This window comes from Thermoanaerobaculia bacterium (assembly GCA_035593605.1).
In the GTDB taxonomy this organism is placed as follows: Bacteria; Acidobacteriota; Thermoanaerobaculia; order UBA2201; family DAOSWS01; genus DAOSWS01.
The window spans coordinates 98190-144299 of record DAOSWS010000006.1 but is presented as its reverse complement, the minus strand read 5'-3'; the positions used below and the strand labels follow the sequence as shown (position 1 = coordinate 144299).

General features: G+C 53.5%; 40 protein-coding genes. 14 read left to right on the top strand and 26 right to left on the bottom strand.

The genetic code is table 11. The features are described 5' to 3' along the window. Positions 1-3: 3 nt before the first annotated feature. Both PLD04_04475 and PLD04_04470 read right to left on the bottom strand, forming a co-directional pair. Positions 4-1527, bottom strand: coding sequence for a hypothetical protein (locus tag PLD04_04475; GenBank protein ID HXK67576.1), 1524 nt, complete (start codon positions 1525-1527; stop codon positions 4-6). Between the two features lie 218 nt (positions 1528-1745). Beyond that, entirely contained in the window at positions 1746-2600 is an 855-nt protein-coding gene (locus PLD04_04470; GenBank protein ID HXK67575.1) for a DMT family transporter, read from the bottom strand. A 34-nt stretch (positions 2601-2634) separates the two neighbouring features. Here PLD04_04470 and PLD04_04465 point away from each other — a divergent pair, with 34 nt between their 5' ends. The 13 genes from PLD04_04465 (at position 2635) to PLD04_04405 (ending at position 16928) form a co-directional block, all read left to right on the top strand. Beyond that, entirely contained in the window at positions 2635-5178 is a 2544-nt protein-coding gene (locus PLD04_04465; GenBank protein HXK67574.1) for an HD domain-containing protein, read from the top strand. A 57-nt stretch (positions 5179-5235) separates the two neighbouring features. Beyond that, on the top strand, positions 5236-6789 hold the full coding sequence (locus PLD04_04460; protein HXK67573.1) for an adenylate/guanylate cyclase domain-containing protein: 1554 nt from the start codon (positions 5236-5238) through the stop codon (positions 6787-6789). An 83-nt stretch (positions 6790-6872) separates the two neighbouring features. Then, positions 6873-8600: a protein-disulfide reductase DsbD gene (dsbD, locus tag PLD04_04455; GenBank protein ID HXK67572.1), complete on the top strand. Its 1728-nt coding sequence runs from the start codon at positions 6873-6875 to the stop codon at positions 8598-8600. 154 nt (positions 8601-8754) lie between these two features. Beyond that, entirely contained in the window at positions 8755-10350 is a 1596-nt protein-coding gene (locus PLD04_04450) for a thiamine pyrophosphate-dependent enzyme (GenBank protein ID HXK67571.1), read from the top strand. 8 nt (positions 10351-10358) lie between these two features. Next, a complete protein-coding gene (locus tag PLD04_04445; GenBank protein HXK67570.1) occupies positions 10359-10931 on the top strand; it encodes an indolepyruvate oxidoreductase subunit beta in 573 nt (190 codons plus the stop codon). Then, the gene (locus PLD04_04440) at positions 10928-13168 is read left to right on the top strand and encodes an acetate--CoA ligase family protein (GenBank protein ID HXK67569.1); all 2241 of its coding nucleotides are present in this window, start codon (positions 10928-10930) and stop codon (positions 13166-13168) included. Before PLD04_04445 ends, PLD04_04440 begins: the two co-directional genes overlap by 4 nt. Positions 13169-13187: 19 nt before the next feature. Then, positions 13188-13886: a DUF2293 domain-containing protein gene (locus tag PLD04_04435; protein ID HXK67568.1), complete on the top strand. Its 699-nt coding sequence runs from the start codon at positions 13188-13190 to the stop codon at positions 13884-13886. After that, positions 13876-14142: a hypothetical protein gene (locus PLD04_04430; GenBank protein HXK67567.1), complete on the top strand. Its 267-nt coding sequence runs from the start codon at positions 13876-13878 to the stop codon at positions 14140-14142. Before PLD04_04435 ends, PLD04_04430 begins: the two co-directional genes overlap by 11 nt. 44 nt (positions 14143-14186) lie before the next feature. Next, positions 14187-14681 carry a peptide deformylase gene (locus tag PLD04_04425; protein ID HXK67566.1) on the top strand — a complete coding sequence of 165 codons (495 nt, stop codon included), beginning with the start codon at positions 14187-14189 and terminating at the stop codon, positions 14679-14681. Positions 14682-14763: 82 nt separating this feature from the next. Further along, positions 14764-15489, top strand: coding sequence for a SprT family zinc-dependent metalloprotease (locus PLD04_04420; protein HXK67565.1), 726 nt, complete (start codon positions 14764-14766; stop codon positions 15487-15489). Between the two features lie 99 nt (positions 15490-15588). After that, a complete protein-coding gene (locus PLD04_04415; protein ID HXK67564.1) occupies positions 15589-15732 on the top strand; it encodes a hypothetical protein in 144 nt (47 codons plus the stop codon). Between the two features lie 73 nt (positions 15733-15805). Next, positions 15806-16321, top strand: a complete 516-nt coding sequence (locus tag PLD04_04410) for a hypothetical protein (GenBank protein HXK67563.1) — start codon at positions 15806-15808, stop codon at positions 16319-16321. Positions 16322-16376: 55 nt separating this feature from the next. Beyond that, positions 16377-16928 (top strand): metal-dependent hydrolase, encoded by a 552-nt coding sequence (locus PLD04_04405; GenBank protein ID HXK67562.1) that lies wholly within the window; start codon positions 16377-16379, stop codon positions 16926-16928. A 36-nt stretch (positions 16929-16964) separates the two neighbouring features. Here PLD04_04405 and PLD04_04400 read toward each other — a convergent pair whose 3' ends face one another. The 22 genes from PLD04_04400 to rpmH form a co-directional block, all read right to left on the bottom strand. After that, a complete protein-coding gene (locus PLD04_04400; GenBank protein ID HXK67561.1) occupies positions 16965-17903 on the bottom strand; it encodes a cation diffusion facilitator family transporter in 939 nt (312 codons plus the stop codon). After that, positions 17900-21028 carry a CusA/CzcA family heavy metal efflux RND transporter gene (locus PLD04_04395; GenBank protein HXK67560.1) on the bottom strand — a complete coding sequence of 1043 codons (3129 nt, stop codon included), beginning with the start codon at positions 21026-21028 and terminating at the stop codon, positions 17900-17902. The genes PLD04_04400 and PLD04_04395 overlap by 4 nt, the downstream gene beginning before the upstream one ends. A gap of 9 nt (positions 21029-21037) precedes the next feature. Continuing rightward, positions 21038-22252: an efflux RND transporter periplasmic adaptor subunit gene (locus tag PLD04_04390; GenBank protein ID HXK67559.1), complete on the bottom strand. Its 1215-nt coding sequence runs from the start codon at positions 22250-22252 to the stop codon at positions 21038-21040. Beyond that, a complete protein-coding gene (locus PLD04_04385) occupies positions 22249-23547 on the bottom strand; it encodes a TolC family protein (GenBank protein HXK67558.1) in 1299 nt (432 codons plus the stop codon). Before PLD04_04385 ends, PLD04_04390 begins: the two co-directional genes overlap by 4 nt. Positions 23548-23589: 42 nt before the next feature. Then, positions 23590-24006 carry a hypothetical protein gene (locus PLD04_04380; protein ID HXK67557.1) on the bottom strand — a complete coding sequence of 139 codons (417 nt, stop codon included), beginning with the start codon at positions 24004-24006 and terminating at the stop codon, positions 23590-23592. A 7-nt stretch (positions 24007-24013) separates the two neighbouring features. Then, on the bottom strand, positions 24014-24985 hold the full coding sequence (locus PLD04_04375; GenBank protein HXK67556.1) for a class I SAM-dependent methyltransferase: 972 nt from the start codon (positions 24983-24985) through the stop codon (positions 24014-24016). Next, complete coding sequence (locus PLD04_04370; GenBank protein HXK67555.1) at positions 24982-25881, bottom strand: EamA family transporter; 900 nt, start codon at positions 25879-25881, stop codon at positions 24982-24984. Before PLD04_04370 ends, PLD04_04375 begins: the two co-directional genes overlap by 4 nt. Further along, positions 25878-26744 (bottom strand): diacylglycerol kinase family lipid kinase, encoded by an 867-nt coding sequence (locus tag PLD04_04365; protein HXK67554.1) that lies wholly within the window; start codon positions 26742-26744, stop codon positions 25878-25880. The genes PLD04_04370 and PLD04_04365 overlap by 4 nt, the downstream gene beginning before the upstream one ends. A gap of 2 nt (positions 26745-26746) precedes the next feature. Then, positions 26747-27769, bottom strand: a complete 1023-nt coding sequence (gene ruvB, locus PLD04_04360) for a Holliday junction branch migration DNA helicase RuvB (protein HXK67553.1) — start codon at positions 27767-27769, stop codon at positions 26747-26749. After that, the gene (gene ruvA / locus PLD04_04355) at positions 27769-28344 is read right to left on the bottom strand and encodes a Holliday junction branch migration protein RuvA (protein HXK67552.1); all 576 of its coding nucleotides are present in this window, start codon (positions 28342-28344) and stop codon (positions 27769-27771) included. Before ruvA ends, ruvB begins: the two co-directional genes overlap by 1 nt. Continuing rightward, entirely contained in the window at positions 28344-30260 is a 1917-nt protein-coding gene (locus PLD04_04350) for a SurA N-terminal domain-containing protein (protein HXK67551.1), read from the bottom strand. Before PLD04_04350 ends, ruvA begins: the two co-directional genes overlap by 1 nt. Before the next feature lie 93 nt (positions 30261-30353). Next, positions 30354-30728 (bottom strand): polymer-forming cytoskeletal protein, encoded by a 375-nt coding sequence (locus PLD04_04345; protein ID HXK67550.1) that lies wholly within the window; start codon positions 30726-30728, stop codon positions 30354-30356. Then, positions 30712-31557 (bottom strand): ParB/RepB/Spo0J family partition protein, encoded by an 846-nt coding sequence (locus PLD04_04340; protein ID HXK67549.1) that lies wholly within the window; start codon positions 31555-31557, stop codon positions 30712-30714. Before PLD04_04340 ends, PLD04_04345 begins: the two co-directional genes overlap by 17 nt. Beyond that, positions 31554-32315 carry a ParA family protein gene (locus PLD04_04335; protein ID HXK67548.1) on the bottom strand — a complete coding sequence of 254 codons (762 nt, stop codon included), beginning with the start codon at positions 32313-32315 and terminating at the stop codon, positions 31554-31556. Before PLD04_04335 ends, PLD04_04340 begins: the two co-directional genes overlap by 4 nt. After that, positions 32315-32944 carry a 16S rRNA (guanine(527)-N(7))-methyltransferase RsmG gene (locus tag PLD04_04330; protein ID HXK67547.1) on the bottom strand — a complete coding sequence of 210 codons (630 nt, stop codon included), beginning with the start codon at positions 32942-32944 and terminating at the stop codon, positions 32315-32317. The genes PLD04_04335 and PLD04_04330 overlap by 1 nt, the downstream gene beginning before the upstream one ends. Then, on the bottom strand, positions 32922-34775 hold the full coding sequence (gene mnmG / locus PLD04_04325) for a tRNA uridine-5-carboxymethylaminomethyl(34) synthesis enzyme MnmG (GenBank protein ID HXK67546.1): 1854 nt from the start codon (positions 34773-34775) through the stop codon (positions 32922-32924). Before mnmG ends, PLD04_04330 begins: the two co-directional genes overlap by 23 nt. Next, entirely contained in the window at positions 34772-36127 is a 1356-nt protein-coding gene (gene mnmE / locus PLD04_04320) for a tRNA uridine-5-carboxymethylaminomethyl(34) synthesis GTPase MnmE (protein ID HXK67545.1), read from the bottom strand. Before mnmE ends, mnmG begins: the two co-directional genes overlap by 4 nt. Beyond that, the gene (locus PLD04_04315; GenBank protein HXK67544.1) at positions 36075-36686 is read right to left on the bottom strand and encodes a R3H domain-containing nucleic acid-binding protein; all 612 of its coding nucleotides are present in this window, start codon (positions 36684-36686) and stop codon (positions 36075-36077) included. The genes mnmE and PLD04_04315 overlap by 53 nt, the downstream gene beginning before the upstream one ends. A 5-nt stretch (positions 36687-36691) precedes the next feature. Continuing rightward, entirely contained in the window at positions 36692-38269 is a 1578-nt protein-coding gene (yidC, locus tag PLD04_04310) for a membrane protein insertase YidC (protein HXK67543.1), read from the bottom strand. Next, entirely contained in the window at positions 38242-38481 is a 240-nt protein-coding gene (yidD, locus tag PLD04_04305; protein HXK67542.1) for a membrane protein insertion efficiency factor YidD, read from the bottom strand. Before yidD ends, yidC begins: the two co-directional genes overlap by 28 nt. Further along, positions 38460-38867, bottom strand: coding sequence for a ribonuclease P protein component (rnpA, locus tag PLD04_04300; GenBank protein ID HXK67541.1), 408 nt, complete (start codon positions 38865-38867; stop codon positions 38460-38462). The genes yidD and rnpA overlap by 22 nt, the downstream gene beginning before the upstream one ends. After that, on the bottom strand, positions 38809-38943 hold the full coding sequence (gene rpmH, locus PLD04_04295) for a 50S ribosomal protein L34 (GenBank protein ID HXK67540.1): 135 nt from the start codon (positions 38941-38943) through the stop codon (positions 38809-38811). Before rpmH ends, rnpA begins: the two co-directional genes overlap by 59 nt. A 136-nt stretch (positions 38944-39079) precedes the next feature. Between rpmH and dnaA the strand changes: the two genes are divergently transcribed. Then, complete coding sequence (gene dnaA / locus PLD04_04290; protein HXK67539.1) at positions 39080-40360, top strand: chromosomal replication initiator protein DnaA; 1281 nt, start codon at positions 39080-39082, stop codon at positions 40358-40360. A gap of 153 nt (positions 40361-40513) precedes the next feature. Here dnaA and PLD04_04285 read toward each other — a convergent pair whose 3' ends face one another. Together PLD04_04285 and PLD04_04280 are read right to left on the bottom strand one after the other, a co-directional pair. Next, on the bottom strand, positions 40514-42937 hold the full coding sequence (locus PLD04_04285; GenBank protein HXK67538.1) for a serine/threonine-protein kinase: 2424 nt from the start codon (positions 42935-42937) through the stop codon (positions 40514-40516). Between the two features lie 264 nt (positions 42938-43201). Next, positions 43202-46110 (bottom strand): Ig-like domain-containing protein (locus PLD04_04280; GenBank protein ID HXK67537.1); only part of this gene is annotated, 2909 nt, incomplete at its 5' end.

Genomic DNA, 46110 nt, shown 5'->3' with positions numbered 1-46110 from the left:
ACCTCAGGATACACGCCGCTTTTCTCTTTTTCCACACTTTTTGAGGGTACCTCTTGGTGGGCTGATACCGGCATCCAGGGTATAAGCCCCCATTTCGGAGCCAGTCGATACAACTTCGTCAAACCTGCATGCTCGGAATGTAGTCTGATCAGTTGTAAATGTCTTTAACCTCCAGAACTCCGAAAGCTCTCTCAAATATTGATGCAGTAGAAAACTTTGAGGATTCTCGAGACTTTGGTCTGCTAGATAGTAGAAAGCATGAACTTCCCAGACTTCCGATGAAAAATTTTGTATCAGATATTCTTCGATCTGATGTTCATGATATTCATTCCTGTACTCCTCATCGAATGCGTCTGTATTTACGTTTATCTCATATAAACTTTGCTCTTCAGAACCCTCGACATAACCAGGGGTTGGAAAACCCGCACTGTCTTGACCAGCAACAACGCATTCACCCACGGACACATAAGCGCTCTCCGAGAACCCACTGATCCAGATGATCGGGGCACTAACATCGCCCGGGATCTTTGCATAGGCCACCGTGCAATCTGCTGTACCATTATCATTCGTGTACACAGTGTGTCTCACGGTTTTCAAATAGTATTTCCCCAAGCAGATATCCTGAACCCACATTCTTGTAAAGATGTAAAATTTCGTGGCTTTTATCGGTATTGCTGATAAACTTCTAAGTGTATCGTCACCACCCCCGCCACCAGCAGGATTGGAGGCTTGTCCTACTACAGGAATAAAATGGACCTGGGCCGCAACATTGGTATAGTAGGATGGCGGTGTGGGGCTTTGTGAGATTCGTGAAAAATAACAAGGGTATCTATCTCCAGGCTGAATAGTTACAATGTCAGTATAATTTGGGTCCTGGATGGCTGTCTTTAAAAACTCCTCGGCATAAATCTCTTCTGAAGTCTCGATCGAAAGTCCGAAATCGTTTTCCACGGGAAAGCTTCGATCGTCCTGTGGCCAATTTTCCACAACTATTTGCAATCCATTCGCTTTGAGATGGTCCAGGCTGCGGTGGGCATGTTCATCAGCCTTCGATTGAACGTCAGCTACAAACTGATCTTTCACAGCATTCAAATAGATTTGTTCGGGAATCGTGTGAACATTACCTTGATCTACGCGGAAAAAGAAACTTGAAGAAGCTCCATAATAACCATTTGTCGAAACAACAGCAACATCCACCCTTATGTATCCATCACCAATAACTTGAACAACCGCACGTCCTGATTGTCCGTATTCATCCACCACAACATCCTCCGAAGGAGTGATGCTGACTAGATCCACATTTCTTCCCCCAGCGGAGAAATAGACGAATTGTGCATCATCTGGTGTGGTATTTGCTGTAAACGATATCTCTATCTGGTCCCGTATGCCTGGAACCTTCTTTGCAGTAGCTTCAATTGTAAGTGGATTAGGAACGGAGGAGAAAAGAAGGGGTGTCAAGAAGGCAAAGAACAGGGATAAGTATATATATATAGGCGTTTTAAGTGATTTAATGGGTGAATTTTTCATCGAAGCCCCCTCAAAATGAATATGGAGATACTATACCATGACTGCCAAATCCTGCACGTCTTCGAGGTTATGAGAGCGCAAAAAGTAGCGAAACTCATCCCGTCGCCCCCACTCCGTTCTTCGAGGTTATCCCCCTTAATTTCCTCATCTACAACGTCATGATTCGGAATCGGTCCTCCTTTGCGGATTACCCGGAGGTTGAGAGAAATGGTCTGTGGTTACGTCGCCGCGGGGGAGGGGGGTTCGCTGGCGTGCCAGCGGGCCTTCAGGAGAAGGAGACCACCGGCAACGATGAGGGCCCCTCCCAGCCAGGCCAGGGGATGGGGGATCTCATCCCAGAAGAAATATCCGTAGACGACGGAGAGAATGACCGACGAGTAGCTGGCGGAAGCGATGACGGGTGCGCGGTCTCTCTGGTAGGCGAGCGTCATCAGAAGCTGGCCGAAGCTGGCGAAGACGGCCACTCCAAGAACATAGATCCACTGCTCGGGCGTGGGCCAGACAAAGGTTGGAATGACAACGAACGAGGTCAGAATCGCGGAAAGCACCGTGAAATTGAAAACGATCACCATGGGGGTGTCTGTGGCGTTGAGCTTCCGGACGAGAAGGTGGGCCATCGCACTGCATGCGGCCGATCCGAGGGCGACCCAGGCGGCGATGGGCCAGGCCATGGCGGGCTTCATGATGACGGCGACACCGCAGAGACCGGCTCCGATGGCGATCCACGCCGACCGGGGTGCGTGTTCCCCCAGGATCAGCGGCGCCAGAAGGGAGAGAATGAGGGGCTGGGACCGGCCGATAAAGATCGTGTCCGCCAGGGGCATGTGGGTAAGGGCGTAAAAGAACCCGGCCATGGCGGACAGTCCGAAGATCGTCCTCCAGACCAGCACTTTCTTTGCCCTGATGATGGGATTTCGTTTGCGGAGCCGGATAAAAAGATAGAAGATCGGGGATGCGATCACGCATCGGAGAAAGACCATTTCTACGGGCGGAATCGAAGATCCGGCCGCCTTGACGAGCGCGGACATGGTGGTGAAGCTCGCGGAGGCCAGAAGCATAAGGAGAATTCCCACGGCTCATCATCATAGCATGGTGTATAATCAATTTATGGTATTGGGCAAGCCAGGAAAGTCCAACTTTTCTTTCAGGGGTTTCGTCCGATTTCCATCCGATCCCATCATTATCGTTCTGATCGCCTTTGTCTATGCTGCCTCGGAGAGAGTGGCCCAGCTGGAAATGTTCCACCTGATCCCGGGCGTCACCCTCTTTTATCCCACCGCAGCGATTACGATTTTAGCCTTCTATTTTTTCGGGCCCATGGCCGCCCTGGGAATCATTCTCGGCTGTATTGCCTCTCCCTGGTCACCTGGAATGCCCTTCCTGCGGGGGATCCTCAAGGGCCTGATCCATTCGACGGAGGGGTTTCTTCCCTTCTGGGTTATTTCCAGGCTCGGAGCCGATGCAAGACTTTACCGACACAACACGATGTCCCGGTTTCTGATTCTGGGTCTCGTGGGGGGCACCTTTCTCGATGCGGCCTTCGGAAATATCTACCAGCTGATCCGATACAACGTGGTTCAACCCGTAAATGCTCCCATCCCGACCCATGAGATCCCGTTACGGTTCTTTGCCTGGTGGACCTCGGACCTCCTGGCGGCCCTCTGCCTGGCCCTTCCCCTGATCCTGATTGTCCGCCCTTTTCTGACCCGAATTCCAGAAACGATTCGAAAGAACTGGTTCCATCCTGTACATTCCGTCTACTTTCCCCGCCCCCTCTATCAGATCCTGCTGACCAGGGGGGAGGTTCTGAAGGTGGGGATCGTGATGGTTTTTCTCTTTACCGGCCTTTTTATCGCCTTTCCCCGCGTGATAATCGGCACCTCCTGGTATCTCATGCTTCTGGCCATCCCCATGCTCTTTCTGGCCTTCCGTGGCGGACTGACCGCGGCCGTGGCAGGGTGCACGGTGTCGACCTTTATCTCCTACCTCCACATCTTTCCCCGCTACGACCATGACCTGGGGGTCGTCCCCATCGTCAATGCCGTCGCAACCCTGATCCTTCTGAATATCCTGGGGTTTTTGACGGGTTTCTTCACCGACGGGGTGCGCAGCCGGATCACGATCAGCCGGAGAATTCAGCGATATACCGAGTCGCTGATGGAGTCCCGAAGCCAGCGGGAAGTCTTCAGCCATCTGGCTTCCGCACTTATTGATGTCCTCGGTCTCAAGTCGATTGTCATCACCGGTGGAGGTAAGACAACCCGAATTCCTGAGGACCCTGTCATTACCGGGAAAGAACCAACCCTTGACTTCCTGATTCCTCCGTCAAGTCTTTCCTGCGTAAAGTGGGACCGGGACACGATCAGTCAGCGGGATGATCATATGGCCAACAATCTGGTTCAACAGGCTCGTATCGCCCTGAAAAACCAGGAGCTCACCGACGATCTCCAGGAGACGATCTCCGATCTGAAGCTTGTATTTGCCACGACGGCCCATACCCTGGAGACTCTGGATATGGACGTTCTCCTGGAAAAGGTTTTCCAGACTCTCCGATCCCACGTCGACATCTCCATCGCCAAAATCTACATCTATGATACCTCCGCCCGGATGCTGAGGCTTCGATCCCACTCGGGAATCGATGCCGATCGAATCAAACTTCACGCCCTGACTCCCGGCCAGGGAATTGTCGGGATCGCCTTTTTGTCAGAAGAAGTGGTCTACGCTCCCCAGGTGGGGGAACATCCGGATTACATTGCGGCCGTGGAGGGCATCGCCTCGGAGACCGCCATACCCCTGCGCGTTGAAGAGGGTATCATCGGCGTTCTTGACCTCCAGGGCTACAAGGCCGATCCCTTTTCCGCCCGGGATCTGGAACTTTTAAAAACGATTTCCGCCAACCTGGCCTTTGCCGTTCATCAGTCCGATCTGCACGGAGCCCTCTCCAAGGCCCATGAACTCCTTCAGACCACCTATTTCGATACCGTGGAAACCCTCTGCAATGCCATTGAAGCCAAGGACAACTACACGGAAGGTCACGTCGAGCGAACGGCAACCTTTGCCACGGAACTCGGGATCAGCATGGGAATGAAGGAGGATGAGGTCACAACACTTCGTCTCGGGGCCATGCTCCACGACATCGGAAAGATAGGGGTTCCGGAAGCCATCCTGCAGAAACCAAAACGTCTGGACCGGGGAGAGCGGGAGAAGATGAAGGAACATACGACCATCGGAGTTAACATCCTGAAGAACATCGAATTCATTCGTCTGGCGATTCCCATTATCCAGCACCACCACGAATGGTTCTCCGGTGCCGACGGACAGGAAAATTTCGGGTACCCGGAAGGTATCAGTGGTGAATCGATTCCCCTGGGCGCCAGGATCGTCGCTGTTGTGGACGCCTTTGATGCCATGACCACTTCCCGGCCTTACCGGCACGCCCTCTCCTGGGATGAAGCGGCCAAGCGACTCGTGATCGAAAAGGGCCGACAGTTCGACCCGGAAATTGTGGATGCCTTTATCGACATCCTTTCCACCTCCTACAACTACCAGCCATCCACCGAGGTACTTCAACTCATGGAACTCCCCCCCCTCCGCGGCCACATGCCGGAAGGGTATACCTACAAAGAAGGGCCCATCCCCTCTTTCAGCTGATCCAGGACCTATCCTCCCTCCTCTTCCGATCCACGGGTTCGATGGTAAAATAGGTCCATGCTGACGCTGCACGTAAGTGGCCCCAACCTTCAGCGTAAGGTTGCGGTGTCTCGATCTCCCTTCAACATTGGTCGGTCCCAGTTTAACGACCTTGTTCTTCCCGACTTTTCAGTTTCCCGAAAACATGCACGGATCGTCCAGCAGGGCCAGGACTTCATGATGGAGGACCTGGGATCCACCAACGGCATCGTTGTCAGAGAACAACCCATGCAGAGCGTAAAGCTGGAAGACGCCATGGAGCTGGTCCTGGGTGGGTATACGCTAAAGGTGGAGCTCCCCCGGGAGGACTTTTCCACGACCTACGTCAAGTCCATTAAGGAATTCGAGGAAGAGTTCAAGATTGACGTCAGCACGAAGATGAAGACGGCGGGAGAGACGACAGGAGAGAAGCGAAGGGAGAAAATGCTGGACATCCTGGTCCAGATGGCCCGAACCCTTCTAACGGCCAGGGATCTCAACGAGGTCATGGCAAAGATCATGGACTCGATCTTCGACATCCTCCCCTGTGACCGCGGCTTTATCATGCTTCAGCGTAATGGGGAGCTGGAGCCCTGTTTCATAAAAGATCGGGCTAATGAACTCACCAGTGAAACCCTGCCCATCTCCACAACGATCCTGAACATGGTCACCAAGCAGCACTTAAGCGTCATTACCCATGATGCCTCTACCGACGAACGGTTTGAAGAAGGCCTCTCGATCCGTCTCCACAACATCCGTTCCGCCATGTGTGCTCCGCTCTGGAGCCAGGACCGTGTCCTGGGTGCCGTGTACGTCGATTCTTCCATCAAGGCGGGGATGTTCACCGCCAAAGATCTGGATGTCCTCACGGCCCTGGCCAACTTTGCCGCTGTCGCTATCGAACAGAGCCTCCTCCAGGAAAAATTTGCGGAAGAGCAGAGAATCAAGGAAAAGCTGGCGAGGTACCACTCTCCGTCGATCGTGAATGCCGTAATCAGCGGGGACAAGCGCACCGGTTCCATGGCCGTGCCCTCCTCTTCCGTGGACATCTCGGTGCTCTTTGCCGACCTGGTCGGCTTCACAAGGACCGTTTCCGAGATGGATGCCGAGAAGCTCATTCCCTTTTTGAACGAGTTTTTTACCCTCTCCACCGAGGTGATCTTTCGGCATGACGGCACCCTGGATAAGTTCATTGGCGATGCCGTCATGGCCTTCTTCGGTGCCCCCGTTCCCAACCCCAACCACGCGGATACCGCCTGCGCCGCGGCCCTGGACCTGATGAGAACCTTTGACCAGTGGGCCGGGGATTGTGTAAAACGCGGCCTGCCGGAAGTGGGCCTCCGGATTGGAATTTCCAGCGGGCTGGCAATCGTGGGTGATGTGGGATCGGAAAAGCGTCTGGACTATACCGCCCTGGGACATACCGTCAATGTCGCTTCGCGGCTCGAAGAGACGGTGGCCCAGACGAATGAAATCGTAATCAGCGACATCACCGTCGGAAAGCTGACGGCATCCTTTCCACTGAAAGAGGCCGGGGAGGTCTCCGTCAAGGGCGTCAGCAAACCCATTAAGATCTATCGTCTCGTCTGGTAGATTACCTGTCCGAACGTTGTTATTCAGAGATTTTTCGTTGCCGGACGAGAAATAAATACTCCTCCATCGAGGTTGACATGAACATGAAACGCGCAGTCATGATATTCCTTTTCCTGATAACGATTCCCTTCCTCTTTGCCCTGGAGGAAATTGAAGAGTCGGTTACCTTTCGAATACCGGAAGAATCCCTGACGGTCCGATCCGGAGAGACTGTCCCGGTCGCCGCCTCGGTGAAGATCCATTCCCCCTGGCATATCAATTCGTCAACCCCCCTGGATGAATCCTTCATCCCCACCTCTTTCAGCGTGGACCACGAATGGGTTACCCTGGAAGGGCTGGATGCTCCGGAGCACAAGCTTGTCACCTTTGCCTTTTCCCCGGATCCCCTTGCCGTCTATGAAGGGGACCTCACCTTTCAGGTTCGGGTGAAGATCCACCCGGAAGCAAAGGGAACACTGATCGTCCCTCTGACCTTGACCTACCAGGCCTGCAACAACCAGCTCTGTCTTCCTCCCACAGAGATTACCCGAACGGTCACCCTGACAGTTTCCGGGGCTTCCTCCGCCTCCCTGGATGGCGGCGAGGAAGGCACGGTCGCGGACTGGATCAAGGGAAGAGGCGTCTTCCTCACGCTTCTTCTCATCTTTTTGTCCGGCCTGGCCTTAAATCTCACACCCTGCGTCTACCCCATGATTCCCATCACCCTTGGGTTCTTTGCAGCCCAGGCGAAAGAACGCCAGGGCAGCGCCTGGCCTCTGGCTCTTCTCTACTTCCTTGGAATCACGCTTACCTATTCAATTCTGGGTACGGTTGCGGCCATGACGGGAGGCCTCTTCGGAAACCTTCTTCAGAACCCCATCGTCCTGGTCATTGTGGCGGTGGTTCTGGTTCTTCTGGCCTTCTCGATGTTTGACGTTTACAAGCTCCAGCTTCCCTCGGCCCTCACCTCAAGACTCAGCGGGCGCAAGGGCCTGATTGGCGCCTTTCTGATGGGCGCCCTCGTCGGCCTTGTGGCGGCACCCTGTATCGGTCCGATCGTCCTGGGTCTGCTCACCTATGTGGCCGCGACGGGAAATCCCTGGACCGGCTTTGTCATGTTCTTCAGCCTCAGTGCGGGTCTGGGACTTCCCTACCTGATTCTGGGCGTTTTTTCCGCTTCCCTCAACAGACTGCCCCACAGTGGAACCTGGATGGCCACCATCGAGAGGATCTTCGGGTTTCTCCTTCTGGCCGCCGCAGTCTACCTGCTTCGCCCCCTTCTTCCCTCCGGAGTCGACACCCTGATCTTTGTGATCCTCGCCGCCGCCTGCGCTCTTGTTCTATTCTTTTTCATGCCGACAGCAGGAGAGTCAACGGGCTGGCGGATCTTCCGACGTATCCTCGGTGTCGGATTTTTCGCCATCGCCATCTTTCTTGCCCTTCCCCTTTTTCATGGGGACGCAAAGATGGAAGACGATCTCTGGAAACCTTACACACCGGAAGCTCTTCAAAAGGCGGAAGAAGCGGGCCGGCCCGTCGTCATCGATTTCTACGCGGACTGGTGCCTGCCCTGCAAGGAGCTGGATCACAAAACCTTTTCCCGTCCGGAAGTACGGGAGGAGCTGAAAAAATTCGTGACCCTGAAGGCCGATCTGACAAGAACGGGAAGCGCCGAGGTAAAGGTTCTAATGAAAGAATTCGGAATCAAGGGTGTGCCCACCATCGTCATTATCGACGCAAGGGGTGAAGAGAGAAAGGATCTGACCTTTGTCGGATTTCTGGAAGCTCACGACTTTCTCTCCCGCCTCCGGGCCGTGCCTTCGAAGAATTGAATCGTCACCGCTGCCTCAACGAATCACACCCGTACTGAACCGGAAAAAACAAACCTGAAGCCAGGTTTGACATACTTTTCACAAGCACGGTATGATGGTGGGAACGCCCAGCGTTTTCCGGGTATTCTTGTCTGACTCAATTCAAGGAGGGTTTATGACCGACATGGTACTGCTCGGCGATGAAGCGGTCGCTCTGGGGGCTATCCACGCGGGTCTTTCTGCTGCGTACGCCTACCCGGGCACCCCATCCACGGAGATCACGGAGTATCTGATCCGCCATTACCAGAAGCATGGAAAGCCCTATGCAAGCTGGTCGGCCAACGAAAAGACCGCTTACGAGGAATCCCTGGGCGTCTCCATGGTCGGGAAACGCACTCTTGTTTCGATGAAGCACGTGGGACTGAACGTGGCGGCCGATCCCTTCATGAACTCCGCCATTGTTTCCATCAACGGCGGCCTGGTCGTGGCCGTGGCCGATGATCCGGGAATGCACAGTTCCCAGAACGAACAGGACAGCCGTTACTTTGCCGATTTTGCCAAGATTCCCTGCCTTGAACCGGCGGATCAGCAGGAAGCCTATGAAATGACAAGGGAAGCCTTCGATCTCTCTGAACGGTTCAAGCTCCCCGTCATGATCCGTCTGGTCACCCGCCTCGCCCACAGCCGAGCCGTGGTCCGTGTTCGGGACCCCAAACCGGAAAACTCTCTGCAGAAGCCTTCGGCTCCCGCCTCGTGGATCCTGCTTCCCAGCAACGCACGGAAACAGTACCGGGCCCTTCTGGACCGACAGGCCGAGATCCTCGCCTACACCGAGGCCTCGTCCTACAACCCTCTCACCCTGAATAAATCGAACACTTCACTGGGTGTGATCACGACGGGTCTGGGACGAAATTACTTCCTTGAAAATCTTGAAGAGATGGAAAACCGTCCTTCTCATCTGCATATCGGAGCCTACCCGATTCCCGTGGACAAGATCCGAGCCCTTGCCGACCATGTCGACATTCTCCTCTTCCTCGAGGAGGGGTATCCTTACGTGGAACGCCTGGTCCGCGGCATTCTTCCACCCACCATGGAAATCCGGGGAAAGCTGTCCGGTCATGTGCCTCCCGACGGCGAGCTCAATCCCGACATTGTCCGATGCACCCTGGACCTTCCCGCCCGGACAGGAATTTCCTCTCCTTCTGTCCAGCTGGCGAACCGGCCACCCCAGCTCTGTCAGGGTTGTCCCCATGCCGATACCTACGGTGTGATCAAGGAAGTCCTTGCGGCCTTCGATCCTTCCCTGGTCACGTCGGACATCGGCTGTTACACCCTGGGCGCCCTTCCTCCGTACAACGCCATCGAATCGTGCGTCTGCATGGGCGCCTCGGTCAGCATGGCCGTCGGGGCCGCGGCCGCAGGCTTCTATCCCGTAATCGCCGTGATCGGGGATTCCACATTCCTTCATTCCGGTGTGACACCTCTGATGGATGCCGCCTCCGCCAACAGCGACATGACGCTCATCATTCTCGACAACGAGACGGTGGGCATGACGGGTGGTCAGCCGACCGTTCTGCCTTCTTCCCGGCTGGAAACGATCGTGAAGGGTGTCGGCGTCGATCCGGATCACCTCCAGATCATCGAGGCCCATCGTAAGTACGCGGAAAAAAACACCGAAATCCTGCGCCGGGAAGTCAGCCACCACGGTCTCTCCGTCATTATTGCCGTCCGGGAATGCCTGGAAACGGCCAAACGTAGTAAAAAGGGATGAGGTGAACCATGAAATATGACATTATCCTTGCAGGAGTTGGAGGACAGGGTGTCCTCTCCGTTTCGGCCATCATTGCATCAAGCGCCATGAATGAAGGTCTGTTTGTGAAACAGTCCGAGGTTCACGGCATGTCCCAGAGGGGAGGGGCTGTTCTGGCCAACCTTCGCCTTTCCGATCAACCCATCGCAAGCGATCTCATCCCGGAAGGAAGCGCTCAGATGATCCTCTCCATGGAACCCATGGAAAGCCTCCGTTACGTCAAATATCTTTCTGAAAGCGGAACGCTGATCGCCTCCTCCAATCCCGTTACCAATATTTCAAATTACCCGGATCTTGAATCGATCCTCTCTGCGATCAGAGAACTTCCCCATTCCGTGATTGTCGATTCGGAGAAACTGGCACGGGAGGCTGGATCGGCCCGGGCTTCCAACATGGTCATTGTCGGAGCCGCCTCCCACCATCTGCCCGTCAGGGAATCGACGATTGAGGCTCTTATTGGAGAGATGTTTGCCCGGAAGGGAGAGAAGGTGGTGGATATCAACCTCAAGGCATTCCGGCTGGGTCGAGAACACGGACAATGACGGCGGATCTCCCGAAGATCCAGAAGGTCATCGAAACAGCCCTTTCGGAGAATCGCGGAGCCCTCCTGGAAACCGAAGGTCTTTCGATCCTTCAGGCCATGGGAATCGAGGTGCCCGAAACCCGTTTTGTAACGGGACCGGATGAAGTGACCGCCGATCTGCTCTCCGGTATACCGGGTGCAGACCTTGTCATCAAAGTCGTATCTCCGGATATCCTTCACAAGAGCGATGTGGGTGGGGTGGCCTTTGTCTCAAAGGAGGAAGCTTCCGTTCGAGCGGCATTGTCCGGTATGGTGACCCGATTCTCCGGCGAGCGGGTCCGCGGGTACCTCCTTGCGGAAAAGATCGCCTTTGATCCCGCTCTGGGAGGTGAACTTCTGGTCGGCCTCCGCTGGACCGAGGACTTTGGTCCCGTCGTAACCTTCGGGACCGGCGGCATCTACACGGAGTTTCTCTCCGCCAACTTCCGGGAGGGCCGGGATGTTTCCATCCTCTCCCCCGTTTCGCGGACGCCGGAAGAAATCCGCATAGGCCTGGAAGGTACGGCCGTGACACCTCTGATCACCGGGGGGCTTCGCGGACAGCCGGCTCGAATTGCCCTGGACCGGCTGGTGGAGATGGTTTCCGCCTTCATGGAGGTCGGGGAAGCCCTGTGCCCGGATCCGATTGCCGAATTTGAAGTCAATCCCTTCGTGATTTCTAACGGCCGGCTCGTTCCCCTCGACGCCCTCATCACCCTGAATTCCACGCCGCGAAAGCCTTCAAAGGAACGACCCATCGCCAAGCTGACATATCTGCTCGAGCCAAAGAGCGCTGCGATCATCGGCGTTTCTGAGAAGATGAATCCGGGCCACATTATTCTGAACAACCTTCTGCGGGAAGGGTTTGACCGGGAGAAGATATATATCGTCAAACCCGGAAGCGAGACGATCGAAGGGGTCCGCTGTTACCCCGATATCGCATCTCTTCCCAAAAAGGCCGACCTCTTTATCCTTGCCGTGGCAGCCCATCAGGTACCGGAAATCATCACCGAAATTGCCGATCGCGAGGCGGCGGAGAGCATCATCGTCATTCCGGGTGGCCTGGAGGAGAAGGAGGGAACCGAGGAGATCGTCCGGGCCATGAACGAGGCCCTGGACCGCTCCCGGAACACTCCGTGGGGCGGGCCTGTCATTAACGGGGGAAATTGCCTGGGCATCCGGTCTCAGCCCGGCCGGTACGACACGATGTTTATCCCGGAGTACAAGCTTCCGGTGCCCCAGGGGGAGACCAGCCCCGTTGCCTTCCTCTCCCAGAGCGGCGCCTTTGCCGTTTCCAAGACAAACAAGCTTGCCGGGGTAAATCCCAAGTATTCGATTTCCATCGGCAACCAGATGGATCTCACGATCGGGGATTACCTCACCTATCTGAAGGACGATCCGGATCTGCAGATCTACGCGGTGTATGTGGAAGGTTTCAAACCCCTGGACGGCCTGCGCTTCCTGAAGGCCGCCCGGGAAATTACAGCCTCCGGCCGGACGGTCATCCTCTACCGGGCCGGACGAACCGCGGCCGGAGCCAAAGCCTCCGCCAGCCATACAGCCTCGATTGCCGGCGACTACGCCGTGACCCGGCAGCTGGCGCACTCCGCCGGAATCGTGATCGCCGACACGGTGGAAGACTTCGAAGATCTCACCCGCCTCTTTGCCTTCCTGGGAAACAAGACGGTAGGGGGCACCCGCCTTGGCGCCGTTTCCAATGCCGGATTCGAGTGCGTGGCCATGGCCGACAACCTTGGCGTTCTGAAGCTCGTTGACTTTACACGAGAGACGGCCGGACGTCTGACGGATCTCTTTGTGATGTGCCGGATCGATTCCATCGTCGATGTTCACAACCCCATCGACCTCACCCCCATGGCCGGGGATGAGGCCTATGACGGCGTGATCCGTACGGTCCTGGAAGATAAAGGTGTGGATGTCGGGGTGGTGGGCTGCGTTCCCCTCACTCCCGCTCTTAATACTCTGCCTGCGGGGAAGGGGCACCGGGATGATCTGACCCGGGAAGATTCCATCGTGTCCCGGATGGCCGCCATACTCAGGGATTGCCCCAAGGCCTGGGTGGTCGTTGTGGATGGGGGCGCCATCTATGATCCTATGGCACGGCTCCTCGAAGCTTCCGGAATTCCGACATTCCGGACCGCCGACCGGGCTCTGAAGCTTTTCAACACCTTTGTTGCAGAGCGGTTGAGAAAGGGTTGAATAAGGAAAAAGAATCAGAGTGAAAAAAAAGAAGAAAGATATCGTCGTCTATATCACCACCTCCAAAGAATCAAGGTGCGATGACTGCGGGGAAGTACTGGAAAAGGGCTCCTGGATCACTATGACACCTGAAAAGAAGGCCCTCTGCCTTTCCTGCGCCGACCTGGAACACCTTGTCTACCTGCACCGCGGCAACGTTGTCCTTACGCGACGGTCCCGAAAGCACTCCATTCTGGACGCTGTGGTCGTGAAGTGGAGCAAGACACGACGCCAGTATGAGCGACAGGGTGTACTCGTGGAAGAAGAGGCCCTTCACAGGGCAGAGAAGGAGTGTCTTGAGGATGAAGAAGCCCGTACCCGGAAACGGGAACGCGCTGCAATCCGCCGGAGGGAGGAGGATCGATCCTACATCGCTTTGTTCACCCAACAGGTGCGTGAGATCTTTCCCAGTGCGCCAGAAGGAGTGGAAAAGACCATCGCAAACCACGCCTGCCTGAAGTACAGCGGCAGGGTGGGCCGTTCGGCTTCAGCAAAGAGACTAGACGAAGAAGCCGTTCGTCTTGCCGTGGTCGCCCATGTCCGTCACCGTTCGACCAACTACGACGACCTGCTCGCTCAGGGCTATGGTCATGAATTTGCCCGCCTCGAAGTACGGGACAGGGTGGACGACATCCTGGATTCCTGGGAAAGACAACCGGAGAACCCACATGACGAATAAGGTCTTGTCGCTTCTGCTGACACCCGCGGAGATTGATCTTATCACCAGCCACACCTTCTATGAAGACAGGGACAAGCTGATAGGGGAAGTGAAGGGATCGAAGGTCCGGATACGCATGACGCTCGACGACATCGAACACCTGGCCGGCCACATCGCCGCGGCTGCCAACCACGAAGATAATTCACGGCTCCAAAGAAAGTTAGACCGTCTTAGCGACAAAGTAGAGGCATGTATTGAAAGATGTAGCGGGCAATAAAGTATGGGATCAGCAGTCCCAACCACGGGATCGGTGTGTACCCGATGTCGATTAGAGAGGTTCTTCTTTTGGGGAATCCGAGGCTTCACGAACTCTCCCGTCCCGTGACGCGGGAGGATCTTCCTTCCCTCACACCGATCATCCAGGACCTTCGGGACACATTACTGGATTTCCGCACACGGACAGGGGCAGGCCGCGCCATTGCCGCACCTCAGATCGGTCTCATGAAGCGGTTGATCGTCATGGAAACCGAAGGCTCTCATGTGCTGATCAACCCGGAGCTTACGCCTCTGGGAGATGAGATGATGGAACTCTGGGATGACTGTCTCTCCTTTCCCGATCTTCTGGTCCGGGTACGACGGTTTCGACGGTGCCGGGTTCGATACCGGGATCCGGCATGGAACCTTCGTGAAATTGATGCCGGGGGAGACCTTTCCGAACTTCTTCAGCATGAATGTGATCACCTGGACGGGATTCTGGCAACGATGAGAGCCATCGATGATCGATCCTTCGCCATGAAGTCCCGGGTTCGAAAGTGACGAACTACCGGTAATCCCTTTGTAAGCATGTACTGTATTCTTGGTCCTTGTCCAATCCGGTTCAATCTCCGATAATAGTCCCGTGCGCCGAAAGACTCACCTCCTGGAACCCTTCACCATTCAGCTTGATCAGCATGAAATCTCCATCTCTCTGCAGCGCAGATCCCGGCGAACCATGGGTCTTCGGGTTCACACCGACGGCAGAGTCACTCTGGCTATCCCGATGAGGATCTCCCGGGAAGTTGCCATCGGATGGACACTGCAGCAGAAGCCCTGGCTCGCCCGGCAGTTTCAGCGTCTGGCTACTCTGCCTTCCCTTCCCGGCTACCGGGATGGGGAAACTCACACCTATCTTGGACTCCCCCATCGTCTCAAGATCGTGCAGGGGGCCCGAAACGGTGTTCAGCAGGAAGACGGAGTGATTACCATTCATCTCCGGGGGACGGTCACACTGGAGAAAACGGAGAGGGTGCTCATGGACTGGTACCGCGCACGGGCAGAGGAAATCCTCAACGATCTCGTGGATCAATGGTATCCCCGCCTGGAGCCCGCCGCCACCGCCCGACCGACCGTAAAGATGCGCAGAATGAAGGCCCGCTGGGGAAGCTGTAACGCACGTACGCGATCGATCCTCTTCAATACCCACCTGATCCGCGCCCCCCTCTCCTGCGTGGAATACGTCGTCGTCCACGAGATTTGCCATTTAAAGCATTCAGGTCACTCCAGGGCTTTCTATCACCTGCTTGGAACCCTTCTGCCCGACTGGAAAGAGCGAAAAAAGGGACTCAACCAGATTCACAGTTTCTGATTTCCGAACATAAACTTACCCGCACTACAAGCCGTATTAGACCTTGTGGACGTTCCGGCCTGGCTAAAACGATCAGTCAAAATTATACTTCTGACCTCTGTGTCTCTGGTTCTCAGCCAGGCCTTTCTGGTGGCATTCCCCGGACCCCTCTTCCCTTACAGCTACCAGGATGGATCTCTATCGATCCATTCCACGCAACCCCTGCCCCCCCTCCATCCATCAAGTCACGACCCGCATTCATGAGCTCCTTGAGAAAAGTGAGATCCCAGATCCGGGCCTTCAACATGACGTCTATCTTTGTCAAAGCCTATCCCTGATGAAACATCTTTTTCTCCGTGATAAGCACTTTGGATGTGTCCCCCTGACCGGGGACATCTTTATCACCGAGGGAGATGTGGAACGGGACCTGGCCTTTGCCAGGAGGCTGGGACATGATCCCTCCAGGGCAAGAACTCTGAGCGGGTCTATCGTCCATGAAATCGCCCACCGGCTTATTCAGCACAGGGTGGGGTTTTTCCAGGAGCACGATCTTCCCGTCTGGCTCAGAGAGGGCCTGTGCGATTACATCGCCCGCGATTCGATTCTGCCGGCCCGGGAAGCCCTGGAAGGGATTCTCGGTAGACGATCGATTCCTTCTTCGCTGACCCATGGCTATCTGCGAAGAGCCTGCGCCACCTATCTTCTTCGGAAAGAGGGACGATCCATCGATGAACTTCTTGATTCTCCGCCTCTCTATGACAAAATCAGAAACAGGGTCGTGGCTTTAATGGAATCCGACCCGGAAGGGTTCCTCTCCTGGGTGGGTGAAAACGAGTCAATTCAAACCTATTAGTTCCGTTTCGTGAACGTTGTCGTTCCACTCCTGTGGTAGAGTGGTCCTGAAACGTATGAACACCATCACCCATGCCCTGGTCAGTTACGATATCGCCTCCGGTTTCTTTCATACCCGAAGGGAGCGTGTGGCCGTCACGCTGTCGGGCATTCTTCCGGATCTGGACGGCCTGGGAGCACCCCTGGAAATCCTCTTTAAAGATAAATTTCCCGTTTACAGCTTGATCCACCACACCTTTGGCCACACGTTGTGGGCGGCTCTTTTTCTGAGTCTTGGCGTCTACCTCTGGTGCGGGAGAAGACTGCGGGCGGCGCTTGCAGCCTTCGGTGTCGTCCACCTCCACTTTCTCTGCGATCTTCTCGGAAGCGGCGGCCCCGACGGCTCGAACTGGGGGATCCCCTACCTCTGGCCCATCCCCGATTCGACGGTGGAGTGGTCAGGTCAGTGGGCCCTGAATGCCTGGCCCAATATCGCTCTTACGATGGCCGCCCTTGCCTGGCTCTTCTTTGTTGCATGGAAGAGGGGGTACTCTATCCTGGAAATGGGTTCTATTCGAGCCGACCGGGTATTTGTACAGACTCTTCGAAATCGATTCGGAGAACCGTAAACCTTTTCCGGAATTAAGGGTCGATTCACGCGGGAATCAGCCAACCCCGCACTCTCTCTGACAGGATGCACGCTCAAACTGAAGTGTCGTATGGTCAATACCAAACCTAGAGCGCAGCAGGTCCTCAAGGGCCAAACGGCATGATTCCCAGCACAGGGGATCGTCGAACTCCCTCAGGATTACAACATGACAGGTAAGGACGGGAACACCCGTAGTCAGAGTCCAGATGTGAAGGTCGTGAACCTCCTGAACCTGGGAAAGACGTTCCATGGCCTCCTTGACTTCCCGATACTTGATGTTGTCCGGGGCCGACTCCATGAGAATGTTCACCGTCTCCGTAAAGAGCCGCCAGGTGCTGACGGCAATCAGCAGGCTGACAAGAAGGCTTACGATCAGATCAATAGGAATCCAGCCGGTCAGCCAGATCACCCCGCCCGCAACGATGGCGGCAAGCGATCCCAGTACATCCCCCATCATATGGAGATAGGCCCCGCGCACATTCACATTCTGGCTCTTCCCGCCATGCAGTACGATGGCGCTGGCCATGTTGGCAAGCAGGCCGAGTAAGGCGACCCCGAGCATTAATGGTGCGTTGATAACGAGATCATGACCCATGCGCACCCAGGCTTCGTGAAGAATGAAGGCAACGATAAAAAACATCGTCCCGGCATTGATAAAGGCACCCAGGACTTCAGCACGGAGAAGGCCGTAGGTCCGGCGTGTGGTCGGAGGCCTTCGTGAAAGGTGATCCACAAAGAGAGCGAGGAGCAGTGCAGCCACATCCGTCATCATGTGACCCGCATCGGCAAGAAGAGCCAGGCTGCCGGACATCAGCCCGCCCGCAATCTCGATAAAGAGAAACACGAAATTAATCAGGAGGGCAATTCGAATTCTTCCCGAAGGGGACAGGTGGGGCACCGGCCGGGATGGGGCCTTCCATCGATTCGACGAGGAAACGCTGCGTTCGCTTTTCATGGCCCAGGTTCCTCCATGCATGGAGAGGCTGGCGTCTCCCTTCCATGAGCAAACCAGGGATAGAGCGCCGGGAGAAGGAATAACGTCAGAAACGTGGAGGAAACCAGTCCAAAAACAACGACGGCGGCCAGGGGTCTTTGAACTTCAGATCCGACTCCCGTTGCCACAAGCAGAGGAATAAGCCCCAGCATCGTGGTCAGCGCCGTCATGAGGACCGGGCGGAGACGGAGAACTGATCCTTCTACAACCGCCTGGTGGAGATCCATTCCTTCCCGATAACTCTGGCGAATCGTGGAAACAAGAATCAACCCGTTTTGAACGGCAATACCAAACAGAGCAATAAAGCCCACGGACGAAGGGACAGATAGATATTCACCCGCAAGGACAAGTCCCAGCACACCTCCGATCAGGGCCAGCGGTACATTGATAAAGATCAGAAGAGCCTCCCGTACCGTGCCCAGGGATAGGTAGAGCATCAGAACGATCAGGAAAAGAGTGAGCGGTACGATCAGGCTCAACCTTCGCATGGCTCTTCTCTGATTTTCAAATTGACCGCCGATTTCCAGGACTGCACCGGGGGGCAGGGTCACACGCTGCTGAATCCTGGCCTGAAGCTCCTTCACCACACTTCCCATATCCCTCCCGCGCACGTTTGCGGTGACGGTCCATCGTCTATGGTTTCTTTCCCGGTTAATCTGAATGGGACCCGTAACCTCCCGAACCTCGGCAACCTGAGAAAGGGGGACCATGACTCCGGTTGATGTGGAAAGAAGAAGATTACGAATAGCTTCGGGCGTGTCCCGGTGAGATTTCTTGTATCGGACAAAAATCCCGTACCGCCTTGTATTCAGATAGAGTTCGTCAACAACTTCCCCTCCCACCGCCATTTCAACCAGTTCCAGAATCTGAGAGACACGAACACCGTACCGTGCACAGGCTTCCCGATCTGCGACCACCTGAACCTGCGGTTGACCCGCGTTCTGCTCGACCGCCAGATCTACGAGTCCCGGAACCGTCTCAATGGCCTCTCTCACTTCACCGGCAATTGATTTCAGCTCCCCAAGGTCTTCCCCGTATATCTTGATCGCAAGCTGAGTCCGAACCCCGGAAAGGAGCTCATCAAAGAGGTTTTGAATCGGCTGGGTGAAATTCAGCTGAACACCGGGAAAGGAAGATAACCGTTCTCCGATTTCCCGCACGAGATCTCTCTTTTGAAGATGGTGACGCCATTCGTGCTCGGGCTTTAACACGGCCTGGATCATACCGAAATTTACAGGATGGGGGTGACTTCCCGTCTCAGGGCGTCCAATCTTGGACACCGTGCTTTCTATTTCCGGGAGGCTCTTGATGTCCTTCTGCATGGCAGAGATCACCCGGGTCGCTTCCTCCAGAGAGATCGAAGGGCTCATCGTAACGTTGATTTGTATAACGCCCTCCTCCAGGACGGGGATAAACTCCGTACCCAGATTCCCGAGAAGGATCAGGGAGGCCACAAGGGCGAGAAGGGAAATCCCTATGACCGGAATTTTACGGGTGAGCGTTTTTTCCAGCAGATCCCGATAGAGGGAGGAAAGGATTTGAATAAGGCGTCCGCTCCTTTCGCGGTCCGGGCAAAGGAGGAAGGATGCAAGAACGGGCGTCAATGCAAGCGCCGCAAGGATTGACCCGAGAAGTGCAAAGGTGATTGTAAGCGCCATGGGGGAAAACATCTTTCCCTCCACTCCCTCCAGTGTGAAGAGAGGAAGAAAGACAAGGATAATCGTAACAATGGAGAAGAGAATTGGACGACTCACTTCCCGGGCCGCCTGGAGGAGACATTCCGACCGGGTAAGTCTCTTCTCCCTTTCCTTTCGGGAGTAGAGCCGGGAGATATTTTCCACCATGACAATGGAACCGTCTCCCAGCATTCCTATGGCAATGGCGATTCCTCCCAGGGACATCAGGTTGGCCGACAGGCCTGCCCATCCCATTAGAAGAAAGGCGAAAAATGCGCAAAAGGGGATCGATATGGCCACGATCAGTGCCGTGCGAAGACGTCCCAGAAAAAAGAACAGGGAGAGCAGAACCAGTAATCCGCCGAGAGCCATTGCATTACGAACTGTCGTGACGGCGTGATGCACCAGACGGCTCTGGTTGTAATATGGGACCAGGTGGACTCCCGGGGGAAGGGCTTCTATGACTTCCGGCATTTTCCGGGAAAGCCGATCGATCACTTCAGATGTGTTTTCCCCGTAAAGTTTGAGTACAATCCCCGCGACAATCTCCTCTTCTCCATTCAGAACGACAACACCCCGACGCTCCTCACGTCCGAATTTCACCTCTGCAACGTCGCCGATCCGGATGGGGGTCCCTTCCACGACCTTGACCTGAATGTTGCGCAGATCTTCCCGGGTTTCGGCAAGACCGATTCCCCTGACTAAATACTCTTCCACTCCCAGCACAAGGAATTGCCCACCCACGTTGTCATTATTGGATACAACCGCATCCACGATATCGTCCAGGTCCAGTTTGTACCGATGGAGATCACGGGGGTTTACCTCGATGGCATACTGCAGTACATACCCCCCCATGGAGAGGATATCCGTGATTCCGGGTACCATCTGAATCTGCCGCTTCACAATCCAGTCATTTACTTCCCGCAGATAGGTCTGCTTATCCTTTCCTTCCGTATCGGCACCCTCATCAAGGGTCAGATAGTACATGTAAATTTCTCCGAGGCCGGTAGATATGGGTCCCAGACTCGGAGGTTCGTGAAGATCGGGGAGATCGGACAAGGCTCCTGAGAGTCTTCCGGAGACGATCTGTCGGCAAAAATAGATATCCAGACCGTCTTCAAAATAGACATAGATCACCGACATACCAAACGCTGAGGTCGATTTCAGTTCTTTGACACCCGGCAGTCCATTCATGGCCGATTCAATCGGCTGTGTGATCAGGCGTTCCACCTCCTCCGGGGCCATCCCGTGAGCCTCCACAAAAATGGGAACCATTACAGGTGAGATATCAGGGAAGGCATCTGTGGGAAGGCGGGTAAACTGGATGGCTCCCGCCACCATCACGGCGGCAAGAAGGAAAAGCACCAGAACGCGGTTTCGCAGTATCCAGGAAAAATAAGCGTCAGTCATGAATCGGCCTCAGTGAGCATGGCCATGTCCGAGGGATCCCTTCATCCGTTCGGCCCGAAGAGAGAACGCTCCCCGGGAAACGTAGGGATCCCCGGGATTCAGCCCGGAAAGAATTTCCACGTAATTTCGATCTTCCCGGCCTGGTTTTACGGGAACTGGATCGTATCCATGGTCATCCCGGACAAAGACGACCGGGACTCCATCGTCCAGGGCGACAACAGCTTCCCGGGGGACCCGGATAGATACTTCAAGGGTTTCCGTGATGACTTCTGCGGTGACAAAGCAGCCGGGATGCCATCGGCCGTCATGGTTTTCCGTTATAAGCCGGGCCAGGGCGGTCCGCGTTTCCTTTCCCATAAGCGGCTGGACAAACTTGATGGGAATCGATGTCTCTGTGCCATGATCCGTTTTGATATTGGCCATTTGCCCCGCGCGTATATGCCCTATATCTTTCTGGTAAACCTGAAGGTCGATCCAGACGGTGGAAAGATCGGCAATCGTGAATATGGGCGACTCGGCCTGCGCGGTTTCCCCGAGGGTCAAATGGCGCTCGATCACGATTCCATCGAAGGGAGCCTGGATCGGGTAACGGGTCAGGGAGTCATCGGAGCCCGGGGTCATGGCGGAACAATCTTCCGGAGTGAACCCGAGGGCGAGGAGTTTCTGCTCCGCGGAACGGGATTCAATCCGTGCTTCAGCCAGTCCGTTTCGTGCATCGAGATATTCCTGTTCGGATGAAATTTTCTTGGTAAACAGGGTTTCTTCCCGCGTGTAGGTGGATTCGGCAAGGGACAGGCGTTCCCTTGCGGCGAGATACGCAGCTTTTGTGTCGGCAAGCTCCCGGCTGGAGAGGGTGGCCAGGACATCCCCTTTGCTGACTTGATCGCCCAGGCTGTAATAGACGCTTTGAACAATACCGCTGACCCTGGGGGCGACATGCGCCATTCGATCTTCATTCACCTTCACTTCTCCTACCAGCTCGGTTACGAGTTCGAGGGTTCCCGCGGCCGCAGTCTCCACCTGAAGATTGAGGTTTTTCAGAGTGACAGACGTCTCCTCATGTTCTTCTGCTTCATGGTCGCCTTCTTCCCGAGCGGTCTCATGGGTTTCTGATTTCTCCTCGTTGTTTCCAGCCAGATCCGTACAGGCAGAAAGAAGCACCAGCCCCAAAAACAGCGATAAAAGCAGGATATACCGAAGCCATAAAGAAGGAATCCTGATCATGGTTCCACCTCTGAGATAAACCAATCACGGTCCGCTGTAATAAATGCGGCCCGGGCACGCTGGTTGTAATATTCAATGAAAACGTTCACATAAGCCTCCCTGATTTCGAAGAGGTTGTTCATGGCGTCCAAAAGAGCCACATAGCCAATTTTTCCTGCAATATAGCTTTCCCTGGCATACTGAAACGCTTCCTCGGCCTGAGTCAGAATGGAAGTCTGATATGCATTCATGGCCTCACTCGATGAATCCAGCCCGATCCGGATACGAGATCGCTCTTTCTCTATCTCAAGCACTCGTGCCCGGACTTCCAGGCGGGCTCGGTCAAGTTCCAGGTCTGCCCTGGCTATTTCCCCCTGGTTTCGATGAAGAATGGGCAGGCCGATGGACAACCCTGCAAGGTAAGCCCGATCTCCGGACTCCTCGAACCACCGGACACCGCCACTCAGGACAATGTCGGGGTACTGGAGGGATCGTGCAACTTTTCGTTCAGCCTCCCGAAGATCGTGAATGATCAAATACCGAAGAACAAAGGGGTGATCTTCCGCATTGGAATCCCAATCACCTGCATCCATAGAAAGATCTTTCCTTCCAATCGGACGATACGTTGCCCGCAAGAGTTGCTCTTCTCCTTTGCCCAGAAGGGTTTGAAGGGCCAAATCGGCCACATTCATCTGGTTTCTGGCTTCCAGAAGCCTCAGGCGGGCGGATTCCGCCAAGACCGAAGCGCGAAGAGACTCCAGATGGGGAACCTTGCCAGCCTCAACCCGCACTTTTATGGTCTGCGCCATTTCATTGGCAATGGCACTGCGGTCCTGCAGGACCTTCACCCTTTCCTGCCAGCCAAGGAGATCAAAGAAAGCCAGCGCTACATCCCGGCAGAGGGAGAGCTCATCTAATTCCAAATCCAGCTTTTTCAGGGTCTCAGCAACACGGGCCTTTACGATTCGATTTTTTCTTTTACCGCCCAGTTCAATTTCCTGTGACAGTACCAGGCTCTGCTCCATGCTGTCACGATTTTGAAACATGCCGGTTCCACTGAAATTTTCTGTTTCGGCGACGAGCTCCGGGTTTGCTATCAATTTTGACTGGATTACGTCGGCACCCGCTTGAAGAACTTCCGTTCGGGACACCCGAATGGAAAGATTGGCCTCAAGGGCAGTGCGCACCGCCTCCTGTAGCGTAATCGTCCGGTATGTCACGCTTTCCACAGCGGAACTCTCTCCCGCAGCCATGCGGGGAAGGACCAGCAGGCCCAGGCAACACCCACATAGGATCCATCGAAACTTCTGTATCATATTTTTCCTCCTGAATTGAGTTTACAGCTCAGGTCAGGAGGATCAGATCAGCAGAATATCGGTATCCGGGAAAAAAACAGGCCGAAAGAAGGAGGGCGGCGTGGAGAGATCGGTACGTCCTGAGTTGACAGATTCTTTACCGGGAAATATCGATTGATTTCCGGCAGGGAACGATGGTGGTCCCTGTAGAGAGACAGGCAGCCCGGGTCTGATCAGTTCAATATCGTGACAGGAATTCTCATGGAAATGGTCAGCATGTTCAGCGGAGGAAGTCTGAAAACGGGTATCGGTGTGGCAGCAACTTGTTGACCTCGCTCCGCTCCACTCGATCTCGGCATGGCCTCCCTTTGACGTGCAATAGACAAGATGGCCCGGAAACGCGCCCTGCAGAACCAGGAAGAGGGCGAAGATCATCTGCCATCGGGAGAGAGCGGGAACGGGGATCGAACGAAGATGCATGGTTCGCCTATCCTACCACACCGGGATCGGGTCTTTCATGCACCTTCATTTGAACACAGCTGTCCGCAGGAGCCGGACGGGCGACACCGAAGGTAAAATGGGAGGAATATCCATACGAGTTCATTAAGGAATCCTCGATGGCGCAGATCCTTTCCACAAGAGCATGATCTCCGGGATCCTCCGGATTCAGAAGAGGAAGGATGAGTGGAAAGAGCATCTGGTAGAGAGCGCCTCCCATTGGCGCAAGAAGCTGAAAGGTGAAGAACGATTTCAAAGTCGGAAGAATTTGCGAAGAATGAATAGCCTCTGTAGGGTCCTGAGTCTCGATCTCTTCTATGGAAGGTATCCAGGGACTCCGGGGTATGGAAAGTTCGGGCCTGTTTCGGGAAAGAACTCCGAGAATTCTCCGGGCAGCTCGAGTCCAGGGTTCCTCCCATTGAAACCGGTCCGGTCCGGTATATTCCTGGAAGATAAATACTCCGTTGGGCTTCATCGCATCGACAATACCGGCCGAGACCTGTTCCAGTTTATCGAGATGATGAAGGGCAGAATTCGATAAGACAAGGTCGTATTCTCCGCGCCCAAATTCTCCGGTATTGGCATCTTTTTGAACAAATTTGACGGGAACAGGGCTGTCGGACGTCCGTTTTCTTCCTTCCCTGACGGCTTCCTCACTGATCTCAAGAATCGTCGTCTCCCCCAGAAGGCCATAGCGGATCAGGCGTAGCTCAAGATCTCCGATCCCTCCGCAGAGACTCAGTGTTCGGGGATGGGCCGGCCAGGAAACACGCTTTGCGAGAGCCTTAAAAAAGATTTCCTCGGAGGAGCAGGGCTCTTTGAGAATTTTCTGAAAAAATCTCTGAATGAGAATGGGGCAGGTCCACCAGTCCGACCATCTGTTCGCAGGTTCCTCCTGTCTCGCTCGGCGCCAGGCGTCCCAGAACTTCCCCGACCTGGCAGATTTTGGATCGTGGGTCATGGTCCGGGAACAGGTTCCAAGACAGCCACGTCGCGCTGGTCCCTTTGAACGAGGGAAACCCCGACGAGGATAAATGCGATACCCATGATTCTCCTCAGTGTGACCGGTTCTCCCAGAATGGCATATCCGGCAATCACGGCAAGAATCAGGGAGAGATAGGCCGTGGAGGACAGCAGGACCAGGGGCATACGCTTCAGTAACCAATAGTAAAGAGAAAACGCAATGACGGTAACCACGATGGTCAGGTGCCCCAGGGCCATGAGCCCGGGTACCGTAATCTTTAACGTGGAAAGATCTTCACTCAGAAAGGAGAGCACCATGAGCCCGGCCCCTCCCATAATCATGGGTATGATGTTGAGAGTATAGGGATTAAGCGCATCCCCCCTTCTCTTGATCATAACCACGTTCAGAGCACAGGCGAAGGGCGAGAGAATGACCAGAAGCATCCAGAGAACGTCTTCCACGGAAGGTCCGCCGAGTCCTGGAAAGGAAAGAACCGCTACCCCAATGAACCCGAGAAAGACGCCAAGGAATCCCTGGATCCCGAGTTTTTCCTCTGGAATCAGCCAGTGCCCCAGAAAGGCACAGAAAATCGGAAAGGTTGCAAAGAGAGTCGCCACGATACCGGAATCGATGTGCATTTCTGCGAGATACACGATTCCGTACCCGATATTAAAGGTCAGAAGCCCTGTCCAGAGAAGAAGCTTGAGATCATTTCTTTCCAGTCTTTGAAGGCTCCCTGACAGAGTCGCAACTCCCAGAAGGATTAAACCTGCAAGCCAGAAACGGAAAGATGCGCCCATGAGCGGGGGAAATGCAGCATTGGAGAACTTGATCACCATCCAGGACGTTCCCCAGGCGGCACACAGGTAGAGATAGCCGAGAAGAACCTTCATCGAACGACTTTCAGAGCACCGGGAATGACCCTGATCTCAACGGGGACTTCTCCCATGGTGTCTCCATCCAACTGGTACCGGACCTGTGATTCGGATGAAATGCGAAGATTTCTTCCCTTCCGATGAACCACATCGGGCCGGTCAAGAAGGTCTCCCTTCTTAATTCTCCAGAAATAGCTAAGGAAATCTCTTCGCCTTCTACCCTTGAAAATCACCACATCCAGAAGTCCGTCATCATAGCGAGCCGGAGGACAGAGGCGATAAGGACCTGCAAAATGAGGGATATTGGTCACGGCGATGTAGCTTCCTGAGAAAGTTTCTCCATCCACGTCAACGTGAAGCAAGGGAAAGTCGTAGGTAAAGAATTCTCGAAGGACAGCTGGATAGAAAGAGGCCCTTCCCAGGAGTTTTTTCGCGGGGATGTGGGCAGCCGCCATGATGTTCGCATCGATTCCGGCACCGCACATAAAGAAGAACGTATGATGATTGGCTGTTCCCCCGTCCAGGTTTACGATATTCCCTTCCCGAAAAATTGACGCTGCCTTCAAAGGGTTGAGGGGAATCTGGAGGGAGCGGGCCAGGACATTGGAGGTTCCGGCGGGAAGGATGTACAGTGGAATATAGGAATGGATAAGAGATTCCCCGGCTTCCCGGATGCTGCCGTCACCCCCGAACACGGCAACAGCATCAAGGTTTTCTTCTCTGGCCTGTCGGGCAAGAACACCTGCATGACCCGCATACTGAGTCAATTCGAGCGTCAGGGAAAGACCCGATTCATGAGCCATTCTCAGAAGGGTATCTACCACGGCCCGTTTGTCCTTCCTTCCAGCCGCAGGGTTGGCGATGAGAATACCTCTGGCCATTGTCAGGTGCCCAGGGTTCCCTGGCTTCCCGGTGGAACTTTGACTCCCAGATGCTGATAGGCCAGGGGTGTAACCACTCGCCCCCTGGGGGTACGGGCCAGGAACCCAGCCTGAACAAGAAAGGGTTCGTAAACGTCTTCCAGGGTGGAGGGATCCTCACCGAGAGAGGCGGCGATCGACTTCAGACCCACGGGACCGCCGTCAAAACGATCCATGATGATCGTGATGATCTTTCGATCCAGGTCGTCCAGGCCAAATTCATCCACACTCATACTCGTGAGCGCGGTCCGCGTAATGGAAAGAGTGACCACGCCCTCCCCCTCCACGTCGGCAAAATCCCTGACGCGCCGGAAAAGGCGATTGGCGATACGCGGTGTTCCCCTGCCCCGTTTTGCAATCTCGATGGCCGCATCAGGATCGAGATCGACCCCCAGGATCCGGGCCGTCCTGTTCACGATCATCGTAAGGGGTTCTGTGTCGTAATAATTCAAACGGTTCACAATGCCAAATCGTGAGTGGAGAGGCGACGTGATCAAGCCTGATCGCGTCGTTGCGCCCACGAGGGTAAAGGGCGGAAGATTGATCTTCATGGTTCGAGCGGCCGGTCCCTGTCCGATGATCACGTCGAGGCGGAAGTCCTCCATGGCCGGGTACAGGATCTCTTCAACCGCAGGGTGGAGGCGATGAATTTCGTCAATAAAGAGAACCCCTCCCTTTTCGAGGTTGGTGAGGATTGCAGCAAGATCGCCGGCCTTTTCTACTGACGGCCCGGCAACCAGCCTCAGGGTCGTGTTCATTTCCAGCGCGATAATGTGGGCCAGTGTCGTCTTCCCGAGACCCGGAGGTCCAGAAAAAAGAACGTGGTCCAGGGTCTCATTCCTCTTCAGTGCTGCCTGAATAAAGACCGAAAGGTTCTTTTTAATATCATTCTGTCCAATGAAATCATCGAGGCTCCGAGGCCGTACCGTTCGTTCCCAGACTTCCTCATCACGGAGTCGACCTGAGGCAAGGAGATCCTTGTCCATCAGCGGGAAAGATCCTTCAGAGCTTCCACCAGGATTCCTTCCAGATCCATATCTCCACTCCGCTGGAGGACTGCATCTACAGCCCGGGCAGCCTGAATGGAGCGATACCCGAGATTCTCAAGAGCGGAAAGGGCATCGGATCTCATAGAAGATGACGGAGTCCCCGGCAGTGTATCGTCAAGCTTGCCTTTGAGTTCAAAGATGATCCGATTGGCTGTCTTGGGACCGATGCCTGGAATGGAAGCAAGAACGGCCACGTCCTGGTTTTGCACCGCTCGAACGATCTCCTCCGCACCCAGGCCGGACAGGACGCAGAGAGCCACTTTTGGACCCACTCCGTTCAGGGCGATGAGTCGCTGAAAGACTTCCCGTTCCGATTCCGTCGCAAAGCCATAAAGGGCCAGGATGTCCTCCCGGACGTGGGTGTGGGTCCACAGGGTCACCGGGGAAGGGCGGTCCTTGATGGCACGAAAGGTCGAAAAGGGAATATGGCAGAAATAACCAACTCCCCCCACCCGAAGGATACAGGCGGAGGGAGTCAGGGTCTGGATTTCGCCGCAAAGGGATGCGATCATCAGGAGAGTCGGGCCAGGTACTCCTGGTTAACAATAATTTTTGTCTCTTCTTTCAGTGAATCTACGGCGGCACGAATGAGTGAGGTAACCTGCTGGTCCTTCAGACGGTCCCGAATGGAATCCTTCTGCTTATCATAGTCCTCTGTGTCAAGGGCCTTCCTCTCCTTCACCACAAAGAGTGCCCAGCCATTATTGACATCCATCGGGTCGGTCAAAACGCCCACCTGTACATTGGCCAGCGTATCGTGGAGAGTCTTCTTGTTTCCCAGAATGGGAATGGGCGAGAGATAACGGACCTGTTGATCCTCTTTAATCTTAAGGTTGAAGGCCCGGGCCAGACCATCCAGGTCGGACCCTCCCGCTATCATCTCCAGAAGACGTTCCTGTCCCTTTTCATGAGCCATCTTCTTCCGGACACTGGCTGTCACCTGATCTTTAATATTTTCCAGCGGCGGAACCCCGGCAGCTTCAACCGACGCAAGACGGCAGATGGCATATCCCCGTCCGATCTTGATGGGCGCTGTGATCTTGCCCACCGTCATCTCGGCGGAAAATACGGCACTCATAAACTCGTCATTTTTACCGATTCCGGGAACGGTATCGCCGTCCGCAAAGAAATCGGTGGTATTAAATGTGAGGACAGGATCGCTGTCCGCAATGGACCGAAGTTCATCATCGGTAAGCGTTTCCTTCCCGGCCAGAGAGGCGTAAATATCCTGCGCCTTGAGACGGGCGGCCTCTTCGGCACGATCCCGGCTCAGGCGATCTCGAATCATAAATTCAACTTCCGCCAGAGGGCGGACACCTTCATTTTTGTGGCTCATGACCTCAATGATGTGATATCCAAAAGAGGTCTTTACCGGATCGGATACCGTACCGACGGGCAGGGAGAAGGCCGCTTCTTCAAAGGGAGGAACCATTCGGCCCCGACCGAAAAATCCCAGGTTCCCGCCGGTCTGTGCATTGGACGGGTCTTCCGAATATTTTTTCGCCGCCTCTGCGAAATCCATCCCTCCATCAATATCTTTTTTGACCTTTTGTGCCCGGGCCAGAGCTTCTTCCTCGGAACGCGAATCGGTTTTGATCAGGATATGTCGTGCCTCCACCTGCTCTTCCTGGCGGAACTCGTCCTGATGAGTTTCATAATAAGTTGTAATCGCAGCATCGTCCACGGGAATCGTGGGCTTGATCTTGACCAGGTCTGCAAGGAGATAGGTGATCTTTCTCCGCTCCGGCCTGTCAAATTCGTCCCGGTGACTCTCGTAATAAACTGTAAGGTCCTCTTCCGTTACGGTTACCTGGGATTCAAAGATCGAATCCTGAACAAAGAGATAATTCACCGTCGAGGAGACGCTTTGCTTCATGTACTCTTCGCGAATATCCATTTCGGGAATCACGAGAGAATCTTTCAGAAGCTGTCGATATTTCTGTACAAGAAGGTCTTTTCGGAGGTCGGCTTCAAAGGTGGAAGCCTCCATACGGTTGGCCTGGAGAATGCGAACGTACCGATCCTTCCCGACAAATTGATCCTGTTCGTCCTTGAAGGCAGGAATGGTCATAATCTCTTCGAACACATCATCATTGCTGATCTGAATTCCGGCTTTCACAGCCTGGTTGGCAAGAATTTCCCGTTCAACGATCTGGTTGATTACCTGACCGGCCACATTCATGCTTCGAAGCATTTCCGGGTTGAAGTTGTCCCGATAAATCTGCCGGTATAGATCAACCTGCCTCTGGTAGATCTTGTAAAACTCCTGCGCAGTCACGGAAGTGGAACCCACCTGGAGAACCACATCACCGCTGAGCTCACTACCACCCAATCGTCCCCCTGATCCCCACGACGCAAAGATGAGAACGATAAAGGCAAGGATAACAAGGTAGAGCGCCCACTGGAGCTTTTTAAACTCTTCGCGCATGTACTTCAACGGTGTCGACATAGTCGTTTACCTCAACATTCTTAAAGATGAACCTTACAAGGGTACCCTAAAAGGGCAGAAAATGCAATTGCATCAACCCTTTTGTTCTGGTTCGGGCCGTGTGTGCTGCTGATTTCCGGCACCGTTCATCGAACAGGCGCCCTGAAAAACGGCTCCTTCCTCGATAATCAGGCTGGGAGTATCGATATCGGCAAAGACCTTTCCTCCTCTGTGGATAAAGATCTTTCCCGATACTTTTACCTTACCCCGCACCGTCCCCGATACCTGCAGAACACCAACGTGGATCTCACCCTCGACAAATCCGGAAGGCCCGATAATCAGATCTTTCTGGCTGATGATCGTTCCCTTGATCTTCCCATCAACCCGGAGTGTATCCTGAAAGGTGACAGAACCTTCGATCAGACATCCTTCATCAAGAAAGCCGTTGAGTTCACCGCTTCTTGCCATAACGTCCTCCCATTAGCGTATCCACGATTCGGATCAACTCATCTTCCGAGTGAAAATGTAATCGTATCATACCCCGTTTCCCGCGTCGACGGATCTCAATCCGCGTTTTATACACCTGCATCAAACGTTCTTCAGCATCCACCACAAAAAGATCCCGGGGTTTCTTCCTGGGTTTTCTTTCACGGATTCTCCGTTCCGATTCCCGGACGGTCCACCCTTCGCCCATCATGGCGTGAGCCAGCTTAATCTGAGCTTCTTCAGAGCCTTCCCTGAGAAGAGTTCTGGCGTGCCCGGCAGTCAGGGCTCCATCTCGAAGAAGGGACTGGATCTCGTCCGGGAGATCCAGCAACCTGAGACTGTTGGCAACGGCAGCACGGCTGCGTCCCACCCGCTTCGCAATCTCTTCCTGGGTGAGATTGAATTCTTCTTTCAGTGTCACATAGGCTCTTGCTTCTTCAATGGGATCCAGATCTTCCCGTTGAAGATTTTCAATAAGGGCAACTTCCAGCAGCTCAAGAGGGGTGGAGAGATCCTTGATGATGGCAGGAACAGTTTTCCACCCCAGACTCTTCGCCGCCTGATACCGGCGTTCACCGGCCACAAGGGTAAATCCTTTCTCGCCTCTTGTGACGAGTACGGGCTGAATCATCCCGTTTCGCTGCAGGCTTTCCGAAAGCGACTGCAGTTCCTCTTTTCCCATCTTCATACGTGGCTGATAGGGGTTGGGAACAATGGAGTTGATGTCCACGAGACGGATACTCTGAGAGAGAGCACCCTCACCCTCAGGAATCAGTGACGCGAGTCCCCGGCCCAGAGCATTGCGTTTCATGCCAGTCTCCTTTGTAAAAATTCCAGCGCGAGTTCTCGGTAGGCTTCCGCACCCTTACAGCGCGGATCGTAGAGGCTGATGGGTTTCCCGAAACTGGGGCATTCACTGAGGCGGACGTTTCTGGGAATCATCGATTGAAAAACCCTGTCCGGGAAGTATCTTCGCACCTCATCCGCTACCTGCTGGCTTAAATTCGTCCTTTCATCCACCATTGTCAAAACGATCCCGGCCAGCTCAAGAAAGGGATTCAGCGAACCTCGGACGCGATCTACGGTTCCCACCAGGTCGGAGAGGCCCTCCAACGCGTAATACTCGCATTGAATCGGTATCAGGAGTGCGTCCGCAGCAGCCAGAGCATTGACGGTTAACAAACCGAGAGAGGGTGGTGTATCGAGAAAAATTAGATCGTATGATTTTTGTATTCCGTCAAGAACGGTTTTCAATCGATATTCCCGGTCGGGAAGGTCATGCAGGTTAATCTCTGCCGAAACCAGATCCCGGTTTGCCGGTACGATATAAAGATTCTGCACAATGGTTTCCCGTATGGCATCATCGATGGAGACTTTATTAAAGAGAACGGTGAAGACGTTGTGAACCTCATCCTTGCCAAACCCCAGGCCCGTGGTTGCATTAGCCTGCGGATCGATGTCGACGAGAAGAATTTTCTTTCCAAGCAAGGCCAGCTCTGCGGCCAGGTTAACGGCTGTCGTGGTCTTTCCCACTCCGCCTTTCTGGTTGGATACCGTGTAGATCGGCATCATGTTTCACGTGAAACATTCCCGAGAAAGACCACAAAAGATGAGGTTTTTTCAGGCATGGGCATCACAAGAGACACGGTCCAGAAGGGAAGAAAGGAGGCGACACGTGTTTCCCAGTCCTCTCCGACAAAGAGGGCGATCGAGGCGCCGGGTTCCGAACGTCGCAATAGAGGTGGTAACACTTTCTCCCATGAAGGAAAAGCCCGGGCGACAACAAGCGTATCTTCTAGCGTTTTGGATGGAATCCATCGTTCAAATCTATCACGAACCAGCCTGTAAGGCAATTGTAGTTCCCGCACTACGCGTGCCAGAAAGGCGGCTCGCTTGGGGGCAGACTCCAGCCCGATGACATCGATATCGGGTCTGCAGATGGCAACAGGTATCGACATAAACCCCGCTCCGGCACCAATGTCGACAAACGTGCGTGCGTGTAGAGAGGGGAGAAGGATGAGGGGTTCCAGAATATGGCGAATCCACAGTTCCTCCTGATTTCTGAAACGAACCAGGTTGATGGCCCGGTTCCATTCAACGACCAGATTTGCATAGCGCTCAAGGGATTCCCACTGAAAAGGAGTCGGCTCATATCCGACAGACCGGGCAAAGGACTTAATTCGATCGGAGGTAGACATAGAGAGCCGTGATCGCGGAAGGAGTCACTCCCGGAATCCGCATGGCCTGAGCCAGGGTGCCGGGTCGTGTATGTGAAAGTCTCTCCACCATTTCCATGGAAAGTCCCTGGATGGTTTCATATTTCAGATCGATCGGGATCGACATCGATTCCCATTTTTTCAGGTCCTCCATGAGCTGGCCCTGTTTCTCCGCATAATGACGGTAAATCAGATCATAGGAAATGCGCTCCAGGAAGTCCCCGGTTTCTTCGGCGGGCTGACCGAGAAGTCGAAGCATGCGCGAAAGTTCCCCCCGCACCCGACGAAAAAGGCCGGCGGCCGTCGTTTCCTTTTGAAGGTTTATCCCATACTCTTCCATGACACGCTGTTTCATTTCGGCGCCGGGCGTGACCGGAAGGATCTCGAGTTCGCGTACGGCTTCCGTAATATCCGCTTCCCGCTGTTTCACAGAATTCAACGTACGCTTCGTCATAATGCTCAGACGTTCCGCGTGGGAAACGAGCCTCCGGTAGGCCGTTTGATATCCCAGATGGAGGCGGAATTCGGCCCGGGCCGTCATCATACGGTAAGGCTCATCCACGCCTTTGAGGACAAGATCGTCAACCATAACTCCCATATAAGCCTCATCCCTGCGAAGGACCAGAGGCTCCTCTCCCCGGAGGGAAAGAACAGCATTGACCCCCGCAAGAAAACCCAGGCACGCCGCTTCTTCGTATCCGGATGTCCCGTTAATCTGTCCGGCGAGGTAAAGGTTCTGAACCTCTCGTACTTCCAATGTGTGCTGCAGCTGCGCGGGATCGGCAAAATCGTACTCGATGGCATAACCGGGGCGAACAATAACGGCACGTTCCATACCGGGGATGGCGTGGATCATCTCTTCCTGAACAGGAAGCGGAAGATTGGTAGAGACACCATTCAGATAGACTTCCGGGTCTTTCCATCCTTCAGGCTCAATAAAGATCTGGTGGCGCCGATGGTGGGGGAACTTCATGACCTTGTCTTCAATGGAAGGACAATATCTCGGGCCCCGGCCCTCGATTACACCCGCGTACATGGGACTGTATTGGATATTGTTCCGCACAATATCGTGGACCCGCTCGCTGGTGTAGGTGATGTAACACGGAACCTGCCTGGACGATCGGGACCGTGACCTTATGGAAAATGGCGGGGTATCCCTTTCCCCGTTCTGGCGTTCAAGTATTTCGAGATTGATACTGCTTTTCAATACACGAGGCGGCGTTCCCGTCTTCAAACGTCCGAGACGAATTCCGATCCGCTCGAGGCTTTCCGCGAGATGCGTGGAGGGAGGTTCACTCGCACGCCCGGCGGGATAGTGCTCAAGGCCAATGTGAATCAACCCCCGCAGGAATGTGCCGGTTGTCAGGATCACGGCCCGGGATGGGATAAACCCCTCTCCCAGCACCTCCACTCCCTGAATTTTTCCGCCCTTGACCGATAGTGCAGATACCACGCCCTGCCGGACGATGAGACCGGGAATCCGAACCAGGTGGACCTTCATCCAGCGGGAGTAGGCATCCCGATCCTCCTGGGCTCTGAGGCCGCGAACCGCAGGCCCTCGGGATCGATTCAGAATTCGGGTCTGGATGGAGCAGGCATCGGCTGCGAGGGGCATGATTCCCCCCAGGGCATCCAGCTCCACAACCAGATTCCCTTTGGATACGCCTCCAATTGCCGGGTTGCAGGACATCTTTCCGAGACCATCCAGGCTCATTGATATCAACAGGGTCTGTGCACCCATTCGTGCAGCCGCGTGTGCCGCTTCAATTCCGGCGTGCCCGCCCCCGACGACAATCAGGTCATAGGGTTTCATTTTCCGATACAGAAGGTCGAAAAGACCCGCTGAAAGACCTCATCGGGGGTAATTTCCCCCAGGAGGGCAGAGAGAGGATCCACACCCTCCTGGATCAGAAAGGCGATTTCCTCTTCTCCCCGGTTCGAATCGACACCCTCAATAGCGTCATTCAGCCGCGCGACAAAGGTCTCCAATGCCTGTTTTTGCCTTTGATTCAACGCATACGTGTACTGGGACCATGTTTCGACGAGATCTTCGATCCAGGAAGAGATCTTTTCCTGAACCGCCTCGATGCCGATTCGCTGAAGAGCCGACGCTGCTAAAGATATTCCTGCAACGGATTCCGGAGGAGCCGAGAGATCCACCTTATTCCAGATGAGAAGCTTTTTCGAAGGAAGTAAAGATTCCCACAGGGCTTCTGTTTCCGGGGTCCACACCGTGGAGTCCACAACAAAGAGGACGGCGTCCGATCCCTCCAGAAGATTTTTCGTCCTCCTCACGCCTTCTCCCTCAACGGTATCCAAGGCTTCGCGAACCCCGGCGGTATCCTGAAGCGTCACAGGAACTCCCCGGATTTCAAGATTTTCTTCCAGATGGTCCCGGGTGGTCCCGGGCTCCGTATGAACGATGGCCCGTTCCCACCCGAGAAGCGCATTGAACAGCGTGGACTTTCCCACGTTGGGCGGTCCGGCAATTGTAATGGTAATTCCGGGTTTTGCGTTCAGGTTTCTCGATGAAGCAAGCAGGTTTTGTGCCTTTTGAAGCACGACCTCCATCGTCCGGATCAAAGACTGGCGATTCAGCGGAAGATCATCCTCCGGAAATTCGATGACAGCCTGGACCTCACCGAGGAGATCCACGACCATTTCCCGCAAGGCCCTGATTTCATGAGAAAATTTTCCCTCCAGCGTTCGAGATGCCTGCGCAAGGGTCGATTCCTCTCCTGCATCGATCACCATGGCGACGCCTTCTGCCTGAAGGAGGTCCATCTTTCCATGAAGAACAGCCCGAATAGAGAATTCCCCCGGTTCCGCAGGACGAAACCCGGCGGAGTAAAGTCGCGATAAAATCAGTCGAACGACCAGAGGGTTCCCGTGGCAGAACAGTTCTACAACGTCTTCTCCGGTATAGGACCGGGGAGCATGGTACGCCACGGCTGTGACGGTATCGATTCCCTCCAGGGCACCAATTACAAGGGTATGGTCCGGGAGCTCTTTTCCCAGAAGGATCTGAAGACGGTCCACAACCTCCCGACCTGAAACGCGAATTCCGGCGATACTCGATCGTCCCGGAGGCGTTATCGAAGCAGCAATGGGGTCACCGGTCCTGAGGAGAGATGATGACCTGTTTGAAATAGCCGTTGCCCTCACTGTGGGTTACGACATCCCTGGATTTGGAAAGTGACAGGTGAACGATCTTTCTGAGATGGGGTGGAAGGGGTTCCAGCTTTCTGGGTCGACCTTCCTTTTTAACCCGGTTCGCCGTCTGCCGCGCCATCCGCTGAAGTTTTGCCCGCAATTTTTCCCGGAATCCATCGGCATCCACAACAACCCGCTGATCCCAATCTTCCTGTTTGGTGGCCTGAATCACGAGAGTCTGGATTGCATCAAGAAGCTCTCCGTTCCGGTGAAGAACAAGACCCAGATCGTCGCCGGTAAGCTCGATCTGAAGGCTTTCGTCGTCGGCATCGATTTCGTAGCTCAGGCTGAGCCCCATGCCAACAATAATCTTGTTCAGAATGGTCCGAATGACAGGCGGAAATTCCGTCTCGATAACTTCGACGGTTACCATCTTGGCCAGGCCAAATAGACTCTTTTTCTCTACAAGAACCCTGTACTCTATTTCTTCCCTGGGTTTGCGATAGGCGCGGGTGGCAGCCTCGAGGGCTTCATCCAGTGTTTTGCCTGAAAAGGTTTTTTTGACAACCATGGAGATCAGGCCTCCTTCTTCTCTAAATGCTGATATACAACCGTCTGCATGATCTGGAAGACGTTGTTCGTAAGCCAGTACAATACAAGTCCTGATGGGAATCCCAGAAAGACAAAGGTAAAGACAATCGGCATAATCAGGAACATTTTTCTCTGGGAGGCGGAACCTGCCGTGGGGGTCATGATCTGCTGGATCAGCATGGCTGCCCCCATGAGAATCGGGGTGACATAGAAAGGATCGGGAGCGGAAAGATCGACGATCCATAGAAAAAACGGGGCGTGTCGAAGCTCAATGGCCGTCGAAAGAAGCATGTAGAACGCCCAGAGAATCGGCAGCTGGACCAGGAGGGGAAGACATCCGCCGAGGGGATTCACCCCTTCTTCACGGTAAAGCTCCATCATTTCCTGGTTCATTTTTGCCCGTTCATCCGGGTCGGTTTTGTGTTTCTTATATTTCGTCTTCAATCGCTCAATCTTAGGCTGAAGTTTCTGCATCGCCTTCATCGACTTGAGCTGTTTGTGCGTGAGAGGAAAAAGGATGATCCGGATAATCAGCGTCAGGATGATGATGGCCAGACCGTAGTTGGTCCCGTGAGAATGCAGCCAGTTCAACATCCAGAGCATCGGTTTCGCGATAAAGGAAAACATGCCGAAATCGATCAGGGCCGCCAGACGCGAATCCATTGACAGCAGCTGATCATAACGTTTCCCGCCTGCAAACAGGTTTCCAGTAAAGGTATTGCCTTTGGGCAGAAACGTTACTTTGACTTCATCCTCCACAGCTACGGCCTGAATGGAGGCCAGCTCCGATTCCGGGAAAATGATGGCAGAAAAGTACCGGCCATCCAATCCGTAATAGGCTCCCCGGGGTTGTTGTATGGTCAGTTTTTCCTTCAGCTTCTTCGATGCTGTTCTTTCCGGTTTTTCAGACTCAAATGCCACAAATTGAGCGACCTGTATGAACTTGCTCTTGGCTTCACTTTCATCCAGCTCTCTCAAAACGGGACCCAGGGTCAAGGCCCAGGAGTCTTCTGGAACTCCTTTGACCTCAACTTCAAAGGACAGGAAATCTCCCTCGAGGGCGTAGGTCCGGTGAATCCATACGGTTCCATTTCCAAAGGTATACTCCACTCGGCCCTTGGATTGGACCATCTGGAAGGGTGCTTCTTCAATCAGCTTTGTCAGATCTTCATGATCCTGAAATTCAAGATGCAGCGGTAAATGGGGTAAAAGATCAACAGGCTGTCCTTTGTTGGTCTGATGGTGTTCCAATCGAATGTGTCGAATGGCTGCGCCCCTGCTGTCGATGGAAAACGCTACCCGTTCATTGGACAGAATGGTCTCCTGTCCGGGAAGACCTTCCACAATGGGCATCGGTTCTGCCGGAATCTCGGGAGCATCGGCCCTGGGAGCTGGTGTTTCAGGTGCGGTTGTTTCCGTCACCTGAATTTCTGCTGGTTCCTGGACCTCCTGTATGGCGGCAGGTTCTCTGGCTTCCTCCGGTTTGGGGGGAGGAAAGAGCTTGAACCATACAAGCAGGACAAGAAATGACAGGGCTATCGCGACGAGGACTCTTCGTTCCATGTTGGCACCGGATCGTGCCCGCCCGGATGGAACGGGTGGCATCGACAAAGACGTTTCAGGCTCAACCAGCTTCCTCGGGTCGGCCCATGTGTACGTATGGCGGTTATCGCATATTCACTACAGGTGGGTGTAAATCTACACGCAGATGGAAGAAGGGGGCTTATCAAAATCTGATAGGTCCTGACCATGGTTACAAGGATGAATCGAACCATGTTCTCAGCCTTCGAAGGGTGTCCACATAATCATCGTGCAGACGGTCGAAGGGTACTTCTCCCCTGGCCTGTACGTGGATAACAAGCCACACAGGGCAGATGGGGAGAAGATCGCGATGCCTTCTGTACAGCTCTTTCAAGCGGCGTCTCATTCTGTTTCGTATGACTCCGTTGACTGTTTTTTTGACGGTCAATCCCAGGCGTGCTAGACCGTCATCACCCGGCGTGGCGATAAGAGTAAATGTTTGGCCTTTAAACCGCTTTCCCGCTTTGAATACTTTTTGGAACTGATTACGGTGCTGTAATCGGCTTAACCTGGGAAAAGACTCAGACGGCAATTCTCCAGCGTCCTTTACGACGCCTGCTGGCAAGGACCCTTCGGCCACCTTTTGAGGACATTCGTGCACGAAAACCATGCACTTTTTTCCTCTTCTGCCGGTTGGGCTGGTATGTACGCTTCATCAGATGCCTCCTCTAGATGTAGGGCAAGTACCATACCATACAGAGGTTTAAAGGTCAAGGTTGTGACCCGATTCTTCCGGTGGTATAATGGCTCCCCCATTGCGGAATTTGCTGATAAAAACTTGTGGAAGGCTCCATGGATAAATGGAAATTGTTTCATAAAAATCTCGCTGATGCCGTGGGTGAAGCGGAGTTTAAACGATGGTTTCGCCCCATGCGGTTTGTCGGATTTACGGGTCACCAGATTGTTCTGAAGGTGCCCAATGAGACCTATGCGCGAGCCATCCGGGAAAATTTTCAGTCTCTTCTGGAGAACCTGATCAAGGAAACCTATGGATTTCCCTATGACATGACTTTCGCCGTGGATCTGGAGCCGGACAAACAAAAGGGCAAGGGCGTTAAGGGTACATCCTTGAATCCATCTTTTTCCTTTGAAAATTTTGTCGTGGGGGACTCCAATCAGTTCGTACATGCTGCCGCCAGGGCTGTGGCCGAGAGTCCGGCCATCTCCTATAATCCTCTCTTCATCTATGGGGATTCAGGGCTGGGAAAAACGCATCTCATGCAGGCGGTCGGTCAGTACATCCAATCCACTACGGACCTGAACGTCGTTTATGTGTCAGTTGAGGATTTTTATACCGATCTTGTCAACGCCATTCGTCATAAGGCCCTCATGGAATTCCGTAATAACTACCGCCAGGCCGATGTTCTCCTTCTGGACGACGTACAGTTTCTCGGTACCAAAGAGCGAACCCAGGAAGAAGTGTTTCACACGTTCAACGCTTTCTACGACGCCAAAAAACAGGTCGTTCTGGCTTCAGATCGATTACCCAGGGAAATTGAACACCTCGAGGAACGACTCAGGTCCCGGTTTGAATGGGGCCTCCTTGCGGACATACAGCCCCCTGATCTGGAAATGAAGGTGGCGATCCTCAAGAAGAAAGCCGAGCTTGAGGGCGTGACAATGCCCGATCCGGTTGCACTTTTTATTTCCCAGCTCGTGCGGTCCAACATTCGTGATCTGGAAGGCCTCTACCGAAGAGTTAAGGCCTTTGCCTCCCTGACCGGTAAAGAACTTTCCACCGAAGTGGCACGCCAGGCTCTAAAGAGCATTATTAATCTTGACGACACACCGGTTTCTCCTCAGAAGATCATCAAGGTTGTGGCCCACTATTACGGATTGAAAATTTCCGATATCAAGGGAAAGAGCAATGCCAAAACATTTGCCTTCCCACGCCAGGTGGCCATGTGGATCCTGAAAACCATGACCAACATGTCCTTTCCCGAGATCGGCAAACTTTTTGGGAACAAGCATCACTCCACCGTCATCTACTCTGTGGATAAAATTGAGAAACTTCGACTGGAAAATCCGGATTTTCGCAAGACCCTTGAAGAACTGATGAACGGCCTCCGCTGATCTCCGCAGGATTTTCCGAAGCGTATTTTCATCCTAACTACCTTTAAATTTAGAATTTATTAAAAGTTTTCCACTTTTCCACAGGCTTAAGGTTGTTTATATATTAATATGTATTATTCTTATTAATATAAATAAGAAAATAATAAATATTTGCTATCGAGAATCTTCGACCAGAGAACCCCTCCCATTTACGGTGCATACTTTCCTGAGAAGAGGAACCATCAGAGCCGTGCCGGAATTATGGTACGCATCCTGAACCATCTCCCTCCACACCGTATGAGCCTGCTCGTGATTTCCATGGCACAGGTGACTCACCCACTCAAGTTCCAAGGGAAATCCGCCACCCCTGGACAGGTAGTCTTGAAATTCCCGGTCCGAATAGGTACCTGTGAAATGGGAGGCAAGAAAATAGCCCGCAACATGTTCTTCCATGCCTGGGGTTTCCAATGCAGGTTGAAAAAGTTCTTTTGCCTCCGAAGTTTTCTTTTCAAGAAGAGAAATCCAGCCCTTTTGGAATTGAGCATATTCATACCATGGTTCGGTTTTGCTTAACCGTGCATCGCGTCCTGATATAAGCTCTTCTGCAAGCTTCGGATCATAGAGAATCGCGGCGTAAATCCTGTAGGTATAAGATTCACTTCTACGCCCCATGTATAACATTCCGATAGAGGAAGACCAGATATCCAGAGCTTTTGGATAATCTCCGGACAGGTAGGCAAACAAACCGGCTTTAACTGGCAAATCTTCGCCGTAACGGGGATAAGTGGAATATGAGTCAAGACATGTCAGGATTGCTTCGTCAATTCTACCTGACCGCGCCTGAGCTTCAGCCTGAAGAGAGGCAAAGAGAACACTGTACCCAAAAAGACCTTCCTGAGAGGTTATTTCCCATTCGGATGATGCTGCGTTTTCAGCGTCAGAGAACTTTCCATTCAGGATGAGATCCTGAATATTTTTGTAGTTCATAAGATGTTCAAGGGTACGTCGACCGCTTGAAATTTTCTGATGGGAAAAAGTGCAGTCGTCCCGTAACGTCTCCTCATCCCCTGAGGAATCGACGATCTTGATGGATCCGTCGTCATGAAATTCAGCTTTTCCATAGTTCCCCAGGAGGTGGTAGGCCAGGATGTTCTGATGCTGAAACTGGTTCAGGTGATCCACCGATTGAAAAATGCTTCTTGTAAAAGAATTCAGTGGTCCTGATATTAAAAGGCCATATTGGTGAAGGAGTCCGTTGTTGGATCCATAAAAAACGGCTCGATCTTTCCATGATGCTGCTGAATGGAGATGGCCTGAAGTGATGGCATAAAACTGAATGGAATGACTCTGAGGACTCCAGAGGTAGAAAGCGCCCGGGAAGTAAAGTTGATGTTGAACGCTGAACAGCAGATGGTCTGTTGAAAAAGGAAAAAAAAGAAGAAGATAATGATTACTGAAACGATCAAAGTTGTTTATAAAAATCGACAGGTTTAGAGGAATGGAATAGGAATAGTTACCATTTGCCTCCCACGCCGGAATTTCAATTTCCTTCGAATCGGGTATTTTCAGTACCTGACTTAAAAAGGCCTCACGTTTTCCATCCTGATCCATATCAAAAAGAACGTTGTTCTGAGTCCCGCTGGAATTCTTTTTCCATAGAAATGTTTTGCCGGCATAGCAACTGACGACAGTCTTCTGAACTTTCAAGTGAGAAGGATTGGGAATCATCAGGGAAGGAATAAGAAAGGAGAGGGCCAACACCATGCAAATGACAAAGAGAGAAACTGCCACTTTCCTTTTCTTTCCAGGTAGCCAGGGCATTCTTTTCTGGTTGAGAAACTGTTCGATCTCCCTGCTGGACCACCGTCTCTCCGGGTTTTTCAGGAGGAGTCCTGAAATCAACGCACGAAGGGTTGAAGGGTATTCTCTCGGCAGAACAGGAGGAGGAGAAGAGATGTGAGCTTTCACAATTTCCCCCATCGTTCCGTTGAAGGGCATCTTTCCTGATATCAGTTCATATAAGGTGATTCCAAGGGCGTAGTAATCGGCCGGGGACCCTGGCTCCTTGCCTGATAGGGCCTCAGGAGACATGTACTGAATGGTCCCCATGGCGTCCCCTGTCCGTGTAAGCGTCGCATCATCGATCACATGGACGACGCCGAAATCACCCAGCTTAAAATGGCCGGAATCGGTATAAAAAAGATTCCCTGGCTTTACGTCCCGATGAACAATGCCTCTTTCATGAAGAAGCTGGAGGGCCGGCACAATATCGGAAAGGAAGGAACGGATTTGAGACTCGCTCATGGAGCCGTGTTCTTGCAGATAGGACTTGCAGGTAACCCCCTGGACAAGCTCCATGGAAAGAATGTAATACGCCGGGTCTTCGTGAAAATCATGGTATTGAACCAGGTTGGGGTGTTGGACGTTTCGGGATGAGGCGACCTCCCTGCGGATCCGCTCCAGTGCAAGGGGAGAGGTAGTCGATTTTTGGAAGATTTTTATGGCTACCTTCTGCTTCAGGCTGTGATCGAACGCTTCATAAACTTCACCCATTCCGCCGCGTCCCAGAGGACGAACCAGTTCAAATCGATCGGCCATACGGATCCCGGTAGGTAGAGGTTTTGTCTCTTCATATTCAGAATCTGGTTGAAACGTATGAGTTCTGTCAGAATGCATGGTAATTAAAAATCAACAATTGAAAAGAAATAATGTAAGGCAAAGGTGTTCTTCGATTTCTAATAATTGCATATTCAATCATAATGGATTGATTATTAGAAAACAGAATCCAAAGTATAGAACCTTCTTAATCCTGACGGGTCGATTTTGGATCATTACATTCTGCGTAGAGCAGTAAAGATCCGATCATCGAATTCTTGATAAGTTTGAATTCATAGCCTCCTTTTGTATTTGTTGTAAAAATTCGTGAGTGGTAATTCGTTTTGTGTAGGAGCCAGGATCGCTTTCATTTCCCAGGCTGTCCACGGCGGTGATACGGTAGAACCAGATTAGATCGTCATTCAATGCACCACCATGAAAGGCAGGAGATCCTGAAGACGAGGTAACCAGATTGGTATGGCCCGGGATGTCCGGGATGAAATCGGGGTTTTGGTCGCCATAGACGTTGTAATGATCGCAGGGTTCCACGCCTGTTCCCGGGTCCGTCGTTGATTCGTAGAAGTGAATTTCCACGTCGTCAGGGAGGGCTTTGAGAATACGCACGCCGTAAATGATGGATGGATCACCAGGACCATTGGGTACGACCTCAATTTCTTCCGCATACCCGCTTTCCGCTTCACCATCAAGAATCGTGGTAACGGTAAGATAGTAAGATTCCCCATTTGTTAACCCTGTTACAAGGTATTCCGTCTCTTCAATCATGAGTGTATTGACCTGCAGGTACGGTCCCATGGAAGTTGAGGAGACATGAACGTTATATCCTAAGACATTTGAAAGCGGGACGGCATTCCATCGGAGAAAGGCAATGGTGTTTCCGGCAACGGCCTGAAGGTTGACAGGAATAGTAGGAATAGCCACGGTAACGGTAATAGAATCGGGTGAAGATTGTATTTTCCCGGACTGGTCAGTGGCCCGTGCCAACAAGTTATAGATACCATTCTGGTTTACAGACCAGGATGAAGACCAGGGGGATACACCGGATGCCCGATCCCAGGAAGTGCCTCCATTGGTCGATACCTCCACAAAATTAACGCCCCCATCGTCGATGGCTGTGCCTGTCAGGCTCACAGGGGTATTCGTTATTGTCTCTCCATTGGTTGGTGATGTGAAAAGTGCTTCGGGCTCATTCGCATCCAGGATGAAGATAAAATTATGAGTTCCGTTCGTCCATGCAGAAGAAAGTCCCCTGCTGTCCGTTGCACGTATTCTCCAGTAATATTTTATTTCTGAATTCAGGTTGGAGTAACCTGCCAGGGACCCGAGATCGATCGCTATAGTTGGCTGGGGAAGAAGCATGTCTGGAGGGACAAGGGTCTCATCGTTGATTTCAGGCGAGGCAAATGAGGGATCGTCGTCAGCCTGAATATGGTACGAATCAATCGTATCCCCTACATCCGGGTCGGTTGTCGGATACCAGGAGAGCGCTCCCTCTGGTCCCCATAGTGTAGCCCCGTTGGGAGGGCCAGCGATCGTAATGGTCAATGGCGGCGTATTCGTCTCGTGTACATAGAACGAGGCCGTCTCCATCCATGGACCATCCAGCGTTCCGTCATTGGCCCGGCACCTCCACCAGTACTGCGCGTTATCAGCCAGGTTTACATCCAGGGTCCAGCCGGTTATTCCGCTTCCCTCCGCCACGGCCGGGACCTGGGCCACCAGCGTGGTCAGGGTGCCGTCGCTGTAAACCTCATACCGGTAGGTGAGGGGATCGAACTGCGGGTCAAAGGCGTTGACAATTTCCAGCGTAGGACGTAGGACGTTAACGATGGTTCCCTCTGTCGGTGCATACAGCTGAGGTGCTGTGGGCTCCGGCTCCCCGAATCGAATAGCGTCCAGAACCATCTCTTCATCGGCACCGCTGCCGTCGGTATTGGCCCGGAAGCGGAAGCGCACGCCGGGAACTCTGAAGGAGGAAAGGTCGGCCGTCAGCTTCACCCACGTCGTGTCGGAGGTCCAGTAGTAATTCAGGTTGCAGGACGCGATCTCAGACCATGAAATCCCGCCATTGGTGGAAACCTGGACCCGGAACCACGTGTGATAACCCAGGTGGCCACGTACCCAGAAATGCAGGGATGGATTGGTTGCAGAAGACAAATCCATCTCTCCCGCAAGGTTCAGCCACAGTTCGGTGGAGGGGTAGAGGTTGATCCCCGGTGTGGAGACTACCGCCGTGGCTCCCTCCTTCGGCTGGTCGGTTGTCGTGGACCAGTGGCTGTTTAGAAAATCAACCAGTCCCTCTTCGAATGAGTTCTGGTAGGGATAGGCAATGGGGACGTGGGGGTTCTCCATAATCGTTACATCGTCCAGGAGCCAACCGTCCGCTACTGTGCAGCATCCATTCGTCGTGGTACGGAAACGGATCCACACCTGTGAAACGGGTTTAAAGGGGCTAAGGTCGATTCTGGCTTCCCTCCACTCGTTCCGGGTTCCCGTGACGGAATAAACACGGGTCCACCCTCCTCCAAGGTTGGTCGAAACCTCAACAACACCCCAGTCGTTGTTCAGTTCAAAAGTATGACGATCCTTGAAGACCAGAATCGGCCACACCGACGTCGAGAGATCGACACCGGTTGTGGCTGTCAGGGGGAGGCTGTCGGATGAGGAAGGATAATCACCGATGGAGTCCACGAGGGCTGTGCTTCCTTCATATCCAACCCCGGCGAGGCGAGTCCATCCGCCTTCCAGGATCCATCGGTCATTGGGGGTCTCGAAGGTGTCGATCTCTCCCATCGTCCACCCAAGCGTCGTGGCTGACGCCTCGTTGGAGGGGGTCATCGTGTCGTAGATGTTTCTTACGTAGACTTTGTAGTAGTAGGTCCTGCGGAGCTGGAGCCCCGTATCGCTGAAGTCGGTTGTTCCCTGGTCGGTAATGACGGCGATCAGAGTGTGGCTTAAGGTCACGCCCGTAGAGGTGTGACGGTAGAGTTCGTACTGCTTGAAATCTCCGCCTGCATACTCGGTCCAGTCGATGTGCATTGTCGACGTGGTGACGGAGTCGGGAGGGAAAAGGGTAACGGGAGTAGGTGTTTCTTCGATGCGAATATCGTCGATCCAGATGTCCTCGTCGGCACCGCTGCCGTCGGTATGGGTCTGGA

What these genes read in the sequence shown, in the direction of transcription:
- PLD04_04430 (HXK67567.1), top strand. Translation starts at nt 13,876, where the DNA reads ATGACGAATAAGGTCTTGTCGCTTCTGCTGACACCCGCGGAGATTGAT.
- PLD04_04350 (HXK67551.1), bottom strand. Translation starts at nt 30,260, where the DNA reads ATGCGCGAAGAGTTTAAAAAGCTCCAGTGGGCGCTCTACCTTGTTATC.
- PLD04_04450 (HXK67571.1), top strand. Translation starts at nt 8,755, where the DNA reads ATGACCGACATGGTACTGCTCGGCGATGAAGCGGTCGCTCTGGGGGCT.
- PLD04_04405 (HXK67562.1), top strand. Translation starts at nt 16,377, where the DNA reads ATGAACACCATCACCCATGCCCTGGTCAGTTACGATATCGCCTCCGGT.
- PLD04_04335 (HXK67548.1), bottom strand. Translation starts at nt 32,315, where the DNA reads ATGCCGATCTACACGGTATCCAACCAGAAAGGCGGAGTGGGAAAGACC.
- PLD04_04370 (HXK67555.1), bottom strand. Translation starts at nt 25,881, where the DNA reads ATGAAGGTTCTTCTCGGCTATCTCTACCTGTGTGCCGCCTGGGGAACG.
- PLD04_04475 (HXK67576.1), bottom strand. Translation starts at nt 1,527, where the DNA reads ATGAAAAATTCACCCATTAAATCACTTAAAACGCCTATATATATATAC.
- PLD04_04410 (HXK67563.1), top strand. Translation starts at nt 15,806, where the DNA reads ATGAAACATCTTTTTCTCCGTGATAAGCACTTTGGATGTGTCCCCCTG.
- PLD04_04425 (HXK67566.1), top strand. Translation starts at nt 14,187, where the DNA reads ATGTCGATTAGAGAGGTTCTTCTTTTGGGGAATCCGAGGCTTCACGAA.
- mnmG (HXK67546.1), bottom strand. Translation starts at nt 34,775, where the DNA reads ATGAAACCCTATGACCTGATTGTCGTCGGGGGCGGGCACGCCGGAATT.
- PLD04_04395 (HXK67560.1), bottom strand. Translation starts at nt 21,028, where the DNA reads ATGACTGACGCTTATTTTTCCTGGATACTGCGAAACCGCGTTCTGGTG.
- yidC (HXK67543.1), bottom strand. Translation starts at nt 38,269, where the DNA reads ATGGAACGAAGAGTCCTCGTCGCGATAGCCCTGTCATTTCTTGTCCTG.
- ruvB (HXK67553.1), bottom strand. Translation starts at nt 27,769, where the DNA reads ATGGACAAGGATCTCCTTGCCTCAGGTCGACTCCGTGATGAGGAAGTC.
- rpmH (HXK67540.1), bottom strand. Translation starts at nt 38,943, where the DNA reads ATGAAGCGTACATACCAGCCCAACCGGCAGAAGAGGAAAAAAGTGCAT.
- PLD04_04460 (HXK67573.1), top strand. Translation starts at nt 5,236, where the DNA reads ATGCTGACGCTGCACGTAAGTGGCCCCAACCTTCAGCGTAAGGTTGCG.
- PLD04_04390 (HXK67559.1), bottom strand. Translation starts at nt 22,252, where the DNA reads ATGATCAGGATTCCTTCTTTATGGCTTCGGTATATCCTGCTTTTATCG.
- PLD04_04445 (HXK67570.1), top strand. Translation starts at nt 10,359, where the DNA reads ATGAAATATGACATTATCCTTGCAGGAGTTGGAGGACAGGGTGTCCTC.
- PLD04_04315 (HXK67544.1), bottom strand. Translation starts at nt 36,686, where the DNA reads ATGGTTGTCAAAAAAACCTTTTCAGGCAAAACACTGGATGAAGCCCTC.
- PLD04_04375 (HXK67556.1), bottom strand. Translation starts at nt 24,985, where the DNA reads ATGACCCACGATCCAAAATCTGCCAGGTCGGGGAAGTTCTGGGACGCC.
- PLD04_04440 (HXK67569.1), top strand. Translation starts at nt 10,928, where the DNA reads ATGACGGCGGATCTCCCGAAGATCCAGAAGGTCATCGAAACAGCCCTT.
- PLD04_04365 (HXK67554.1), bottom strand. Translation starts at nt 26,744, where the DNA reads ATGGCCAGAGGTATTCTCATCGCCAACCCTGCGGCTGGAAGGAAGGAC.
- yidD (HXK67542.1), bottom strand. Translation starts at nt 38,481, where the DNA reads ATGGTTCGATTCATCCTTGTAACCATGGTCAGGACCTATCAGATTTTG.
- PLD04_04345 (HXK67550.1), bottom strand. Translation starts at nt 30,728, where the DNA reads ATGGCAAGAAGCGGTGAACTCAACGGCTTTCTTGATGAAGGATGTCTG.
- PLD04_04465 (HXK67574.1), top strand. Translation starts at nt 2,635, where the DNA reads ATGGTATTGGGCAAGCCAGGAAAGTCCAACTTTTCTTTCAGGGGTTTC.
- PLD04_04285 (HXK67538.1), bottom strand. Translation starts at nt 42,937, where the DNA reads ATGGCCGATCGATTTGAACTGGTTCGTCCTCTGGGACGCGGCGGAATG.
- PLD04_04380 (HXK67557.1), bottom strand. Translation starts at nt 24,006, where the DNA reads ATGCATCTTCGTTCGATCCCCGTTCCCGCTCTCTCCCGATGGCAGATG.
- PLD04_04340 (HXK67549.1), bottom strand. Translation starts at nt 31,557, where the DNA reads ATGAAACGCAATGCTCTGGGCCGGGGACTCGCGTCACTGATTCCTGAG.
- ruvA (HXK67552.1), bottom strand. Translation starts at nt 28,344, where the DNA reads ATGATCGCATCCCTTTGCGGCGAAATCCAGACCCTGACTCCCTCCGCC.
- PLD04_04385 (HXK67558.1), bottom strand. Translation starts at nt 23,547, where the DNA reads ATGATACAGAAGTTTCGATGGATCCTATGTGGGTGTTGCCTGGGCCTG.
- dnaA (HXK67539.1), top strand. Translation starts at nt 39,080, where the DNA reads ATGGATAAATGGAAATTGTTTCATAAAAATCTCGCTGATGCCGTGGGT.
- PLD04_04330 (HXK67547.1), bottom strand. Translation starts at nt 32,944, where the DNA reads ATGTCTACCTCCGATCGAATTAAGTCCTTTGCCCGGTCTGTCGGATAT.
- PLD04_04400 (HXK67561.1), bottom strand. Translation starts at nt 17,903, where the DNA reads ATGAAAAGCGAACGCAGCGTTTCCTCGTCGAATCGATGGAAGGCCCCA.
- dsbD (HXK67572.1), top strand. Translation starts at nt 6,873, where the DNA reads ATGAAACGCGCAGTCATGATATTCCTTTTCCTGATAACGATTCCCTTC.